The 43,079-nt window shown below is 63.2% G+C and carries 41 protein-coding genes, 1 tRNA gene and 2 pseudogenes; 29 read left to right on the forward strand and 15 right to left on the reverse strand.

Annotation, left to right across the window (positions count from 1 at the left end; translation table 11 throughout):
• On the reverse strand, window positions 1-1,161 hold a 1,161-nt coding region (locus EPN80_RS06815; protein ID WP_293025090.1), incomplete at its 3' end, for an AMP-binding protein.
• A gap of 370 nt (window positions 1,162-1,531) precedes the next feature.
• Between EPN80_RS06815 and EPN80_RS06820 the strand changes: the two genes are divergently transcribed.
• From EPN80_RS06820 to EPN80_RS06870, 11 genes are all read left to right on the forward strand, one after another.
• On the forward strand, window positions 1,532-3,052 hold the full coding sequence (locus EPN80_RS06820) for a fumarate hydratase (RefSeq protein ID WP_293025162.1): 1,521 nt from the start codon (window positions 1,532-1,534) through the stop codon (window positions 3,050-3,052).
• Window positions 3,053-3,252: 200 nt separating this feature from the next.
• Entirely contained in the window at window positions 3,253-3,732 is a 480-nt protein-coding gene (bfr, locus tag EPN80_RS06825) for a bacterioferritin (protein ID WP_293025092.1), read from the forward strand.
• Window positions 3,733-3,822: 90 nt separating this feature from the next.
• Window positions 3,823-4,638: a glutamate racemase gene (murI, locus tag EPN80_RS06830; protein ID WP_293025094.1), complete on the forward strand. Its 816-nt coding sequence runs from the start codon at window positions 3,823-3,825 to the stop codon at window positions 4,636-4,638.
• 96 nt (window positions 4,639-4,734) lie between these two features.
• A complete protein-coding gene (locus tag EPN80_RS06835; protein ID WP_366468355.1) occupies window positions 4,735-4,980 on the forward strand; it encodes a (2Fe-2S)-binding protein in 246 nt (81 codons plus the stop codon).
• Window positions 4,981-5,408: 428 nt separating this feature from the next.
• Window positions 5,409-6,122 (forward strand): energy transducer TonB, encoded by a 714-nt coding sequence (locus EPN80_RS06840; protein ID WP_293025098.1) that lies wholly within the window; start codon window positions 5,409-5,411, stop codon window positions 6,120-6,122.
• A gap of 31 nt (window positions 6,123-6,153) precedes the next feature.
• Window positions 6,154-6,894, forward strand: a complete 741-nt coding sequence (locus tag EPN80_RS06845; protein ID WP_293025100.1) for a MotA/TolQ/ExbB proton channel family protein — start codon at window positions 6,154-6,156, stop codon at window positions 6,892-6,894.
• A 27-nt stretch (window positions 6,895-6,921) separates the two neighbouring features.
• Window positions 6,922-7,341: a biopolymer transporter ExbD gene (locus EPN80_RS06850; RefSeq protein WP_293025102.1), complete on the forward strand. Its 420-nt coding sequence runs from the start codon at window positions 6,922-6,924 to the stop codon at window positions 7,339-7,341.
• 234 nt (window positions 7,342-7,575) lie between these two features.
• Window positions 7,576-8,442, forward strand: coding sequence for a pirin family protein (locus EPN80_RS06855; RefSeq protein WP_293025104.1), 867 nt, complete (start codon window positions 7,576-7,578; stop codon window positions 8,440-8,442).
• A 171-nt stretch (window positions 8,443-8,613) separates the two neighbouring features.
• On the forward strand, window positions 8,614-9,018 hold the full coding sequence (locus tag EPN80_RS06860; RefSeq protein ID WP_293025106.1) for an OsmC family protein: 405 nt from the start codon (window positions 8,614-8,616) through the stop codon (window positions 9,016-9,018).
• A gap of 27 nt (window positions 9,019-9,045) precedes the next feature.
• The gene (locus EPN80_RS06865) at window positions 9,046-9,516 is read left to right on the forward strand and encodes an SRPBCC family protein (protein ID WP_293025108.1); all 471 of its coding nucleotides are present in this window, start codon (window positions 9,046-9,048) and stop codon (window positions 9,514-9,516) included.
• 118 nt (window positions 9,517-9,634) lie between these two features.
• Window positions 9,635-9,883: a hemin uptake protein HemP gene (locus tag EPN80_RS06870; protein WP_293025110.1), complete on the forward strand. Its 249-nt coding sequence runs from the start codon at window positions 9,635-9,637 to the stop codon at window positions 9,881-9,883.
• 312 nt (window positions 9,884-10,195) lie between these two features.
• On the opposite strand, the gene EPN80_RS06875 is transcribed toward EPN80_RS06870, so the two are convergent.
• The 6 genes from EPN80_RS06875 to EPN80_RS06900 form a co-directional block, all read right to left on the reverse strand.
• Window positions 10,196-11,590 carry a 4Fe-4S binding protein gene (locus EPN80_RS06875; protein WP_293025112.1) on the reverse strand — a complete coding sequence of 465 codons (1,395 nt, stop codon included), beginning with the start codon at window positions 11,588-11,590 and terminating at the stop codon, window positions 10,196-10,198.
• On the reverse strand, window positions 11,587-12,423 hold the full coding sequence (locus EPN80_RS06880) for an FTR1 family protein (RefSeq protein WP_293025114.1): 837 nt from the start codon (window positions 12,421-12,423) through the stop codon (window positions 11,587-11,589). The genes EPN80_RS06875 and EPN80_RS06880 overlap by 4 nt, the downstream gene beginning before the upstream one ends.
• A gap of 36 nt (window positions 12,424-12,459) precedes the next feature.
• Window positions 12,460-12,807, reverse strand: a complete 348-nt coding sequence (locus EPN80_RS06885; RefSeq protein WP_293025164.1) for a cupredoxin domain-containing protein — start codon at window positions 12,805-12,807, stop codon at window positions 12,460-12,462.
• Between the two features lie 69 nt (window positions 12,808-12,876).
• Entirely contained in the window at window positions 12,877-13,416 is a 540-nt protein-coding gene (locus EPN80_RS06890) for an iron transporter (protein ID WP_293025116.1), read from the reverse strand.
• Between the two features lie 153 nt (window positions 13,417-13,569).
• Window positions 13,570-13,767 (reverse strand): hypothetical protein, encoded by a 198-nt coding sequence (locus EPN80_RS06895; protein ID WP_293025118.1) that lies wholly within the window; start codon window positions 13,765-13,767, stop codon window positions 13,570-13,572.
• Between the two features lie 106 nt (window positions 13,768-13,873).
• Window positions 13,874-14,335, reverse strand: coding sequence for an Lrp/AsnC family transcriptional regulator (locus tag EPN80_RS06900; protein WP_293025120.1), 462 nt, complete (start codon window positions 14,333-14,335; stop codon window positions 13,874-13,876).
• A 163-nt stretch (window positions 14,336-14,498) separates the two neighbouring features.
• Here EPN80_RS06900 and EPN80_RS06905 point away from each other — a divergent pair, with 163 nt between their 5' ends.
• Entirely contained in the window at window positions 14,499-15,602 is a 1,104-nt protein-coding gene (locus EPN80_RS06905; protein WP_293025122.1) for a saccharopine dehydrogenase NADP-binding domain-containing protein, read from the forward strand.
• 27 nt (window positions 15,603-15,629) lie between these two features.
• Here the strand turns inward: EPN80_RS06905 and EPN80_RS06910 are convergent, their stop codons facing one another.
• Window positions 15,630-16,277: a phosphatase PAP2 family protein gene (locus tag EPN80_RS06910; protein ID WP_293025124.1), complete on the reverse strand. Its 648-nt coding sequence runs from the start codon at window positions 16,275-16,277 to the stop codon at window positions 15,630-15,632.
• 389 nt (window positions 16,278-16,666) lie between these two features.
• On the opposite strand from EPN80_RS06910, the gene EPN80_RS06915 reads away from it, so the two are divergent.
• Both EPN80_RS06915 and EPN80_RS06920 read left to right on the forward strand, forming a co-directional pair.
• Window positions 16,667-16,951: a hypothetical protein gene (locus tag EPN80_RS06915; protein WP_293025126.1), complete on the forward strand. Its 285-nt coding sequence runs from the start codon at window positions 16,667-16,669 to the stop codon at window positions 16,949-16,951.
• A 13-nt stretch (window positions 16,952-16,964) separates the two neighbouring features.
• Window positions 16,965-17,861 (forward strand): lipid A biosynthesis lauroyl acyltransferase, encoded by an 897-nt coding sequence (locus EPN80_RS06920; RefSeq protein WP_293025128.1) that lies wholly within the window; start codon window positions 16,965-16,967, stop codon window positions 17,859-17,861.
• Window positions 17,862-17,883: 22 nt separating this feature from the next.
• Here EPN80_RS06920 and EPN80_RS06925 read toward each other — a convergent pair whose 3' ends face one another.
• The gene (locus EPN80_RS06925) at window positions 17,884-18,183 is read right to left on the reverse strand and encodes a DUF2288 domain-containing protein (protein ID WP_293025130.1); all 300 of its coding nucleotides are present in this window, start codon (window positions 18,181-18,183) and stop codon (window positions 17,884-17,886) included.
• 482 nt (window positions 18,184-18,665) lie between these two features.
• Between EPN80_RS06925 and EPN80_RS06930 the strand changes: the two genes are divergently transcribed.
• Genes EPN80_RS06930 through EPN80_RS06950 form a run of 5 tightly spaced genes read left to right on the forward strand, consistent with a single transcriptional unit; the run spans window position 18,666 to window position 25,724 of the window.
• Entirely contained in the window at window positions 18,666-20,129 is a 1,464-nt protein-coding gene (locus EPN80_RS06930; RefSeq protein WP_293025132.1) for an efflux transporter outer membrane subunit, read from the forward strand.
• On the forward strand, window positions 20,126-21,199 hold the full coding sequence (locus EPN80_RS06935; protein WP_293025134.1) for an HlyD family efflux transporter periplasmic adaptor subunit: 1,074 nt from the start codon (window positions 20,126-20,128) through the stop codon (window positions 21,197-21,199). The genes EPN80_RS06930 and EPN80_RS06935 overlap by 4 nt, the downstream gene beginning before the upstream one ends.
• Window positions 21,196-23,946: a ribosome-associated ATPase/putative transporter RbbA gene (rbbA, locus tag EPN80_RS06940; RefSeq protein WP_293025136.1), complete on the forward strand. Its 2,751-nt coding sequence runs from the start codon at window positions 21,196-21,198 to the stop codon at window positions 23,944-23,946. Before EPN80_RS06935 ends, rbbA begins: the two co-directional genes overlap by 4 nt.
• Before the next feature lie 2 nt (window positions 23,947-23,948).
• Entirely contained in the window at window positions 23,949-25,073 is a 1,125-nt protein-coding gene (locus EPN80_RS06945) for an ABC transporter permease (protein WP_293025138.1), read from the forward strand.
• Window positions 25,074-25,103: 30 nt separating this feature from the next.
• Window positions 25,104-25,724 carry a hypothetical protein gene (locus EPN80_RS06950; protein ID WP_293025140.1) on the forward strand — a complete coding sequence of 207 codons (621 nt, stop codon included), beginning with the start codon at window positions 25,104-25,106 and terminating at the stop codon, window positions 25,722-25,724.
• An 87-nt stretch (window positions 25,725-25,811) separates the two neighbouring features.
• Here the strand turns inward: EPN80_RS06950 and EPN80_RS06955 are convergent, their stop codons facing one another.
• Window positions 25,812-26,759 (reverse strand): LysR family transcriptional regulator, encoded by a 948-nt coding sequence (locus tag EPN80_RS06955; protein ID WP_293025142.1) that lies wholly within the window; start codon window positions 26,757-26,759, stop codon window positions 25,812-25,814.
• A 69-nt stretch (window positions 26,760-26,828) separates the two neighbouring features.
• On the opposite strand from EPN80_RS06955, the gene EPN80_RS06960 reads away from it, so the two are divergent.
• The gene (locus EPN80_RS06960; protein WP_293025144.1) at window positions 26,829-28,457 is read left to right on the forward strand and encodes an NADH-quinone oxidoreductase subunit L; all 1,629 of its coding nucleotides are present in this window, start codon (window positions 26,829-26,831) and stop codon (window positions 28,455-28,457) included.
• Window positions 28,458-28,563: 106 nt separating this feature from the next.
• Window positions 28,564-31,062, forward strand: a complete 2,499-nt coding sequence (locus EPN80_RS06965) for a YbcC family protein (RefSeq protein WP_293025166.1) — start codon at window positions 28,564-28,566, stop codon at window positions 31,060-31,062.
• 7 nt (window positions 31,063-31,069) lie between these two features.
• On the opposite strand, the gene EPN80_RS06970 is transcribed toward EPN80_RS06965, so the two are convergent.
• Window positions 31,070-32,395 (reverse strand): MFS transporter, encoded by a 1,326-nt coding sequence (locus EPN80_RS06970; RefSeq protein WP_293025146.1) that lies wholly within the window; start codon window positions 32,393-32,395, stop codon window positions 31,070-31,072.
• Between the two features lie 168 nt (window positions 32,396-32,563).
• Between EPN80_RS06970 and cyoA the strand changes: the two genes are divergently transcribed.
• The 6 genes from cyoA (at window position 32,564) to EPN80_RS07000 (ending at window position 38,217) form a co-directional block, all read left to right on the forward strand.
• A complete protein-coding gene (cyoA, locus tag EPN80_RS06975) occupies window positions 32,564-33,580 on the forward strand; it encodes a ubiquinol oxidase subunit II (RefSeq protein WP_293025148.1) in 1,017 nt (338 codons plus the stop codon).
• 60 nt (window positions 33,581-33,640) lie between these two features.
• Window positions 33,641-35,644, forward strand: coding sequence for a cytochrome o ubiquinol oxidase subunit I (gene cyoB / locus EPN80_RS06980; protein ID WP_293025150.1), 2,004 nt, complete (start codon window positions 33,641-33,643; stop codon window positions 35,642-35,644).
• Entirely contained in the window at window positions 35,637-36,317 is a 681-nt protein-coding gene (gene cyoC / locus EPN80_RS06985; protein ID WP_293025152.1) for a cytochrome o ubiquinol oxidase subunit III, read from the forward strand. The genes cyoB and cyoC overlap by 8 nt, the downstream gene beginning before the upstream one ends.
• The gene (gene cyoD, locus EPN80_RS06990; protein ID WP_293025154.1) at window positions 36,314-36,709 is read left to right on the forward strand and encodes a cytochrome o ubiquinol oxidase subunit IV; all 396 of its coding nucleotides are present in this window, start codon (window positions 36,314-36,316) and stop codon (window positions 36,707-36,709) included. The genes cyoC and cyoD overlap by 4 nt, the downstream gene beginning before the upstream one ends.
• 10 nt (window positions 36,710-36,719) lie before the next feature.
• Window positions 36,720-37,496: an SURF1 family protein gene (locus EPN80_RS06995; protein ID WP_293025156.1), complete on the forward strand. Its 777-nt coding sequence runs from the start codon at window positions 36,720-36,722 to the stop codon at window positions 37,494-37,496.
• A 64-nt stretch (window positions 37,497-37,560) separates the two neighbouring features.
• On the forward strand, window positions 37,561-38,217 hold the full coding sequence (locus EPN80_RS07000) for a DUF1345 domain-containing protein (RefSeq protein WP_293025158.1): 657 nt from the start codon (window positions 37,561-37,563) through the stop codon (window positions 38,215-38,217).
• A 232-nt stretch (window positions 38,218-38,449) separates the two neighbouring features.
• Here the strand turns inward: EPN80_RS07000 and EPN80_RS07005 are convergent, their stop codons facing one another.
• Complete coding sequence (locus EPN80_RS07005; protein ID WP_293025168.1) at window positions 38,450-38,692, reverse strand: hypothetical protein; 243 nt, start codon at window positions 38,690-38,692, stop codon at window positions 38,450-38,452.
• Between the two features lie 86 nt (window positions 38,693-38,778).
• On the opposite strand from EPN80_RS07005, the gene EPN80_RS07010 reads away from it, so the two are divergent.
• Complete coding sequence (locus EPN80_RS07010) at window positions 38,779-39,435, forward strand: helix-turn-helix domain-containing protein (protein ID WP_366468346.1); 657 nt, start codon at window positions 38,779-38,781, stop codon at window positions 39,433-39,435.
• A gap of 200 nt (window positions 39,436-39,635) precedes the next feature.
• Here EPN80_RS07010 and EPN80_RS07015 read toward each other — a convergent pair.
• Together EPN80_RS07015 and EPN80_RS07020 are read right to left on the reverse strand one after the other, a co-directional pair.
• Window positions 39,636-40,724, reverse strand: a pseudogene (locus EPN80_RS07015) (APC family permease); the annotation flags it as partial.
• Between the two features lie 210 nt (window positions 40,725-40,934).
• Window positions 40,935-41,011, reverse strand: a tRNA-Arg gene (locus tag EPN80_RS07020).
• Window positions 41,012-41,311: 300 nt separating this feature from the next.
• Here EPN80_RS07020 and EPN80_RS07025 point away from each other — a divergent pair.
• The gene (locus EPN80_RS07025; protein WP_293025160.1) at window positions 41,312-42,964 is read left to right on the forward strand and encodes an AMP-binding protein; all 1,653 of its coding nucleotides are present in this window, start codon (window positions 41,312-41,314) and stop codon (window positions 42,962-42,964) included.
• On the opposite strand, the pseudogene EPN80_RS07030 reads toward EPN80_RS07025, so the two are convergent.
• Window positions 42,961-43,079 (reverse strand): annotated as a pseudogene (locus tag EPN80_RS07030) (IS630 family transposase); the annotation flags it as partial. The gene EPN80_RS07025 and the pseudogene EPN80_RS07030 sit on opposite strands and share 4 nt — an antisense overlap.

The following is a 43,079-nucleotide window of genomic DNA, read 5'->3' on the forward strand; positions in this document are numbered from 1 at the left end:
CAGGTCGTACTGGGTCGGGTAGATGCTCTTGTCCGACTCCGCCGCCTTGATCAGCGAGCGGATCGCCGTGGGCGCGGTGTAGAAGATCGACACCTTGTGGCGCGCGATCATGTCCCAGAAACGGCCCGCGTTCGGGTAGGTCGGCACCCCTTCGAATACGATTTGCGTGGCCCCCACCGCCAGCGGCCCGTAGGCAATGTACGTGTGCCCGGTCACCCAGCCGATGTCGGCGGTGCACCAGAACACGTCGCTGGGCTTGATATCGAAGGTCCACTGCATGGTCAGCGAGGCCCACAGCAAATACCCGCCCGAGCTGTGCTGCACGCCCTTGGGCTTGCCGGTCGAGCCCGACGTGTACAGAATGAACAGCGGGTGCTCCGCACCCACCCACTCCGGCTCGCACTGATCCGACTGGCCTGCGCTCAGCTCGTGCATCCACACGTCGCGGCCGGCCTGCATGCCGGCCGCGCCGCCCGTGCGGCGATAGACGATGACCGTGTGCAGCGCATTGCAGCCGCCCAGCGCCAGCGCTTCGTCGACGACGTTCTTGAGTGGCAGCGCGCGGCCGCCGCGCATCTGTTCGTCGGCGGTGATCACCGCCACCGCGCCGGCATCGATGATGCGCTCGTTGAGCGACTTGGCCGAGAATCCCGCAAACACTACCGAGTGGGTCGCGCCGATGCGCGCGCAGGCCTGCATCGCCACCACGCCTTCGATCGACATCGGCATGTAGATCACCACCCGGTCGCCCTTCTTGATGCCGCGCGACTTGAGGGCATTGGCAAAGCGGCACACCCGCTGGTGCAACTCGCGATAGGTGACCGGCGTGCTGGTGCCGTCGTCCGCCTCGAAGATGATTGCCGTTTTCTCGGCATTGCCATTCTGCAGATTACGGTCGAGGCAGTTATAGGAGACGTTCAGCTGGCCGTCTTCGAACCACGTATAGAAAGGCGCGTTGGTTTGATCCAGCACCTTGGTGAAGGGTTTGTGCCAGGCCACATTCTCGCGCGCCAGACGGGCCCAGAACCCCTCATGATCGCGCTCGGCCTCGGCGCACAGCGCCTGGTACGCCTCCATGCCGGAGATGTTGGCCTGCGCGACCAGTGCCTGCGGCGGCGCAAACACCCGTTGCTCATGCATTACTGATTCGATGGATGCCATGATTGTCTCCTATGGAAAGCTGAAATATTTTCCGCCACCTTAAGGTGAATGCCTTACTGTGGGCTTACAACGCGGCAAGATCGCGAAAGCGGCATTTTGTTGCAATCGTAACTGATTTCCCCGGGGCAAGCGAACTACTGGCGACAGCAAAAAGAAGTTTCCGCCGATTTACACCGCTTTATCAACTGCATTTGCGGTACGAAGACGGAAATTCACGGCTATTTTCCCTCGTGGTCCGCGGCACGACGCCCGTCTGGCCGTGATGACCGGCGCCAGACGTTGTAAAATGCCCCGATTCCGCGGCATGCAGATCGCCACCGCCGGCGGCGGTTGCCGCAAGCTCGTTTCCCCCAATCAAACATCATTCGCCATGGCCACCATCAAGCAGGAAGACCTGATACAAAGCGTCGCCGATGCTCTTCAGTACATCAGCTACTACCATCCGCTCGACTACATCACCGCGCTGGGCAAGGCCTACGAGCTGGAGCAAAGTCCCGCGGCCAAGGACGCGATCGCGCAAATCCTGACCAACAGCCGGATGTGCGCCGAAGGGCATCGCCCGATCTGCCAGGACACCGGGATCGTGACGATTTTCGTCAAGGTCGGCATGGACGTGCGCTGGGACGCCAGGATGGGGCTGACCGAGATGATCAACGAAGGCGTGCGCCGCGCCTACCTGAATCCGGACAACGTGCTGCGCGCCTCGATCGTCAACCCGCCCGACGGCGGGCGCAAGAACACCAAGGACAACACGCCGGCGGTGATCCACTATGAAATCGTGCCGGGCGACAAGGTCGATGTGACGGTCGCCGCCAAGGGCGGCGGCTCGGAGAACAAATCCAAGTTCATCATGCTCAACCCGTCCGATTCGATCGTCGACTGGGTGCTCAAGACGGTGCCGACCATGGGCGCCGGCTGGTGCCCGCCCGGCATGCTGGGTATCGGCATCGGCGGCACCGCCGAAAAAGCGATGGTGCTGGCCAAGGAATCGTTGATGGACCCGATCGACATCCAGGAAGTGATCGCGCGCGGCCCGCGCGACTGGATCGAGGAGATGCGCGTCGAACTGTACGAAAAGGTCAACGCGCTGGGCATTGGCGCGCAGGGCCTGGGGGGGCTGTCGACCGTGCTCGATGTGAAGATCATGGCTTACCCGACGCACGCCGCCTCCAAGCCGGTGGCGATGATCCCGAACTGCGCGGCCACGCGCCACGCGCACTTCGTGCTCGACGGCTCCGGCGTCGCCACGCTCGAAGCGCCGCCGCTCGACGCCTGGCCGAAAGTGCACTGGACGCCCAACACTGAAACCAGCAAGCGCGTCGACCTCAATACGCTGACCAAGGAAGAAGTCGCCAGCTGGAAGCCCGGCCAGACGCTGCTGCTCTCGGGCAAAATGCTGACCGGCCGTGACGCGGCGCACAAGCGCATCGCCGACATGATGGCCAAGGGCGAGGCACTGCCGGTGGACTTCACCAATCGCGTGATCTATTACGTCGGCCCGGTCGACCCGGTGCGCGACGAAGTCGTGGGCCCGGCCGGCCCGACCACCTCCACGCGCATGGACAAATTCACCGACATGATGCTGTCCAGGACCGGCTTGATCGCGATGGTCGGCAAGGCCGAGCGCGGCCCGGTGGCGATCGAGGCGATCAAGCAGCACAAGGCCGCCTACCTGATGGCCGTTGGCGGCGCCGCCTATCTGGTCTCGAAAGCGATCCGCGGCTCGCGCGTGGTGGCCTTCGAAGACCTCGGCATGGAAGCGATCTACGAGTTCGACGTGCAGGACATGCCGGTAACCGTGGCAGTCGACGCCAGTGGCGTCTCGGTTCACCAGACCGGCCCGCGCGAGTGGCAGGCCAAGATCGGCAAGATCCCGGTCGCTGCCGCGTAACAATCCGGCGCCGCTGTGGCACCGCATCGCAAACCCAGGCCGCGGGGCCTGGGTTTTTTTATGGGGCGGCGCCTGCGAATGGCTTACATTCCCATTATCGCCACGGTTCACAAAACACGCGGCCCGGCTTGGCTTTCAAGGTAAAGCGCGCTATCTTTTAGCGCCGATCTTCATTTTTGTCCTCATCTTTGGAACATGACATGCAAGGCGACAAGAAAGTCATCGAGTACCTGAACGCCCAACTCAAGAACGAGTTGACCGCCATCAACCAGTATTTCCTCCATGCCCGCATGTACCGGCACTGGGGGCTCGACAAGCTCGGCAAGCACGAATACGACGAATCGATCGGCGAGATGAAGCACGCCGACAAGCTGATCGAACGCATCCTGATGCTCGATGCGCTGCCCAACCTCCAGGATCTGCATAAGCTGCTCATTGGCGAGAACACCGAAGAAATCCTGGCGTGCGACCTGAAGCTCGAACGCATCTCGCAAGCGACTTGCAAGGAAGGCATCGCCCACTGCGAATCGGTGCACGACTATGTATCGCGTGACCTGTTCGCGCAAATCCTGCATGACACCGAGGAACACATCGACTGGCTGGAGACGCAGATCGAACTGGTCGACAAGGTCGGCCTGCCGAACTACCTGCAGTCGGGCATGGGCTCGCCCGAATCCTGAGCGCCCGCCCGAATCCGTTTCAGGTAAAATCCAGAAGCCGGCCGCGACCGGCTTTTTTATCGCCCCCACTCCCCATTTGCGTTCATCGCCATGTCTCGTTCCGACGTCATCGGCATCTTTGATTCCGGCCTCGGTGGCTTGTCCGTATTGCGTGCCATCCATGCGCTGGCGCCGCAGGAATCGCTGATCTACTGCGCCGATTCCCGCTACGCGCCATACGGCGAGCGCAGCGACGCCTTCATTGCCGAGCGCAGCGAGGCAATCGGTCAATGGCTGTGCGATCAGCACGCCAAGGCACTGGTGGTGGCGTGCAATACCGCGACCGCGCATGCCATCACAGCCTTCCGCGCCCGCTTCACGCTGCCCGCCATCGGCGTCGAGCCGGGCATCAAGCCCGCCGCGCTGGCCTCGCGCAGCGGCGTGGTCGGCGTGCTGGCGACGGCAGCCACATTGCGCAGCGCCAAATTCCAGCGGCTGCTGACCGAATTCAGCGATCGCTGCCGTTTTATCTGCCGCGCCGGCCACGGCCTGGTGGAGAGAATCGAAATGGGCGACCTGGATTCGCTCGAGGTACAGGCGCTGCTGCATCAATATCTCGACCCGATGCTCGCCGCCGGCGCCGATACGCTGGTGCTGGGCAGCACCCATTACCCCTTTCTGGCGCCGGCCATTCGGCGCATTGCCGGCGATGGCCTGACACTGATCGACACCGGCGAGGCGATTGCGCGTCAATTGCTGCGCCAACTCGACCAGCACGATCTGCGCCAGCCTGCCGGCACGACCGGCACCGTTCGGCTGTGCACCACGGCCGACGCCGCATTGCTGCAGCGTGTGGCGCATCAATGGTTGCAGCTCGACGCGCCCGCCGAGACCATCGAAATCCCCCTGCCTGCGCTGAATCAATAACCACAAGCACAACGTAGTTACTGCATTGCACACTTGCAATGCACTGAGAAATTAATGATAATTATTCTCATTAGTATTTCATTCAATGTGTTTGCCATGATTGTCTGCGTTTGCAAATCCGTCTCGGACCGCCAGATCAAAGCCTGTGTGGATGCCGGTGCCACGTCGCTGGAAGAACTCCAGGTCGATCTGGGCGTAGCGCTATGCTGTGGCAAATGCGAGGACTACGTGCGCGAAATGCTCGACGGCGTCCCTTGCGGCATCGCCTGCTCGGCTCGCTCGATCGGCCAACCGTACCCGGGGCAAAGCGCCGAGCCGCGCGAAGCGGCGCTGGCCGCCTGAGCGGACACGCATCACAGATATTTACCGACCCGCGGCCAAGTCGACCGCGGCGCGCATCGCGCGTGTATCATGGGCCGATCGGCGTAACGGCCCACAGTGATTCTCGTGCCGCCATCATATCCTTGGCGGCTGCCCATCGCAGCGACGGCTGCCGATGCTGTGTGACCGAATAGCCAGCCAGACTCGGCATAGCGATATATCTCGCGCGCCCACGGCCAGCCAGTGACTCTGTGCTTACCTTGTGGGAGACCGGGATGGAATTGCTCATTGGTTTTGTCGCGACGCTATGCATCTCTTTTTTCCTGTTCCGCCGCTGATACTGTCACCCGCCCTGGGCCGTATCCGCCATGCCGGCCGCCAGCGCGAGCCGGGAATATCCTGAAATGTCGAGTCTGCCGCTGCCACCCCGGCGCGAGCGTGCGCCCCGCATGCGGACAATATCGCCGCGCGCGATCCGCGTTTTCGCGGCAGTCGCCCTGCTGCACGCAGGCGCGCTGCTATTGCTGCTCCACTTGCCGGATCCGGCGCCGGCGCCGGCCACGATCACGACGCCGGCGATCATGGCGACGCTGTTGCCCATTACCCCGCGGCCCGCGCCAGCCTCCCGCCCGGCGATCCCGCCAGCGCCGGAGGCGGCCAAGCCGAGAGTGCAACCCAAACCGGTACCGACGGCGATACGTGTCAAGCGCACGGAGCCGGCGGCTCAACCCTCGCCGCGGCCATCGCAGGCACCCCGAGCCGCGCCAGCCGCACGGCCGGACACCCGGGCAACGCGCGCCGCGCCGGCGTCCGTTGCCGCGACTGCCGGCCCGGCCCCTCCAGCGGCGCCGGTCGAGGCCCCGCCACTGGAGCGCCCGATCGAGGGGCTGAAGGTCAGTTGCGCGGGCAGCCCGCCGGTATATCCGCGTGAAGCGGCCAGCCTGGGCGAGGAAGGCACCGTCCGGCTGCGTCTGGTCATCGACAAGGACGGCACGATCGAGCAGGCCAAGGTGATCGCGTCGAGCGGGTCGGCTCGTCTGGACCGGGCCGCCCGGGACGCCGCGCTGGCCATGCATTGCGAACCGCCGCGCAGCGACGGACAGCCAGTCAAGGCAGCGGCCGTCAAGCCTTACACGTTCCGCCTGGATAATCAGGATAATTAAGTCGAAATTCAGCGTTTTCGAGGATAGCGAAATGCAAGAGTACGGTTTCAGTCACGTCTGGCAGCAGGGCGATTTCGTGACCCACGCCACGATCGCCCTGCTGCTGGGGATGTCAGTGCTGTCATGGACCGTTATAGTCATCAAGACCGGTTACCTGTGCCGCCTGCGGCGACTGACGCGACACGCCGAACAGGCGTTCTGGCAGGCGGGCGATTTTTCGTCGGGTCTGCAGTGCCTGGGCAATGCGCGCGACAACCCGTTTCTGTTGCTGGCCCTGGCCGGCCAGGATGCCGCCGAGCATCATCGCGACAGTCTGCCGCGTCTGCATGACCGCATGGACATCAGCGACTGGATCACCCGCTGCCTGAAAAACTCCGTCGATGAAAGCGTCGCCCGCATGCAGGGCGGGCTGGCCGTCCTGGCCTCGATCGGCAGTACCGCACCCTTCATCGGTTTATTCGGCACGGTATGGGGCATTTACCATGCACTGCTGGCCATCGGTGCCAGCGGCCAGACGTCCATCGGCCACGTTGCCGGTCCGGTCGGCGAAGCGCTGATCATGACCGCGCTCGGCCTGTTCGTGGCGATCCCCGCCGTGCTCGGCTACAACGCGCTTACCCGCGGCAACCGGGCCGTGTTGGCTAAATTGAATCGCTTCGCCCACGGCCTGCACGCGTTTTTCGTCACTGGCGCGAACATTCATGCACCCCAATTCACCAGTGGCGCCTCGCTCAGCGCAGTGCCGCAGCCCGGCACCGGCGCAGGTCAGTAACCGCATCACCGGTCAGGGAGCATCCTCATGACGATGGGATCGTACAACGACGATGATGACGGCGAACTGATGAGCGAAATCAATATGACGCCGTTGGTCGACGTCATGCTGGTGCTGCTGATTATTTTTCTGGTGACATTGCCGGTTATCAATCAGGCGGTCAAGGTCAACTTGCCGCAAGCCAACAGCCAACCGGAGGACACCCAACCAGGCAAGGTCGATCTGACAGTGCGGGACGACGGCACGGTGCTCTGGAACAACGCGCCGGTCGATCACGCCGCGCTGCTGAACAAACTCGCCGCCGCCGGACAGGCCCGGCCGGTGCCGCAACTGCACCTGTTCATCGATCGCGGCGTGCGCTACGAGCAAGTCGCCCAGATCATGTCGGAAGCGCAAAGCAGCGGCGTGACCCAGCTCGGTTTCGTGACACAGCCGCAACCCAGGTAACCAGGTTCAATCCCGAATACACGACCATCGCGCCCAGGCATGAGGGCCCGGCCAAACGGATGATGCCGTCGCCGCGCATATTCCCCGCGCGCCGACCGGATCGTTCCATTAACAGAACAATCTTTCCTGGATCGTGGCCTTAAAAGGCCACCGCCTCGCTCATACAATCGTTGTTACTGCACGCCCGCCGATGAAACGTTTCATCGGCCTCTCCCGTCGCAGCGGAGCGACACCATGGAAAAAAGGATTCACATCGTGCATCGGGCTTCGCGAGGCGGCGCCACCGATCAGGTCGAGCAAAACCGCATGGTGGTCGCCCCGCGCGATTTCCCCGGTCAATCGCCGTTCCTGCTGCTGATGGAGGACTGGTTCCGCGCGCCCGGCGGCTTTGCGACTCATCCGCATCGCGGCTTTGAGACCGTCACGCTGGTACTGGACGGCGCGATCGAACATCGCGACCATACCGGCAGTCACGGTGTGCTGAACGCAGGCGACGTCCAGTGGATGACCGCCGGCGGCGGCGTGCTGCACAGCGAACTGCCCCATGGCGAGGCGCTCGCGCATACGCTGCAGCTTTGGCTGAACCTGCCCGCCGCACGCAAAATGACGCCCGCGCGCTACCGCGACCAGCGTTTGGCCGAAACGCCAGTATGGCGCGCGCCCGGTGTCGAGGTGCGCGTCTACGCCGGTCAGGCCGGCACCGGCGCACAGGCCGTGGATCAGCCCCACAGTAGCCTTTGGCCGATGCATCTGCTCGACATTCGGCTCGCACCGGGTGCGGCGTGGCTGCAAACACTGCCTGCGCGCTTTCGCGGCTTTGCCTATGTGCTCGAAGGCAGCGGCGTCGCCGGTGGCGAGCCAACGCGGATAAGCGCCACCGACGCGGCCTGGTTCGGACCTGGCGACGCCGATGCGACCGATACTCTTACGCTGCGCGCCGGCGACGAATCGATGCGCGCGATCGTCTATGCCGGCGAGCCGATCGATGAGCCGGTGGCCGCTTATGGCCCATTCGTCATGAACACCATGAGCGAAGTGCAGCGCGCCTACGCCGATTTCCACGCCGGGCGCCTGACGGAGCCGGCGATCGGGCCGTCCTGATACGCACGCTGGCGCGGCCCCGGCAGCGGCCGGTCGTGCCGGACAGCCTGGCACAAAATGCTGCTGCCCGGACGGTACTTTTGCGAGACAATGCGGGCATCGTCGACCGCGCTCGAGCAGCGCGTCGGCAATGCCACAACACCGAAATTTCTATCCCGGAGATCGACTGAAATGACCGACCTTACCGTCACCGCGCACCTTGGCGAGACCGGCTTCACCACCGCGCTGAGCGACGGCATTCATCAATGGCAGGCCGACGAGCCGGCGGAACTCGGCGGCCGCGATCTGGCGCCTACGCCCACCAGCCTGCTGCTCTCGAGCCTGGGCGCCTGCACCTCGATTACGCTGACCATGTATGCGCGGCGCAAGGCCTGGCCGCTGCAAGGCGTCGACGTCACGCTCGCGCTGAACCCCGCCGGCAAGCCGGTCGACGGCAACGCGATCACGCGCCGCATCGCGCTGCATGGCCCGCTGTCGGCCGAGCAGCGCGAGCGTCTGCTGCAGATCGCCAATGCCTGTCCAGTCCACAAGATTCTGTCAGGGCACATCGACATCGCCAGCGAACTGGCGGCATAAGCCGGCGGCGCAGCCAAGGAGATTATCTTGCAGTACGAACATTTGATCGAAGTCAATGACCCGCTCAATCCGTTGATCGACATCCTGAGCCGCGAACAGCTCTGGCGCGGCCTGGTGTTGCGCGCCGAGCAGCCCGAGCTGTTCGTGCTGGGGCTCGACGAATGCGTGATTCGCCATCGCACCGACGCCCTGCTCGAACGCGAGCTGCATTACGGACAGGCGGTAGTCAAGGATCGTGTCGTATTCGAGCCGCTGCAGCAAGTGCGCTACGAGACCGCCGCGACCGACCAGCACGCCGGCGGCACGTTGACGATGTCCATCGAAGAGCCGGCGCACACGCGCCTTTTCGTGCGTTTTAGCTACGCCACGACGCTGCCTGAAAACAGCGACGCCGAGGCGCTGCGATACAGCGAGTTCGTCAAATCGGCCTATCGCGAAGCCGACATCGACACGGTGCGCCGCATCCGCGAATACGCGCAAAGCGGCCAGCTCGACTGAACATCGCCGGGCCATTAGAGGCTCGCTATTGAGCGCGGCGGCAAATGGATATTTTCTATTTCAAATAGAAATGATTCTCATTTATATTCTACCCAACGTTAGCTCAATGGACATTGCCATGACCCAAGTGACGCTCTATCAGAATCTTTCGCGTCGAGCGGACACGCCGAACACCCCGGTCACACCGCGTCGCACGCTGTCCGTGCCGGCGAAGAAGGCCGAGGCCGAGCCCGCCACCGCCGACGGGCAACGCCTGCTCAGCAGCGACCACCTGTTGCGGGGCACGTCGTGTGTAGGCATCACGCATAACGGCCAGACCTATCAGTTGCGCGCTACGCGTTATGGCAAATTGATTCTGACGAAATGAATCCGGCCTGCCCGGCCGGTCGTCAGGCCGGGCAGGCCATCGTACCGAGTTTTGTGGGGACCACCTCTACGCGAGGTGTTTGGCAGTAGCCAGCGAATGCAATGCAGTCCCATGTAGTTACGGCAGCCCCTTCTCTACCCGCATTGCACGCCAGCCAAGCCGTTTTTTTGCTCCACCGTGATTTCTTCGAACCCGGCCCTTGCGGCACTTTGCGGCGCGCCTTCGGCGCGCCGCTTTTATTTGTTGTTTTCGTACGAGCGGCAAGTGCCGATCAGGCACGCCAGGCCGGCACTATCGCGCCGCAGCCAACCGCTACCAGATCCAGAACATCAGCAGCCAAAGCCCGTTGACCAGCGCAAGCGCGACGACAACGCCCATCATGCTTGCCAGGCGCCTGGCGATCGACACACTATGCCGCCCGGTCACACGCCAGCCCAGCCACAGGCTCCACAGCGTCGTGACAGTCAACAGCGCGGCACGCACGGGATTGGCCCAATACACCGGCAAATGTTCGCCGCGCAACAGGTTCACCGTGGTCGCCGACAGGCCGATGAACACCCCGCACCCGGCGATCGGAATCATCGCCTGCACCAAATGGTTGAAGCGCACCGTGCGCCACGTCCCCAGCGCGCGAGTGGCCAAGGCGAACAACAGCGCCAGCAACGTTCCCGTGAGCAGCCCGCTGGCAACGATATAGCCCACCACCAGGGAACCGTCGAGCCAGCTGAAAACATCGTTTTGCGTCGGGTAATTCGTAAAGAGCCACCACGGTGCGGTGGTGTCGAACGGCCACATGATGTTACGGTCGATCAACCAGGTCGCAATCGCCTGCTTGAGTTGCACGAACCAGGGATTGACGGTCCAGTGAAACGCGCCGATGGCGATCCCCAGCAAGCCATACAGGAGCAGGGCGCTGTCCCACAGGCTGTTGTTCTGGCTTTGTCCGTATTTGACGATTTCCTCGTCGGGCGTGCGCAGGGTCAGGGCAATCGCGCCGCGATGTCCGGCGCAACGGCCGCAAGCGTGACAGGACGCGGCGCCTTTCATATTGCGCATCGGCACCAGCGGCGCGCAGTTGACGGCGATCGTCTTGTGCCCGTGAGTGTTGTACGACGCGCGCCACGCCTCTTCATTGACCTTGAAGTGAAACGGCGCAAGCCGCGACAACAGGGCGAACACGCCATTGACCGGGCACAGGTACTTGCACCACACGCGCTTGTCGCGGCCATACAGATAGCCGATCACGATGGCGCCCACCGTCGAGCCACCCAACACCAGCAGCACGGCCTTGGGGTACTGATAAACGCTGACCATCTGCCCATAGATCGTGGTGCCGGCGAACGCCACGAACGGCCAGCCGCCCCAGCGTATCCAGTGCGGAATCGATCGGCCTCGCCCATGCCTGCTGGCCCATTCCGACAATGCGCCCTCCGGGCAAAGCACACCGCACCATACGCGCCCGAGCAGCACCATGCTCACCAGCACGAATGGCCACCAGATACCCCAGAATACGAACTGCGCGAACAGCGTCAGATTCGACCAGATATGCGCGGTCTCGCCCGGCAGCGGCGTGAAGGCCGGCACCAGGATCAGCACCGCATACACGGCCACTACCGCCCATTGCACCCCGCGAATCAGCGCGCCATTGCGCTGCATCCACAACCCCAGGCGAGCCAGCCGGGTCGGCGGTGTCGCCAGGGTATTCATGCGGCCCGCACCGGTCTGGCCTGGGGTTGAGCCCGGCGCAGGAACAGCCAGACCACTGCCCAATACGCGGCGTACACGAGCAGGTTCATCACCGCCGGATGCGCGCGATAGCCGGTCAACGTCGCAATCAGGTTTCCAACCGGGCTGGCGTCGTCGAGCAGTCTTGCGCTGTCCCATACCTGGTCGCCGAGCGTGGGCACCAGGCCGAGCGAAATCAGGCGGTCGATGCCGGTCATCAGCAGGCCGGCGGCCAGGAACAGCAGCATCACCTCAGTGACGCGAAAAAACAGCCGCCACGAGAAAATCCGTCCGCCCAACTGCAGCAGGTAAAAAGTCAGCAAGGCCAGCCCCAGACCGATCAGCACCGCCGCCACCATGGCCCCGGAAATCGCGCCGCCCTGGCCGAAGCCCAATCCATAGAGGAAAATCACGGTCTCGCTGCCTTCGCGCGCTATCGCCAGCGCGACCAGAACCAGAACGCCCCACCAATTGGACGACTCGGAGCTTTTCTGCAGCGAAGCCTCCATATCGCGCTTGAGCGTGCGCCCGTGCTTCTTCATCCACAGCACCATCTGCACGATCAGCACCGCGGCAATCAGCACCATGGCGATCTGAAAATAATCCTGGGCGTCACCCGACAGAATTTCAGTGAAACCCAACAGCGCCGCGCCCAGCCCGATGGCCGCCGCAATCCCCAGCGCCACGCCGGCCCACAGATACGCCACGCCCTTGCGAGCCGACTCTCCGCTGTTCTTGAGCCAGGCATAAAGGATCCCGACCACCAATAACGCTTCGACGCTTTCGCGCCAGACGATGAACATGACCTGTCCCATCGCACCCTCTCGTTGATACCCGCGCCACGCCGGCGCTTATTTGGCGACGATCACACCCTGCGCCGTCTGCATATGGAAATCGTCAAAAAACCTGTATTCGCCGGGCGACAGCGGCGCGATCACCACAAACGATTGCGCGCCGGGAGCCAATACCTTCTCCTTGCGCAATTGAATACTCTCGAACTCCACCGCCGATTTGCCGGTGTTGTGAACCTCGATCTTGATGCGCTTGCCCGCTGGCACCTCGATCCTGGCTGGATTGAGCTTGCCGTCCTGCATTTCGAGCCGGAACGTCGGCAAATCCGCGGCGCCAGCCGGCGCCATGCCGCCCAGAAGGCAAACCAGCGCTGCCCCCGCGACGGCCAGACGGCCCCTATGCTTGATCATTTGATTCACTCCCATGCAAGCGGCGCCAAAGCCGCGGCCACCCGCGGCGCGCTCGGCGCCGAACGATCAATAACCGCCCTTCTTACCCACGCCCGCGAAAACAAAGTCGTACGAGGTGGTGAAAGGCTTGAACCAAGGGCCGACACCGGTTTCCTTGTCGACGTGGCGTCCGAAGTGGGCGCGCTCATTGGCCGACGGCGGCAGCACCGTGAGTTTGAGGTTGTATTTGCCTGGGCCCATGAGCTTGACATTGTCGCCGTAGTGCGGCCCGTCGCTCGCCACCATCGGCATCAGGTCGCCCTTGAGTACTTGCTTGCTGCCCTGCTTGGTCAATTCGTACTTGACCACGAGATACGGCATCCAGTCGCCCTCGGCAAAACCGTTCGGATTGTTCTTGACCGCGTGGATATCGGCTTCAAGGTGGATGTCCGAGTCCTCCGCCTTGCGCATCATGCCCGGAGGATCCATCGTCACGGGCTGCAGGTATACCGCTGCGACTTCCATGCCACCGGCAATCTGAGGCTTGCCAATCGGATATTCGGCGGCTTGAACCGTGGCCATGACGCCAATCAGGCAAGCGGAGACAACCCATGAAGCGATACGCATATGCACTCCCAAAAGAAAATGTTAATAGTAACTATTCTCAATTCGGAAGTGTAGCACCAAGGTCGCGGGAAAACAAACCGCCTGCCTCGAGGCGTCCTGGTTGGAACGTCGGCAAACGCCGTGCTCGGCACGGCGCAACGTTCGTCGGCGGAATTACCGTGCCTGGCTGGCGGCCCCCGGCGCGGCCTGAGCAGCGCCAGCAGCAGTCGCCGCATAGCCCGCATTTTGCGCGTCGTACTCGCGCTTGCTGCGCAACGCCAGGAACAGCAGACTGCCGATCAGCAGCAGAATGAACACCACGACAAAGATCGTGAAGCCCTTGGTGTTATCGGTTTTCTGATTGTCGTTCATGACCGGACGGTGGGAGTGCGCGTGGCCCACGATAGCCCGTCGGCTGGCGCACAGGGTGGATGGACGGACGTCATGCTACTCCAATTACCCCGCCCGCGCACCCGCGTCAGGGCAGCACCGTGCCGCGATCGATCTTGCGCGCCAGCACCACCGACGTGGTGGTTTTGGTCACGCCGTCGATCTGGCCGATTTCATCGAGCAGCGCGTCCAGCTGTTCGGGCGAGGCCGTGTGCAACCAGGCCACATAATCGAACTCGCCGCTGACCGTGCACAGCAGGTGAATTTCCGGCATTTTCGACAGACGGCGCAACACGTCGGCCCCGGCCCGTGGCTGCAGCGAGATGCCGACACAGGCTTGCAGTCCGCCGCCAGGCATGTCCTGACTGAGACGAACGGTATAACCGGCGATCACACCATGCCGCTCGAGCCGGCTCAGGCGCGCCAGCACGGTGGTGCGTGCCACCCCCAGGCGACGCGCCAGATTGGCCGCGCTCTCCCGCGCATTGACGCGCAGTTGCGCCAGCAGATTTCGATCGAGTTCATCCAGCGCGAGAGAAGTCATCGCCATCACAACACCTCCGTTGACGTTTTGACAAAAAATCTCGTCATAAACTCAGCATAATGCATGACATCGTCACAATCACGCTACATTTCGTCTCACTCCCTTTCTACACTGAGGACAAGCCGGCGTGCCAAGCCCGCCGGTCCCTGGGCAGAGAAAAGGAGATCTCATGAGAGTCGCACTGCTTGGCGCCGGCCATATCGGCCGCGCAATCGCCCGCATCCTCGCCGCCAGCGGCGACTATCACGTCACCCTCATGGATCGCGATCCACAGGCACTGGCCGCTGCCGCCGAATCGCTTCAGCATGGCCAGGCCCTGCAACCATTGGCACTGGATCGGCCCGACGTGCTGCGCGAGGCGCTGGCCGGGCACGACGCGCTCGTCAATGCACTGCCTTATTCGCTGGCGGTTCACGTGGCGACCCAGGCGGCGGCGGCAGGCTGTCATTACTTCGATCTGACCGAAGACGTTGCCGCCACGCATGCAATTACTCGTCTGGCAGCGAACGCGCGCACCGCCTTCATGCCGCAATGCGGCCTGGCACCCGGTTTCGTTTCGATCGTCGCGCACGACATGGCCTCGCGCTTCGACGTCGTGCAGGATCTGAAGCTGCGCGTTGGCGCCTTGCCGACTTTCCCGACCAACTCGCTCAAATACAACCTGACCTGGAGCGTCGACGGGCTCATCAACGAGTACTGTCGCCCTTGCGAGGCAATCCGCGACGGTGAGCCGATCACCCTGCTGCCGCTCGAGGGCATGGAGCACTTTTCGCTCGATGGCGTCGAGTACGAGGCGTTCAATACCTCGGGCGGACTCGGCACGCTGTGCGACTCGCTGGCCGGCAAAGTGCGCAATCTGGATTACAAATCGGTTCGCTACCCGGGCCATCGGGCGTTGATGAGCGTGCTGCTCGACGAGCTGCAGCTCAAGTCCGATCCGGAAAACCTCAAGGGCATTTTGCGCCGCGCGGTGCCATCGACCCTGCAGGACGTCGTGCTGGTGTTCGTCACCGCCAGTGGCTTGCGCAACAGCGCGCTCACGCAGGAGGTGTTTGCGCGGAAAATCTTCGCCGAGCGCAACCATGGCCACGCCGCCAGCGCCATCCAGATCGCCACTGCCGCGGGCATCTGCACCGCGCTCGACCTGTTTCGCGAGGGGAGATTGCCACAGCACGGATTGATCCGTCAGGAGCAAATCACCCTACCGGACTTTCTGGCCAATCGGTTCGGGCGCGTCTACGCGAGGTCTTCCCGTATCGAGTCGATCTCGTGATCCGCACGGGCGCGCGCGACACGCCCGCTATGCGCGTGCCTGACGACGGGCCAGCCAAACGGTGAAACAACCCGTGGCCGCGCCCAGAAACGCACCGGCGATCACGTCGCTCAGCCAGTGATAGTTGGCGCCAAGCTGGCCGATCGCGGTCAGCACGATGGCCAGCAGATACAGCCAGCGCAAACGCGGATGGCGCAGCCACAACACGCTGGCGCAGGCCAGCATCACGCTGAGATGGCCGGAGGGAAACGATGCGTAAGCCCGGTCCCAGCCGGCGAACCAGTGAAAACCAAAGGCGCCGTCGCGGATGAATGACGGGTTATTGTTGATCCAGGTCTCGGGCCAGGTGCGCCCGGCGATCACTTTCAACCCGTTCTTGATGAACTCGACCAGTGCCACGCTGCCCGAGCACAGCGCCAGGCTCGCCCAGGCGCCGTCGAAACGGTGACGCCACAGGGAAACCCCACCGGCAAGCAACAGGCCCGGCCAAGCCAGCACAAACAGCGGATCCGGAATCTGACTCAGGCGAATCACCAGCGGATTGCCGTAGGTCGTGCGGTGCACCCAACCCGACAGCGGGCGATCGAGCCAGCGGATGCACACGCCCACCAGCACAGCGCATACCAGGAAGGACAGGAGCCACGCTAGGGCGCGACGTTCGGCAAACCTGGGCATAGGGCGTCCCCTTTCGGGAAATATCGGAAGCGCGAGTTTAGCGAAACATCGTGTCAGCGTTAAGTCCGGCGCCCGCGGACGGCAGCATTGGCCGCGGCCCGGACGCGACGGGCGGCGCTGCCTGATAGTTTCAATTGTGTTGCCAATACAGGACAATCAATGCAGAATGATGCGGCTGCTCAAACCCGCCCGTCATTCATGGCAGCGGTCTGCCAACTCCCCGCCCCGCACGCTCCGCCAGATTGTCGTGCGAATGCGCAAACAGCCCGTCACGGGCCACACCCACAACCTGCGCTCTTCCGAATTTTGACTGCCTGCGGCGCGAAGCGCGGCGCGCGTCCATTGCCGGGCGATCGACACCCCGCACGGGGGCACACGGAGATTCCGTCATGTTCAATACCGTCTTGCCGATTTACAAAGGTTTCGAAATCCAGGCACTGGTCTATCCCAATCGTCGTGCCGACGGCAGCGCGCCCAGGCATTCGGAAGGATACGACGTCGCCGTCAAGCTGATCCGCGCCGGCGCCGAGCCGACCGAAGCCAACAGTCGCGTTTTCAAGCTTTCGCAAATCAATTTGTTCAGCGCATTCGGCGAAGCCAAGCGCGCGGCCGAAGCACACGGACGCGGCATCATCGACGGGCAGGTGCCCAACGAGACGATCGCAGATCTGTAGGCGGGCGCCGCCCGTGGCAGCACCCACACAGATCACGAAGCGAATCGGTTTCTCGCTCGCGCTATGCCTGTTGCGCATTCTGGCGTTGATGCCATACGGTGTCTCGGCGCGGCTCGGTAACGTCCTGGGCACGCTCCTGTATCAGATTCCCAGCTCACGCAAGCGTATCGTTCACACGAACCTGCGGCTGTGTTTCCCGAACCGGAGTGCGCAGGAATACGAACGGCTCGCCCTAGCAAACTTTCGCCACGTCATCCGCAGTTATGTCGAGCGCGGTATCCAATGGTTCGGCAGCCGACGCGCCATCAGCAAGCTGGTGTGCGTCCAGAGCGCCATCGACTTGAGCGAAACCGATCCGCCGCCGACCATTTACATGGGTTTTCATTTCGTGGCGATCGAGGCCGGCTCGATGATGTACTCGCTGAGCAACCCCATTGCCTCGCTCTACACGCCGATGTCGAGCACTCGCGTCGATCAGCTGGCAAAACAGCAACGCGGCAGGTTCGGCGCGGAGATGATTTCACGCGCCGATAGCGCGCGCAGGACGCTCGCGACACTCAAGCGCGGCAAACCGGTAATGCTGGCCGCGGACATGGACCACGGCCACCGCGACTCCCTGTTCGTCCCGTTCTTCGGCGTGCCGGCCTGCACACTGACATCGATCGCCCGCCTGGCCAAAGCCAGCGGCGCCCGCGTCGTGCCGTTCGTGACCGAGGTGCTGCCCGGCTACCAGGGTTACAAGATGACGATTTTCGCGGCGCTGGCCGATTACCCGAGCCATGATCTCCAGGAAGATGCGCGCCGCATGAACGCGTTTCTCGAAGAACAGGTGCGCCGCATGCCGGATCAGTACTACTGGGTGCATCGTCGCTTCAAGACGCGCCCTCACGGCGAGCCTCCGGTCTATTGACGATCCATCGCGAGCCGGCGATTCAAGCCGGGCGCTCCTGCACCAGCACCCACGGCGACACCACCACAGCCCACAGCGACGGCGAGCGGCTCGCATAATCGGCGGCGGTGTCGGCCGACATTCGTTCGAGCAGCCCGCCGGCCAGCCACGCCGCGACCTGCTGCGAAGCATCGCTGGCCATGGCCTCGGCGACCGACACCAGATCGAGCTCGCGCGTGACGTGCAGCAATACGCCGCGCGCGAAAAATTTCTCCAGTTCGCGCCATTCGATGCGCGCCGTCTCGCCGAGTAGCTGAAGATAAAGCGGGCTGGGTTGTTCCACGACGAATCCTTGCCGCGCCGGGCGGCGCGCATAGAGCGAAAACAGCGCGCATTGTAGCGCGCCTGGCGTCGGCCGCTGCCCCCACGGGCTTGCGGTTTGCATGCAAGCGCGCAACACCGAGCCTCGAGTCGTAGTCCGATATTTCTGTGTCACCTTGGCTGTGCCGCACACTGGCCGATCCTCGCCAGCCTTCGCGCCCGTCACGGCAGCCTGACCGATACGCGTGCCCGAGCGGCGCCAGCGTGCCGTAGCGCTGCGACTTCATTGACAAATATCATGACCGCCCAACGCTGCTCGGCTATAAACGAGCTATCCGGCATCGAATTGCCAAGCCGGGCCGGCCACTGACGCCGCGCATCGGGCGCGAAACTATGCGCTTGGGGCGCAAGGCTCGCCAGCGGCACCTGAATCGATCACAGCGAACCACACCCACCATGCGACGAGTCGTTCCGTCTCCTGGCAAATTGCCACGGCAGAGCACTGTGCCCGGCGCACGCGTGCCGTTTGGCGCGGCGCTGATCGTTTTGCTGGCCACTTGCGCCGGATGTGCCTCGCTGGTGCCGCCTTACGAGCGCCCGCCGCTACCGGTGCCCAACCGTTACCCTGCCGATGCAACGCCGGCAAGCCACGCCGCCACTGCCCCGATCGACTGGCGCGACTACTTCGTCGATACCGATTTGCAGGCTGTCATTGCACAAGCGCTCTCGCACAATCGCGATCTGCGCGTGGCAGCACAACGCGTGGAAGCGGCCCGTGCCGCCTACGGCGTGCGCGCCGCCGATCAATTGCCGACGATTTCCGGCGGTGCAACTTACGCTCGCTTTCACGCGCCGGGCGGTCTCCTGAGCAGCCAGCCGCTGACTGCCAGCCTGTATGACCTGACCTTGACACAAAGCAGTTGGGAGCTCGATTTCTGGGGTCGCGTGCGCAGCCTCAAAGAAGCGGCGCTCGAGCAATTTCTTGCCAGCACCGCGGCGCGCCGGGCGGTCAGGCTCAGCCTGATCGCGCAAGTCGCCGACGGTTTTCTGGTACTGCGCGAACTCGACGAACGCATCGCGCTGACGCGGCAGACGATTTCCAGCCGCCAGGCGTCGCTGCATATTTTCCGACGCCGCTACCAGGTCGGCGCCATCTCCAAGCTGGAGCTCACGCAGGCGGAAATCCTACTGCAACAGGCACAGGCGTTAATGGCGCAATTGGAACAGTCGCGTGCGCTGGCCGCGCACACACTGGACCTGCTCGTCGGCGCGCCGACGGTTCTCCGGCCAGCCCCATATTCGCTGGATGATGACAGCATCTTGCCGCCTCGCGCCGGCTTGCCCTCGGAGCTATTGGAGAATCGCCCGGATATCGTCGCCGCCGAGCATCAGTTGCGCGCGGCACACGCCGACATCGGCGCGGCCAGGGCCGCGTTCTTTCCGCGTATCGCGCTCACGAGTTCGTTCGGCGCCGGCAGCACCGCGCTCGGTGATCTGTTCTCCGGCGGCAGCGCCATTTGGAGCTTCGTGCCGAGTCTGTCGCTGCCGATCTTCGATGCCGGGCGCAATCGCAGTAATCTGGCACTGGCGCGCGCCCGCGAGAACGAAGCCGTGGCGCAATACGAAAAGGCCATTCAGGCAGCATTTCGCGACGTCGCCGACGCCCTTGCCAAAGCGCATTGGCTCAGCGAGCGAATCACTATCGAACGCGACACCCTGGCCTCGCAAACGGAGCGGGCGCGTCTGGCCAAGCTGCGCTACGACAGCGGCGCCGCGCCATTCCTCGAGGTGCTCGATGCGCAGCGAGACATGCTCGCCGCGCAGCAGCAGTTGATACAGACGCGTCGGGCTTTGCTCGAGAGCCGCGTCGCGCTTTTTATCGCGCTCGGGGGCGACACGTCTGGCGCCGTGAACGCCGCCAAACCGCGGGCCAATGACTCGTCAATGCAACGGGGCGTCTTGCCATGACTTCCATCAATCGAAAATTCCTATTGCTTGCGATCCTGCTGGCGGCGGCCGCAGCGCTCGGTTTCTACGCCTGGCACCAGTGGCGCAATGACAACCGCGCGGCGGGCCTGATCAGCGGCAACGGCCGCATCGAGGCGACCGAGATCGACGTGGCAACCAAGCTCCCGGGGCGCGTGGACGCCATCCTCGTGAACGAAGGCGATTTCGTGACAGCGGGACAGTTGCTGGCCAGCATGCAAGTGCAAGTACTCCAGGCGCAACTCGACGAGGCGCGCGCCCGGGCTCGGCAGGCCGCCGACAGCGTGCTGGCCATGCAAGCCCAGGTGGCTCAGCGCCAAAGCGATAAAGCGGTCGCACAGGCAGTGGTGGCGCAGCGTAAAAGCGAACTGGACGCGGCACAGCGCAGGCTCTCCCGCTCGCAGACGCTGTCTCGCGAAGGCGCGTCCTCGATGCAGGAACTCGACGACGATCGCGCCAGGGTGCGCAGCGTGCAGGCTGCCGTCGGCGCGGCTCTGGCGCAGGTCTCCGCCGCCCAGGCCGCTATCGATGCAGCCCGCGCCCAGCTGGTGGGAGCGCGCTCGGCCGTGCAGGCAGCGCAGGCCACTGTCGCGCGCGTGCAGGCCGACATCTCCGACAGCCAGCTCACCGCGCCCCGGGACGGTCGCATCCAGTATCGGGTGGCCGAACCCGGCGAAGTGCTGCCGGCAGGCGGCAAAGTGCTCAATATGGTCGATCTGTCGGATGTCTACATTACGTTCTTCCTGCCAGAAACGGTCGCGGGGCGCGTGGCGCAAGGCGCGCAGGTCCGCGTGATCCTCGACGCGGCGCCCGAATACGTGTTGCCCGCCCGCGTCACGTTCGTCTCGAGTACCGCCCAATTCACCCCCAAGACGGTGGAAACCGCCAGCGAGCGACAAAAACTGATGTTCAAAGTGAAGGCGCGCATCGACCCGGATCTGTTGCGCCGGCATCTTGCGCAAGTGAAAACCGGCCTGCCGGGCGTGGCCTGGGTCAGAACGGATCCGCAGGCCGCCTGGCCGGCCCGTCTGGCGCTGAAGGTCCCGCAGTGAATGCCGCCACGCCCTGCCCGCCGGTGGTGCGATTTCGCGACACCGTCTTGCGCTACGGCAAGACCATCGCGCTCGACAATCTCACGCTCGACATTCCCGCAGCAGCCGTCGTCGGTGTGATCGGGCCCGACGGCGTCGGCAAATCAAGTCTTCTCGCGCTGGCCGCAGGGGCGCGCGCGATTCAGCGGGGCCGCGTCGAAACACTCGGCGGCGACATGAAATCGCGGCACCACCGCGAAAATGTCTGCCCGCGCATCGCCTATATGCCCCAGGGGTTGGGTAAAAACCTTTATCCGACGCTTTCGGTGGAGGAGAACCTGCGGTTCTTCGCGCGCCTGTTCGGCCATGGCTTGGCCGAGCAGCGCCGCCGCATCGACGCACTGACGCACAGTACCGGCCTGTACCCGTTCCTGGCACGCCCCGTGAGCAAACTCTCGGGAGGGATGAAACAGAAGCTTGGCCTGTGCTGCGCGCTGATCCACGATCCGGATCTGCTGATCCTGGACGAACCGACCACCGGGGTCGACCCGCTCGCGCGCGCGCAGTTCTGGGATCTGATCGCCCAAATTCGTACCGCACGCCCGCAAATGAGCGTGATCGTGGCGACTGCCTACATGGACGAAGCGCAACGCTTCGATCTGTTGGTTGCAATGGACGCCGGCCGCGTCCTGGCCACCGGCACGCCGCATGCGCTGCTCGCGCAGACCGGCACCACATCTCTCGAGACCGCGTTCATCGAACTGCTGCCACCGGCGCGCAGGCAAGGCCACGTTCGCCCGCCAATGGTCCGTGCGCAGGCACTGCAAGACGCAGACATCGCGGTCGAGGCGCGCGATCTGACCATGCGGTTCGGCGACTTCGTCGCGGTCGACCGCGTCACTTTCCAGATCAGGCGGGGCGAGATTTTCGGCTTTATCGGCTCCAACGGGTGCGGCAAATCGACCACCATGAAAATGCTGACCGGCCTGCTGCCGGCCAGCGGCGGGTCCGCGCTGCTGCTCGGCCGGGAAGTGGCGCCCGAGGACATCGACACGCGCCGGCGCGTCGGCTACATGTCGCAGACCTTCTCGCTGTATGGCGAGCTGACGGTGCGCCAAAACCTTGCGCTGCACGCGCGCCTGTTCAATGTGCCGCCAACGCAGATCGCCGGCCGGGTGACCGATATGGCCGCGCGCTTTGGCCTGAATGACGTGCTGGAGATCTTGCCCGAGCGCCTGCCGCTGGGAGTGCGCCAGCGGCTGTCGCTGGCCGTGGCCATGGTGCACAAGCCGGAGTTGCTGATCCTCGACGAACCAACTTCGGGGGTCGATCCGATCGCGCGGGACAATTTCTGGCAGTTGATGATCGAATTGGCCCATCGCGATCGGGTAACGATCTTCATATCCACCCACCTGATGAACGAGGCCGAGCGGTGCGACCGGATCTCGCTGATGCATGCCGGGCGCGTTCTGGCCAGCGGCGCGCCGGGCGAGCTGATCGAGGCACGCGGCGCGGCGTCGCTGGAGCAGGCGTTCATCGATTATCTGAGCGAGGCGATCGGCCAGTCGGCGAGCGAGGAGATCGCACCGCCGGCGGCAATCGATGCGCCGGCTGCCGCCCCCGCGGCACCCGCGCGGCGGCGGCGCTTCAGCCCGGCGCGCGCGCTCGCCTATATGTGGCGCGAAGCCCTGGAATTGCGACGCGACCCGCTGCGTGCCGCGCTGGCCTTGCTCGGCTCGCTCGTGCTGATGTGCGTGATCGGCTTCGGGATCAGTCTCGACGTCGAGCGCCTGACCTTTGCGGTGCTCGATCGGGATCAGACCGAGCTGAGCCGCGACTACGTGTCGAGTCTCGCGGGCTCGCGCTACTTTCACGAACAGGCGCCACTGTCGAGCTACCGCGATCTGGACAGCCATATGCGCAGCGGGGCGCTATCGCTGGCCATCGAAATCCCGCCTGACTTCTCGCGCGACCTGCGACGCGGCACCACCGCCCAGATCGGCGTGTGGATCGACGGCGCCATGCCGCAACGTGCCGAGACGATTCGCGGCTATGTCCTGGGCATGCATCAAACCTGGCTGCTCGACCAAGCCCTGCACCGGCTCGGCGCGGTACCCGCCTCGTCGCTCGACATCGAAACGCGCTTTCGCTACAACCCGGACGTCAAGAGCATGCCGGCCATGGTGCCCACCGTCATCCCGCTGCTGCTGATGATGCTGCCCTCGATGCTCACGGCGCTGGCGGTGGTGCGCGAGCGCGAGCTCGGCTCGATCATCAATTTCTATGTCACGCCGGTCACCCGTGGCGAATTCCTGCTCGGCAAGCAGGTCCCCTACGTCATCCTGGCCATGCTGAACTTCCTGCTGATGACGTTACTGGCGAGATACGCATTCGGCGTGCCGGTCAAGGGAAGCTTCATGACCCTGCTCGGGGCCGCGCTCATCTTCAACATCATCTCGACCGGTTTTGGGCTACTGGCATCGACCTTCACCCGCAGCCAGGTCGCGGCGATGTTCTTCACCTTGATCGGCACGCTGATACCGGCGGTCGAATTCTCCGGCATGATCAATCCGCTGTCGTCGCTCGAAGGCGGCGGGCGGCTGATCGGCCTGGTCTATCCAGCGACCTACATGTTCACCATCAGCCGCGGCGTGATCAACAAGGCCCTGGGTTTTGGCGACTTGCACGCCCAATTCTGGCCACTGTTCGCCGCCGTGCCGGTGGTGCTGGGCGCCACGCTCCTGTTGCTCAGGAAACAGGAGAAATGATCATGCGCAGGCTATCGAACATCTACCGGCTGGGCCTGAAGGAATTCTGGAGCCTGCTGCGCGACCCGTTCCTGCTGGTGCTTATTGTCTATACGTTTACGGCGGCGATCTACGCGGCAGCCACCGCGCAGCCCGATACGCTGCACCTGGCTCCGATCGCCATCGTCGACGAGGACGCCTCGCCGCTGTCCACGCGTATCTCGGCGGCGTTCTTTCCGCCGCAGTTCAAGGCACCGCTGATGATCACGCCGGCGCAGGTGGACCGCGGCCTGGATGCGGGCGACTATACTTTCGCGCTCGACATTCCGCCCAACTTCCAGCGCGACATCCTCGCCGGCAAGCCCGCCCAGATTCAGCTCAACGTCGACGCCACGCGCATGAGCCAGGCTTTCACCGGCAGCGGATACATCCAGCAAATCGTGACCAGCGAGGTCGACGAATTTCTGCAGCATTACCGCGGGACCGCCGCGCTGCCGGTCGACCTGGCGGTGCACATGCGCTTCAACCCGAATCTCGAACATTCGTGGTTCGGCGCCCTCATGGAAGTCATCAACAATATCACCATGCTTTCCATCATTTTGACCGGCGCGGCGCTCATCCGCGAGCGCGAGCACGGCACCATCGAGCACTTGCTGGTCATGCCGGTGACGCCCGTCGAGATCATGCTGGCCAAGATATGGTCGATGGGCGTAGTCGTGTTGGTCGCTGCCGCATTTTCGCTGACGTTCGTCGTGCGCGGCGCGCTGCATGTGCCGATCGAGGGATCCATGGCGTTGTTCCTGCTGGGCGCCGCGCTGCACCTGTTCGCCACCACCTCGATGGGCATTCTGATGGCCACGCTGGCACGCAGCATGCCCCAGTTCGGCATGCTCATGGTGCTGGTGCTGCTGCCTATGGAGATGCTGTCCGGCGGCCTGACGCCCCGCGAGAGCATGCCGGCGATCGTGCGATACGTCATGCTGGCCGCGCCCACCACCCATTTTGTCGAACTGGGACAGGCGATCCTGTATCGCGGCGCGGGTATCGACGTTGTCTGGAAGCCGTTTCTCGCCTTGCTGTTCATCGGATCGGTGTTGTTTGCGATTTCCCTGCGGCGCTTTCGCCGCACCCTGAGCCAAATTGCTTAGCGTCGCCCAAGCGCCCCCCGGGAGACTCCCTTGATTGCCATTGCCGGCCTCTTCGTCGCGATCCTTTTGCTCAACGTCATTCCGGCCTTCGCGCCGCCGACGTGGATGGCAATGTCATGGATCGGCTTTCACCAGCCCGAACGCAACCCGCTGCTGCTGGCCATCGTCGCCGCCGGCGCCGCGACGACCGGACGCCTGCTGCTCGCACGCGGCGCAACGTGGCTCGTGCGGGGCCATCTGATGCGCGACGCCGACCGGCGGAACATCGATGTCGTCAAAGCATGGCTTGAAAAAAGAAAGGCGGTAACAGCCGCCGCACTATTGCTGTACGCGTTCAGTCCGTTTCCATCGAACTACCTGTTCATCGCCTACGGCCTGACCAACCTGCGCCTGTGGCTTATCGCCGTGCCGTTCTTTTTCGGGCGTCTGGCGAGCTATGCGGCCTGGGCGCATTTCGCCCAGTTGGCTCACGCCTACTTTGACACCGAAACACGTCTCGAAGGCAAATACCTGGGCGGTTACTTTATCGTTACCCAGTTGATCTTTCTTGGCTTGGTATTCCTTCTGACCCGCGTCGACTGGGAGCTCGCCATCAACGAGCATCGGCTGCGCCTGCGCAAACCGACAACCCGCGCGAACGGCGCTGATTAAGTCATCCGTCTAACCCTTGGTATTTCGGCGGATATCAATCGCGACGCTACAACACGGCGCCAGCTTCAGAAAATCCTTGCTGGTCCACTACATTTTTCTTGAGGCGCTATTGGTCGTCGTGACCACGGCCCTGGCCATCAGCTCGTCCAGGACGCGCGGGCGATAGCGATTGGGGGCCGTGATCGCGTAAAAGTTTTCCGTGAGTTCGGTGGCAACGCCCACCACCACCAAACGCCCGCTGCGCAACTCGTCCTGCACCACGACCTCCGGCAAAAGAGTAAGCCAGTCACTGTCCCGGGCAACCAGACGCAACATCGCCATATCGTCGACCTCGGCGCGTATGCGCGGCTCCACCGCCGCGCTCGCGCAGAGCGCATCGAACTGTGCCCTGACGGCATGCCGCACGCCGGGCACCGCCATCTCCACGCCATGCAATCCGTCAGGAATATTTAATTGACGACCCTGCCAGATTTCTGCGCGACCGACCACCGACATCGGCTGGCTGCCCAGCCGCTGGCAATGCAGCGGCTGCTCCGGATCGGCCGGTACCGCCTCGTTGGCCAGCACCACGTCGAGTTGATGATGCTGCAGCCGATCCAGCAACCCGCCCAACAGCCCCGACTCCAACGTCAACGTGACGGACGGGTCGGTCAGCAGCGGGCTCAACCAGTTTTCCTGATAGTTGCGGGAGAGCGTTGCCACGCTGCCGACGCGCAAGCGGGTGACGCCTTCGCTACCGCCGCTCAGGCGGCCCAGCATCTCCGCGCCGAGATCGAAAATACTGTCAGCGTAAGTCGCCACTAAGTGACCGGTGTCGGTGAGCTTGAGACGCCGGCCCTCGCGTTCGAACAGTGGCTGTCCAAGGCGCTCCTCCAACTGCCGGATTTGCGCGGACAGCGCCGACTGGGAGACGTGCAGTTGTTTGGCGGTACGGCTGAGGTGGCCTGACCTGGCGACGCACCAAAAGTAGAAAAGGTGATGGAAATTCAAGCGGTCGACGCCGAATTGTTCTGTTTTAATTTCGTTAATGTTCATATATATCTATTTTACAGAACATTTGTCGCGGTGCAATATCCTGCCTACCGACACTTCGTCCACTCGCTCATGAGTTCCTTTGCTGATTTCAAAGCCCTCCTCGCGCTGCTGCCCGGCGGGCTGATGTTTATTCCGGCCATCGTGGCTGTCCTCCAGCCCAGCCTGCCAGCCAAGCGTTTTTGGACGCTTGTCCAACGGCTGTGCATGCTGGCCGCCGCCCTCTCGCTCGTCTCTCTGGGATTGCGCTTCGTGACGCCGGCTCCCGCCGGCGAAGTCGACCTCGCTATCCTGCCCGGCCTGACGGCCGGGCTGGTGGGCGCCTGGTTCGGCGCACTGGTCCAGTGTCTGGGCGCGGTCATCGCCGGATTCTCGTCGCGCTACCTGGACGGAGAGCGCGGCCAGGTGAGCTATGCGGCTGCATTGTCAGCGGTATTGGCAACAGTGCAACTGCTGACCCTGGCCGACAACTGGATCGTGCTAATTGCCGCCTGGGCCGCCACGGGTTTCGCGCTGAACCGCCTGCTCTGCTTTTACGCCGATCGGCCGTTTGCCGTGCTGGCAGCCCATAAGAAATTTTTGGCGGATCGGCTGGCCGATGTGTGCCTGATCGCCGCCGCATGGCTGGCCGACCGGGCCACCGGAAGTTTCTCCATCTCGACACTGCTGCACCATGCTGCAGTCGACGGAGTCAACCCGGACCTGCAACTATGCGCGCTCCTGCTGGCCCTGGCCGTGGCGATTCGCACGGCCATGTTGCCGGTGCACGGCTGGCTGATTCAGGTCATGGAGGCGCCGACCCCCGTGAGCGCCCTGTTGCATGCGGGCGTGGTCAATCTGGGCGGCTTTGTCGTGATTCGCTTCGCACCGCTGTTCGACGCGAGCGCGCCGGCGCATGCGCTGCTGGCGGTGGCAGGACTGGCGAGCGCGGTGCTGGCTGGTTTTGTCTCGCTCACGCGCATCAGCATCAAAGTCCGGCTGGCCTGGTCGACTCTGGCGCAAATGGGCTTCATGTTGCTCGAGTGCGGCGTCGGCCTGTACCACATGGCCGCGCTTCACCTGATCGGACACTCGCTCTACAAAGCCCATGCGTTTCTCAGCTCGGGCGCCGCAGTAAGGCAAGCCCGCCTGAATGCGATGCGACAACCGTGGCAACCGGCGGTCTGGAGCCTGGTTCTGGCCCCCGTGCTGGGTATCGTGGTGAGCATTTCGCTGGCGCCAGTGTTAGCGCTGATCGCCCCGCCGCTGGTCATGCACGACTGGCCGGTCTGGTGGTCCATGATCCTGGCGCTCGCGTGGGCGCCCATGCTTTGGGTCCCGGCTGCCGGCATGACGTATTCGACCGGCGCGCAGCGCATCCTCCTGGGTGGCTTGCTGTTCGCCTGCCTCCTGGTGCTGAGTTTCGCCGGCCACACCATTACGCTGGGCGCGCCGTCGGCCCCGCATGCGCTGCTGGGCCAAATGGCCTGCGCCGGCATGGCGATGCTCTATACCGGCACGGCCGTCATGCAGGTGCCGCGCGGTCGCCAATGGCTCGAACCGTGGCGCCGGAGCAGCTATGCCGGGTTCTATCTCGACGAGGCTTACACCCGGCTGGCACTGCACCTGTGGCCGGCGCAACTGCCCGCGTCGACCAAGAGCCCCAAAAACCAGCTCGGCATCAAACCCGGCTCGGCGCTGCCGAAGTCCCGCGCCGGCTAACCTACTGGACCCTGTCATGAGTGATTCGGACACTATCACCGCAACGCCGTCAAGCGAAACAGCCGCTGACGCTCCGCCGCCGCTGACCGGCGACGCCCTGGACGCCATGCTCGACGAGGCCTGTCAAAAAGCCTGCGGGGCCATTGCTCCAGCGTGGCCGCTCGATCGCTCGATCGCTGTCAATCCGCACTGGGGACGCACGGGCGATACGGTGCAAAAAGTGGCGGCCCGGCTGAGCCTGCTGGCCGGCGCGCGCGTCTACCCGTCGCGTCGATATTTTCTCGAGGCCTGGACCAACGGCACCATTTCCCGCGCGGATCTGAACGCCGCGCGCAATCATATCGCGGCGTCCGGGCGAGTATTGCTCGACGAGCAGCAGTGCATGCTGGCGCTGCAAAGCGAGCAGGCATTCTCGCCGATTCCGCTGCTGATCGACCTGCTCGATGTCGAGGCCCCGCGCAACACGCATCTACCCTGGCGCCAGGCGATCACCTATCAGATCAGCCAGACGTGCGCCGCGTACTTCGATCACGCGCAGGCCGACTGGCAACCCGAGCGCGGTGCGGGCCTGTATGCGTTCTGGCGCGACACGCTGGCGCATGACCCCGGCATTGGAACGCTGATGGGTCTGTCCCAGCTGCATCGCCAACTGGATCGCTTGCCGGCCACACCTGAACTGGCGATCCGCTGGGTCCTGGAAAAACTCGATTTGCCAAGCACCGTCTGGGCCGACTATCTCGAGGCCGTGCTGCTGAACATCAATGGCTGGGCCTCCTGGTGCGCGTACCTCGACTGGCAGGCACGACAAGCCGGCAGGCGCGACGATTCGCTGCGCGAGTTGCTCGCGGTACGCCTGGCCTGGGACGCGATTTTGCTCAATCCCACGCTGATCCCCAGGGTTGGCGCCGGGGTTCGCGCTTTGCGCGAGGTCTGGCGGGAAGCGCCCGCCAGATTGGCCGCCGCGCAATCCGCCTTCGCGCTCGACGAGGTATGGCAATCCGCGCTCGACCTCGCGTATCAGAACCGCCTCGCCAGCCAATTGGGCGAGCGCTGGACGGGCAGCGCCGCCATGGCAGGCAAGCGCGGCGTCGAAGCGCAGGCCGTATTCTGTATCGACGTGCGCAGCGAACCGCTGCGTCGTGCGCTCGAGGCTCACGATCCGCACATACAAACCATCGGATTCGCCGGCTTCTTCGGACTGCCGATTTCCTATACGCCCATCGGCACCGCCGCAAGCAGCCCACGCTTGCCGGGCTTGCTGCCGCCGGCGGTGGAGGCTGGCGATAGCTTGCCGGCACCGGCCGGTGCCGGCGTGCCCAGCCGGGCCGCGGTGCAACGCGCCAGACAGCGTCATTTTTCAATTGCCGAACAATGGCGCGCCGCCAGCCGCTGGCCAGCGGCGGCGTTCTCATATGTCGAGGCCTTTGGATGGACTTATGGCGGCGCGCTGCGCAACTGGCTGAAGATCAAGCCACAGAACCGTGAACGCGATGATCTCGATGGATTGCCAAAACGCTATCGCCATCTATGCCGCCCTTCGCTGGATCAGCTCGATGCAGCCGCGCGCGCGGCGATGGCCGCGCGCATTCTGCGTCTGATGGGACTGGATTGCGATCTCGCCCCGCTGGTCCTGCTGGTCGGCCATGGCAGTCAAAGCGCCAATAACCCCCAGGCCGCGGCGCTCGAATGCGGCGCCTGCGGCGGCCAGAGCGGCGAGGTCAACGCGCGCATTCTCGCGCGCATGCTCAATGACGCCGACGTGCGCGAGCAACTGGCGACTCACGGCATTCGGGTGCCAGCGCAAACCGTGTTTGCCGCCGCGCTGCACAACACGGCCACCGACGAGCTGGAGTGGTTTGATCTGGATTTGCTGCCCGCGACAGGCCAGGCAAACGTCACCAGGCTCCAGGCGACGTTTGCCGCGGCGCTCGACCAGGTGCGCCGCGAGCGCGCGCCGCAATTGCAGATCGACGCGAAGCAGCCGCCGACGCGCCTGCTGCACGCGCTCAAGCGACGCGCCAGCGATGGCGCGCAAACCCGGCCGGAGTGGGGCCTGGCCAACAACGCCGCCTTTATCATCGCGCCGCGCGATCTGACGCGCGACGTGAACCTGGCAGGCCGCAGCTTCCTGCATGACTATGACGCGTCGCGCGATGGCGACGGCAGCAAGCTCGAGCAGTTAATGACCGCGCCGATGCTGGTCACGCACTGGATCAACTGGCAATATCATGCGTCGAGTTGCGAGCCGGTCTATTTCGGCAGCGGCAACAAGCTGCTGCACAACGTGGTGGGCGCTCATATCGGCATCTTCGAAGGCAACGGCGGCGATCTGCGCATCGGCCTGAGCCGGCAATCGCTGCACGACGGCGAGCGCGACATGCACGAACCGCTACGCCTGAGCGTCATCATCGCTGCCCCGCACCAGCGAATCGAAGCCGTGCTGCGAAAGCATGCGCACCTGCGTGCGCTGGTCGATAACGATTGGCTGCATCTGTGCCAGTACGAGAACGGCATCCTTTCTCGCTACCGCCAGGGGCAGTGGCTGGCCAATGATGCGACGGATAAAAATTCGCCCGATCCTGGCCTGCAGCGGCACGCCGCCTGAGCCGGGTTCAATCGCGTGTTGCCAGCAGCTTGTTGATGCGCAACGCAAGCAGCGTGCAGAGCATGCCGGAGAGCAGATAACCGGTCACGGCAACCAGGCCGAACAGCGACGACAGTCCCAGCGCGACCAGCGGCGCGAACGCGGCACCGAACAGCCACGCGAAATCGGTCGTCAGGGCCGCGCCGGTATAGCGAAAGCGCTGCTCGAAGTTCGACGTGACCGAGCCTGCGGCCTGCCCGTACGACAGGCCCAGCAGCGCGAAGCCGACGACAATGAAGACGTCCTGATGGTCCGCGTCGTGGCCCATCAGGAACGGCGCGAACAGGCTGAATACGCCGATCAGCACGGCGAACAGGCCAAGCGTGGTGCGTCTGCCGATGCGATCGGCGATACGCCCGGAGAGCACGGTAAACACCATTGCCACGACCGCGCCGAGCATCTGTACGGTCAGCATGTTGTCCATGTCCTGCGGATTCTGCAGCGACACCCAGGATAGCGGGAATACCGTCACGATATGGAACAGCGCGTAGCTGGCCAGCGAGGCGAACGCCCCGAGAAAAATGTTGTAGCCCTGTGAACGCACCATTTCACGCGTGCTGATCGGCTCCAGCTGATCTTCCTCGAGCATTTCAGTGTATTCGTGCGTCACCACCAGTCGCAGCCGCGCGAACAACGCCACCACGTTCACCGCAAATGCCACGTAAAACGGATAACGCCAGCCCCAACCGAGAAAATCGTCGGTGCCCAGGCTCATATGCAGAAACAGGAACAGTCCGGCAGCGATCAGAAAGCCGATCGGCGCGCCGAGCTGTCCGATCATCGCATACCAGCCGCGGCGGTGCGGCGGTACATTCAGTGCCAGCAACGACGGCAGGCCGTCCCAGGAGCCGCCAAAGCCGATTCCCTGCACCGCGCGGAAAAAGGCCAGCAGATAGATCGACAGGACGCCGATGCTTTCATAGTTCGGCAAAAACGCCATACCCGCTGTCGCCGTACCGAGCGCGAACAGGGCCGCGGTAAGCTTGACGCTGCGCCCCCAGCGTCGCTGCACCGTCATGAAAAATGCGGTGCCGAAAGGCCGGGCGATAAAGGCGAACGAAAAGATGGTGAAGGCGTAGAGCAGCCCGTGCAGGTGGTCGGCGAAGGGGAAGAACACGCGGGGAAAGACCAGCACCGAGGCGATGCCGAACACGAAGAAATCGAAATACTCGGACGCACGGCCCACCACCACGCCGACCGCAATCTCCTCCGGCGCGATACGGGACCGATGCCCTCGGCTGAATGGCTCCGGGGGTACTGGCGAGGCGGCCTGATGATTAGCACCACTTGACATTATCGACTCCTTCGCCGCGAGCGAACCGGATTGACGATGGCTTTTGTGCTTTGACAAGCATCGCAGCATTTGCCATGCGATGCCATAGCGTTAACCCTAGTATCCGGCAGGCAACCGGGAAGTCCATGATGGGAACGGTTCACGGCTACGGTTTCATCGATCGCAGCAATGAGTACGCCAAAGTTGATTCGCGGATTGCTTGTGCTCCCAGCCGCTCTGTTGCTGTCCGGCTGCGGTACCGTGCTGATGTCCCCGTCCGGCGATCTGGCGATGCGTCAGCGTGACATCATCATCGTCTCTACCTGTCTGATGCTGGTGATCATCGTGCCGGTGATCTTCCTTACGCTACTGTTTGCCTGGCGCTATCGCGCCTCCAACACCCAAGCGCAATACTCGCCCGAGTGGGACCATTCGACGCTGCTCGAACTGCTGATCTGGTCGGTGCCGCTGCTCATCATCATCGCGCTGGGAGCGTTGACCTGGGTCAGCACGCACAAGCTCGATCCGTATCGCCCGCTCGACAGAATCGCGGCTCACCAGGCGTTGCCCGCCGACGTCGCGCCGCTCACGGTGCAGGTCGTCGCGCTCGATTGGAAATGGCTTTTCTTCTACCCCGAGCAAGGGATCGCGACCGTCAATGAAATGGCTGCGCCGATCGACCGGCCAATCCATTTCGAGATTACCTCCTCGACGATGATGAACTCGTTTTTCATTCCCGCGCTGGCCGGCCAGATCTATGCCATGCCCGGCATGCAAACGCAGCTCAACGCGGTGATCAACAAGCCTGGCGTCTACGAGGGATTCTCGGCGAATTTCAGCGGCGCGGGCTTCTCGGGGATGCGCTTCAAATTCCGCGGCATGAGCGATACCGACTTCCGCGCCTGGGTCGCGCACGCCAGGACCAGCAGCGACGCGCTCACGCGAGGCGCCTACGAAGCGCTGGCCAAGCCCAGCGAGTGGGTGCCAGTGCATTACTACGGCCGCTTCGCACCAGGACTGTATGACGCCATTCTGAATCGCTGCGTCGAGCCGGGACAAATCTGCATCAAGGACATGCCACGCGAGAATCGCAAGGCCGCACGCGCCCATACGGGCAGCGCGCTCACCGATGCCTCGTGTACGGCGGCCAACAGCCGCACTTTGCGCATTGCCATGCAGAACGCACCCGGCCCGCAACGGCAATGAACAGACGCATGCCGAGTCATCCGAACTTGATCAGGGCGCGCCTCGCGCGCGGATAACGCCATGCCCGAGCATCTCGATCTCGCCAGACTTATCTTCGGACGCCTGAGTCTGCAGGCGATCCCGTATGACCAGCCGATTCTGGTGGTGACCTTCATCGTGGTCGCCATCGGCGCTGTGGCGGTGCTCGGCGCCGTCACGTACTACAGGCTGTGGGGCTATCTATGGCGCGAGTGGTTCACCACCATCGATCACAAGCGCATCGGCATCATGTACATCATCCTGGGCACGATCATGCTGCTGCGCGGCTTTGCCGACGCGGTGATGATGCGCATTCAGCAGGCGGTTTCGTTCGGTCATTCGATGGGGTATCTGCCGCCGCACCATTACGACCAGATTTTCACCGCGCACGGCGTCATCATGATTTTCTTCATGGCGATGCCGCTGATCACGGGATTGATGAATTACGTGGTGCCGCTACAGATCGGCGCGCGCGACGTAGCCTTTCCGTTCCTGAACAATTTCAGTTTCTGGATGACCGCCGGCGGCGCGGTGCTGGTCATGCTGTCGCTGTTCGTCGGGGAATTCGCCAGAACCGGCTGGCTGGCGTATCCACCGCTATCGGAACTGCTGCAAAGCCCGGACGTCGGCGTCGACTATTACATCTGGTCGCTGCAGGTCGCGGGGATCGGCACGCTGCTCTCGGGCATCAATCTTGCCGTCACCATCATCAAGATGCGCGCGCCCGGCATGACGATGATGCGCATGCCGGTGTTCACCTGGACCGCGCTGTGCACCAATGTCCTGATCATCGCCGCGTTCCCGGTGCTGACCGCCGTGCTCGCCCTGCTCGCGCTGGATCGTTATGCCGGCACCAACTTCTTCACGAATGACCTCGGCGGTAACGCCATGATGTACGTGAACCTGATCTGGATCTGGGGCCACCCAGAGGTCTACATCCTGGTGCTGCCGGCGTTTGGCGTGTATTCCGAAGTGATTTCCACGTTTTGCGGCAAGCGCCTGTTCGGCTACGCGTCGATGGTGTACGCGACGGTAGTTATCACCGTGCTGTCATACCTCGTGTGGTTGCATCACTTCTTCACGATGGGCTCGGGCGCCAGTGTCAATTCGTTCTTCGGCATCACGACGATGATCATCTCGATACCGACCGGCGCGAAGATCTTCAACTGGCTGTTCACGATGTATCGCGGCAGGGCCCGTTTCGAGGTACCGATGCTGTGGACGGTGGGCTTCATGGTGACCTTCGTGATCGGCGGCATGACCGGCGTGCTGATGGCGGTGCCGCCCGCCGACTTCGCGCTGCACAACAGCCTGTTCCTGGTGGCGCACTTCCACAACGTGATCATCGGCGGCGTGTTCTTCGGCATGATGGCCGGCATCAACTATTGGTTTCCCAAGGCGTTCGGTTACCGGCTCGACCCGTTCTGGGGCAGATGCTCGTTCTGGCTGTGGCTGGTCGGCTTCTACGTCGCATTCATGCCGCTGTACGTGCTCGGGCTGATGGGAGTGACGAGGCGCATGAGCCATTTCGACGATCCGTCGCTGCAAATCTGGTTCGAGATCGCCGCCATTGGTGCGCTGCTTATCGCGCTGGGCATTGCGTGCTTCCTGATCCAGCTCTATGTCAGCTACCGCCGCCGCGACAGCCTGCGCGACCTCACTGGCGACCCTTGGAACGGCCGCACGCTCGAGTGGTCAACCTCGTCACCACCGCCCGCCTATAACTTTGCCTTCACGCCACTGGTGCACGACAACGACGCGTGGTGGCAGATGAAAGAACACGGCTTCGAGCGCCCCGTGTCGGGCTTCCTGCCGATTCACATGCCCAAAAACACTGGTGCAGGCTTTATCCTCGCGGCACTCTCCACTATGTGCGGCTTCTTCCTCATCTGGCACATGTGGTTGCCGCTCATCGTCGCGTTCGTTGCGCTGCTGGCAGTCGCCATCGGCCATACCTTCAACTATCGCCGCGATTTCAACATCCCGGCCGAGCAGGTCGACCGCACGGAGGCAGAGCGCACGCGCCTGCTCGCCCAACATGTCTGACACAACCGCCCCGAACCCACCCCCGCTGACCGGCACCGGCCCCTTCTCGGGCAATGGCCGCCCGGACGGCCCGCCCGCCGGCCAACTGCAATTCCTGGTGCGCACCGCCCATCACTCGCCCAACGGCACCCTGCTCGGCTTCTGGCTGTACCTGATGAGCGACTGCCTGGTGTTCGCCTGCCTGTTCGCCGCCTACGGCGTGCTGGGTCGGCGCTACGCCGACGGGCCGACCGGCGCCGAAGTGTTCGAGCTGCCGCTGGTGGCACTCAACACCTCCTTGCTGCTGCTCTCCTCGATTACCTATGGCTTTGCCATGCTCGAAATGCAAAAGCGCCGCCCGCGCGCACTGCTCGGCTGGCTCGCGGTGACCGGCCTGTTGGGCGCGGCGTTCATCGGCGTGGAGCTGCACGAATTCGCCGGGCTGATTCACGACGGCGCCGGCCCTTGGCGCAGCGCGTTCCTCTCGTCATTCTTCGCGCTGGTGGGCACCCACGGGCTGCACGTGACGTGCGGCATCATCTGGATCATCACCATGATGACGCAGGTCGGCAAATACGGACTGAATGCAGCCAACCGGCGGCGCCTGGTGTGCCTGTCGATGTTTTGGCACTTTCTGGACGTGGTGTGGATCGGCGTGTTCACCTTTGTTTACCTGATGGGAGTGTTGCCATGAGCGCCCACGACACCGCGCTGGCCGATGGCGGCGCGCACGATCACGATGACGACGAGGAACTGCCGCACAGCACCTTCAGCGGCTACATGACCGGCTTTGTGCTGGCGGTCGCGCTCACCGCGCTGCCCTTCTGGATCGTGATGGGCTCGGTGTTCCATCGCTCGGGTGTGACCGCCGCGGCGATCCTGCTGATCGGCGCGGTGCAAATCGTCGTGCACATGATCTATTTCCTCCATATGGACGGCAAGGTACAGGGAGGTTGGAGCCTGCTGGCGCTGATCTTCACCATCGTGCTGGTGGCGATCGCGCTGTCCGGCTCGATCTGGGTGATGTACCACCTGAACGAAAACATGATGCCGGGTATGATGCAGACTATGCACAACCCTCCCTGAACGGCATATCTTGAGCAGCAATACCCCCTCCGAAGCACGGGGCGCGCGCATGCGCCCCTCGATCCCGCGCCTTGGCGTCATCCTGGTCCTTACGATCCTTCTCGTTTATGGCTTCGTGCGCCTCGGCACCTGGCAGGTCCACCGGCGTGCCTGGAAGCTCGATCTGATCCACCGCGTCGATACGCGCGTACACGCCACGCCGGTACCGGCGCCCGGGCCGGCGCAATGGCCGGAAGTCAGCGCCGCGCGCGACGAGTACCTGCATGTGACGGCAACCGGCACCTACCTGTACGACAAGGACACTCAAGTGCAGGCCGTCAGCGATCTGGGCAGCGGATTCTGGGTGCTTACACCGCTGCGCCAGAGCGACGGTGCACTGGTGCTGGTCAATCGCGGCTTCGTGCCGCCCGAATGGAAAGAGACACCCGCGACCGAGACGCCGGGGCCGGTCACGGTCACCGGTCTGGTACGCATGCCCGAGCCGGGCGGTGGCTTCCTGCACAAGAACGATCCGGCGCACAACCTGTGGTACTCGCGCGATGTGCAATCCATTGCCGCCGCGCGCGGCCTCGGCCCGGTGGCGCCCTATTTCATCGATGCCGACGGTCCGGGCGCCCCCCGCGCCGGCGCCACGCCCTCGCACTACCCGGTGGGCGGCCTGACGGTCATCAGCTTCCCCAACAATCACCTGATGTACTCGATCACCTGGTACGCGCTGGCGCTGATGTCGGCCGCGGCCGGCATCTTCGTGATACGTCTGGAATTGCGCGGGCGGCAAGCGAAATAAAGCCTCCTCCCGAGGACGCGGTAGAATCACCGTCATCGTCTCCCGCGGCACGACACTCTCCCCGATGAGCTTTTACCCCGAAGTGCTTCGCAACCGGCCGTACATGACGATCGGACTCGTCATCGGAATCGCGGCCGGCCTGCTGGTGCCAAACACCGTGCAGCCTACCGCGCGCGTGCTGATCGGCTGGGACGTCGCGGTTTGGGCGTACCTTGTCATGATCTGGGTCCACATGGCCTTTGCCAGCGAGCAAGCCGTTCGGGCCCACGCACAGCGAGAAGACGAGAATGCCGTCACCGTGCTGACGGTAATCTGCATAGCGACCGTTGCCAGCATCTTCGCGATCGTCTTCGAGCTTGGATCGACCAAAGACGTGGGTCTTGAAATCAAGGTGCTGCACTCGCTGCTGACCGGCCTGACCCTTTTCGGCGCCTGGTTTCTCATCCCGACCATCTTCACGCTGCACTACGCGCGCATCTACTACGGCTCGGCCTCGCAAGAGCCCGAACTCGGTTTTCCCGACCGCGCGCTCCAGCCGGATTACTGGGATTTCCTGTACTTCTCGTTCACGATCGCGGTGGCCTCGCAAACCGCCGACATCAGCCTGCGCGGACGCAGCGCGCGGCGAAGCGTGCTGGCGCAATCCGTCCTGTCCTTTTATTTCAACGTCGCGGTGCTGGGTTTGTGCGTGAATATCGCCGCCGGAATGCTGGGCAACTGAAAGGGGGCCGGCTCCGAATTTCGACGTCACGACACGCCACGCGCTCGCGACTTCGCTCCCGGGCCTTTGGTCGTCGCGGGCACCGGCGGATCGGCCCCCGTTCGGGGATGCCTGCCATGCCCATATCCGTCGCCCCCCCCGCACGGCCGAAAATGCTGCCCTGCGATCCCCCCTCGCCACGGTGCGGTTAACGGGTAAATACGCATTTTCGTCGTTTTGCTCATGCCACATACTAATTGCAGTATTTTTGAGCAGCGAGTTTTTCTCCATCGCCCCCCGGGTATAACGCAGTCGCTTTATGCTGGTAAAAATCGATCGCTTCCAAGATATCCACCTCCATGCATCGTCCGTTCGAGAGTGGAAGCAAATCTATAATCAGATAACGCCGGGAACGCTGCAAAGCTCCCTGGTGCAGGCGGTCGCCGGCCACCTCCATATCTTCCGGGAGCAAATCAATCAGCGAGTGGTCCAGCATGGCGAAGCGCCGCGCGGGTGCAAGGCCGGGAAGTAGACGACAAATGCATTTTCGTCCTGCGCGGCGGTCAGGAGTTTATGTTCCACATGCCGATGAGCATGGACATACTCGCCGTCACGTTTGACGTCGAGTATTTCGAGCGAGTCCTATCCGACTCGGGGCGTTCGGACACATTGCGCGCGTTGTTGAAGCAACCGGTGGTAAAGGTCTCGCCTCATCGCCTTGCCGAGAGCAAAGCGCGGTTATTGAGACTGTTTTATGGCTCGCTCATTAGCCCGGCAGCCGACGCCAGCGGCGGTCATTCAGAAGCGTGTATCGAGGGCGCCATGCTCGAAACCATGCTGAATCTGATTGCCGATCCCGAATGCGACAAGAATCAGTACAACGGCAGTTCGCCTTGCAGTTTTATCGTCGAGAAAATTCATCGCATGCTGTTGCTCGATAGCGGCAGCCCGCCCAGCGTGCAGGAGTTTTGCGACCGCCTGCGAGTAAGCCGCACCACGGTGCAAAAAAGCTTCCAGAACGTGACGCAGTCAACGCCAATCAACTACATACGATGCATCCGCCTCAATGGCGTTCGACGAGAGCTCATGTCGACAAGCGGGTCGGAGTTGTCGGTCGGCGACGCTGCGGCAAAGTGGGGCTTTTTTCACCTCAGTCACTTCGCCGCCGACTACCGGGATCTGTTCGACGAACTGCCGTCCCAGACCGCCCGCAAAAATGAGTTGCTCGTGACCGAGTGACGCGGATCGCCGTTGATCGGGCGTTTTTAAAGGCCCGGTAGCTCTGCGCAGTGCGATTCCTGCGTCATGACCGCGCGTCGCGGGCCAGTTCCCAAACATCGACGTGCGAGGAGCCTCCGTGTGACGGTGGCCCCTCGCACGGGGGCCCGGCGTGGCTCACCGCCCCCGTCGATGCTTCATTCCCCGCTGCCCCAAAACCATCACTGCTGAATCGGCCGGCCCAGCGCGTAGTAGAGACTCGGCGCCATGCGCTTCAATCGAAGCGCGGCGCAAAATCCCGCGACTCCGACTGCCAGAAGCATATACGGAAACATAACGACGATTTTTGAATCGGAACCGCTCAGCACCGCCAGATTGCGAATCACCAGCACCAGGCACGCCGCCAGCGCAACGATGCTGATCAACGGGGCAACCAGTCGCGGGCCAATACCCAGGCCATGCGAATCTCTCCAGAAAAAGGCGATGACCGACATCGCCACGAGGATTTGCACGGCAATGATTCCGACCGTGGCCAGCGCACTCATCCAGGAAAACACAATGGCGAACGGATCGAGGTGAAACACGGCGAATACGGCAATCGAAACGGTGGCAATGACGGTCTGCAGCTTGCCGGCCACGTGAGGACTGTGGAACTTGGGGTGCGTGCGGCTCAACCCGCGCCAGAGCACGCCCTCGCGACCCATCGCGTAAAAGTATCGCGTAATCGTGTTGTGAAAGGACAGAATTGCCGCGAACAGACTCGTAACGAGCAATACGTTCATCGTATCGGTCGCCACCGGCCCCAGCAATCGATCGCTTATGGCGAACCACAAATTGGCAGGGTCATGGGTCGCCTGCAGGGCGATGTTCCCCTCGCCCCAAGCTTCCACGATGGCCCATGCGGAAAACGCGTAAAAGACCATGATGAGAATGACGGCGAGATAGGTCGCGCGTGGAATGGTCCGGGTGGAATCACGCGCCTCTTCCGAGAAAATCGCGGTAGCCTCGAAGCCCATGTATGAGCCCAGCACGAACACCAGCGCCGTGCCGATACCGCGGCTGAAGACGGTCGTGGGCATAAACGGCGCCGCACCAAGACCGGCAGGGCCGCCACCGTGCAACACAATGGCAATGTCGAGCAGCAGCACGATCGCCACCTCGCAGAGCATCAGCATGCCCAATAGCTTGCCGCTGAATTCGATGTGCCGCGCGCCGCAGAAATGAACCACGGCAATGCAGCCGAGCACGAATACCCACCAGGGAATGTTCATGCCGTAATGCAGTTGAATGGCGTTGTTCAGAAAAAAACCGAGCCACGCGGCCGCCCGAAGCGGTGAACCGCAGCGCTGGAGAAGATCCGCTGGAGAAGATCATTTGGCCGCCTGGCTGTGAAACGCCGAACCCATTGCCAACGGCGCGCCGAAGGGCAAATCGGGAACGATCCGGCAAAATTCCGACAGCAAAAGAAAAACGGCTTAGAGATATATATCTCTAAGCCGTTGATCTCGAAGCGAATTAGGTGGCGCGGCTGGCAGGATTCGAACCCACGACCCCTTGGTTCGTAGCCAAGTACTCTATCCAACTGAGCTACAGCCGCGTCGTAGGAGCGAAATTATGCCCCGATTCCGTCTTTTCATGCAAGTACTTTTTGAATCTCATGGTCCAAACCGGCGGCGAAGGCCGGCCTGCCAAGCGAACGGCGAGCTCGTCGCTGCCGCCGGGGGGAACTCGAGTTAGAACGTTTACTCCATGCAAATCCGCCGCTTGGCGGCCTTTGGCGAGTGTGCAGCGCGTGTGGCGCAAGGTATCCTAGCGGGATTCCCAAGCGGCGCCACGCCGGCAGGCATAGCTGGCGGCATCGCTGACGATAATCCATATGGACGTAGAGGAGGAGTCTATGGAAAAGGTTTGGTTGAAGAGTTATCCGCCCGGGGTGCCCGCGGAAATCGACATGGACGAGTTTTCGTCGCTGGTCGACGTGTTCCACCAAAGCTGCGCCAAATTCCCGCAACGGCCAGCCTTTTGCAATCTCGGCACGACCCTCACTTATGCGCAACTGGACGCCCAAAGCCGCGCCTTCGCCGCATATCTGCAGTCGTTGCCCGGCCTGGCCAAGGGCGCGCGGGTGGCGATAATGATGCCGAATTTGCTGCAATATCCAGTCGCGCTGTTCGGGGTATTGCGCGCCGGCATGGTGGTGGTCAACGTGAATCCGCTCTATACGGCCCCGGAACTCGAGCATCAGCTGCAGGACGCTGGCGCCGAGGTGATCGTGGTGGTCGAGAATTTTGCCGCCACCTTGCAGCAGGTCGTGGCGCGCACGCCGGTCAAGCACGTGATCACGACGCAGATCGGCGACATGGTGAGCGCGCCCAAACGCTGGATCGTCAATTTCGTCGTCAAACGGGTCAAGAAAATGGTGCCCGCCTGGCATATCGGCCATGCGGTGCCATTCAACACGGCACTGGCCAAAGGCGCGCATCTCGCGCTTAACGAACCGGCCCTCACGCACGACGACATTGCCTTCATTCAATATACCGGCGGCACGACCGGTGTGGCCAAGGGCGCCGTGCTGAGCCACGGCAACATGATCGCCAACCTGCAACAGGCGCATGCCTGGGTCGGCAATGGGCTCGAGCTCGGCAAGGAAGCCATCGTCACGGCACTGCCGCTCTATCACATCTTCTGCCTGACGGCGAACTGCCTGGTGTTCATGAAGCTGGGCGGCCTGAACCTGCTGATCACCAACCCACGCGACATGCGCGGCTTCGTTGCCGAACTCAAGCACTGGCATTTCACCGCGATGACGGGCGTCAACACGCTTTTCAACGGCTTGCTGCATACCCCCGGGTTCGAGGCGCTCGACTTCAGTGCGATGAAGTTTGCATTGGGCGGTGGCGCGGCCGTGCAGCGCGCGGTGGCCGACCGCTGGCAACAAGTGACCGGTCATCCGCTGATCGAAGCCTATGGCCTGACCGAGGCATCGCCGGCGGTCTGCATCAACCCGGTCGGCAGCCAGTACAACGGCACCATCGGACTGCCGATTCCCTCGACCGAGATCAGCATCCGCAACGACGCCAACCAGGAACTCGGGATCGGCCAGGAGGGCGAGCTGTGCGTGCGCGGGCCGCAAGTCATGAAAAGCTACTGGCACCGTCCAGACGAGACCGCCCAGGTGCTCAGCGCCGACGGCTGGTTGCGCACGGGTGACATCGCGGTGGTCGACGAACAGGGCTATGTGCGCATCACCGACCGCAAGAAGGACATGATCATCGTGTCGGGCTTCAACGTCTACCCGAACGAGGTCGAGGGCGTGGTGGCGGCGTGCCCAGGCGTGCTGGAGTGCGCGGTGGTGGGCGTGCCCGACGAGCGCAGCGGCGAGGCGGTCAAGGTCGTGGTGGTCAAGAAATCGCCCGAGCTGACCGAGCAGGCCGTGATCGATTATTGCCGCGCGAATCTCACCGGGTACAAGATTCCCCGGATCGTCGAGTTCCGCACCGAGCTGCCCAAGACGCCCGTGGGTAAAGTGCTGCGCCGCGAACTGCGCTAGTGTTCTGTCCCAGAAATAATTTTACATAGTCGAGCTACTTTTTTGAGAATGGAATCGGCGGTCGCGGCCCATACGAACGGCCGCTTGTGCCGGTTGTACTGCTCGGTAAAGCGCT

Source organism: Pandoraea sp. (assembly GCF_004297875.1).
GTDB lineage: Bacteria > Pseudomonadota > Gammaproteobacteria > Burkholderiales > Burkholderiaceae > Pandoraea.

What these genes read in the sequence shown, in the direction of transcription:
- cyoB (WP_293025150.1), top strand. Translation starts at nt 33,641, where the DNA reads ATGCCCGAGCATCTCGATCTCGCCAGACTTATCTTCGGACGCCTGAGT.
- EPN80_RS06905 (WP_293025122.1), top strand. Translation starts at nt 14,499, where the DNA reads ATGAGAGTCGCACTGCTTGGCGCCGGCCATATCGGCCGCGCAATCGCC.
- EPN80_RS06955 (WP_293025142.1), bottom strand. Translation starts at nt 26,759, where the DNA reads ATGAACATTAACGAAATTAAAACAGAACAATTCGGCGTCGACCGCTTG.
- EPN80_RS06835 (WP_366468355.1), top strand. Translation starts at nt 4,735, where the DNA reads ATGATTGTCTGCGTTTGCAAATCCGTCTCGGACCGCCAGATCAAAGCC.
- EPN80_RS06840 (WP_293025098.1), top strand. Translation starts at nt 5,409, where the DNA reads ATGCGGACAATATCGCCGCGCGCGATCCGCGTTTTCGCGGCAGTCGCC.
- EPN80_RS06875 (WP_293025112.1), bottom strand. Translation starts at nt 11,590, where the DNA reads ATGAATACCCTGGCGACACCGCCGACCCGGCTGGCTCGCCTGGGGTTG.
- EPN80_RS07025 (WP_293025160.1), top strand. Translation starts at nt 41,312, where the DNA reads ATGGAAAAGGTTTGGTTGAAGAGTTATCCGCCCGGGGTGCCCGCGGAA.
- EPN80_RS07000 (WP_293025158.1), top strand. Translation starts at nt 37,561, where the DNA reads ATGAGCTTTTACCCCGAAGTGCTTCGCAACCGGCCGTACATGACGATC.
- EPN80_RS06945 (WP_293025138.1), top strand. Translation starts at nt 23,949, where the DNA reads ATGCGCAGGCTATCGAACATCTACCGGCTGGGCCTGAAGGAATTCTGG.
- EPN80_RS06860 (WP_293025106.1), top strand. Translation starts at nt 8,614, where the DNA reads ATGACCGACCTTACCGTCACCGCGCACCTTGGCGAGACCGGCTTCACC.
- murI (WP_293025094.1), top strand. Translation starts at nt 3,823, where the DNA reads ATGTCTCGTTCCGACGTCATCGGCATCTTTGATTCCGGCCTCGGTGGC.
- EPN80_RS06850 (WP_293025102.1), top strand. Translation starts at nt 6,922, where the DNA reads ATGACGATGGGATCGTACAACGACGATGATGACGGCGAACTGATGAGC.
- EPN80_RS06960 (WP_293025144.1), top strand. Translation starts at nt 26,829, where the DNA reads ATGAGTTCCTTTGCTGATTTCAAAGCCCTCCTCGCGCTGCTGCCCGGC.
- EPN80_RS06870 (WP_293025110.1), top strand. Translation starts at nt 9,635, where the DNA reads ATGACCCAAGTGACGCTCTATCAGAATCTTTCGCGTCGAGCGGACACG.
- EPN80_RS06915 (WP_293025126.1), top strand. Translation starts at nt 16,667, where the DNA reads ATGTTCAATACCGTCTTGCCGATTTACAAAGGTTTCGAAATCCAGGCA.
- EPN80_RS06890 (WP_293025116.1), bottom strand. Translation starts at nt 13,416, where the DNA reads ATGCGTATCGCTTCATGGGTTGTCTCCGCTTGCCTGATTGGCGTCATG.
- bfr (WP_293025092.1), top strand. Translation starts at nt 3,253, where the DNA reads ATGCAAGGCGACAAGAAAGTCATCGAGTACCTGAACGCCCAACTCAAG.
- EPN80_RS06845 (WP_293025100.1), top strand. Translation starts at nt 6,154, where the DNA reads ATGCAAGAGTACGGTTTCAGTCACGTCTGGCAGCAGGGCGATTTCGTG.
- cyoC (WP_293025152.1), top strand. Translation starts at nt 35,637, where the DNA reads ATGTCTGACACAACCGCCCCGAACCCACCCCCGCTGACCGGCACCGGC.
- EPN80_RS07005 (WP_293025168.1), bottom strand. Translation starts at nt 38,692, where the DNA reads ATGCTGGACCACTCGCTGATTGATTTGCTCCCGGAAGATATGGAGGTG.
- EPN80_RS06910 (WP_293025124.1), bottom strand. Translation starts at nt 16,277, where the DNA reads ATGCCCAGGTTTGCCGAACGTCGCGCCCTAGCGTGGCTCCTGTCCTTC.
- EPN80_RS06965 (WP_293025166.1), top strand. Translation starts at nt 28,564, where the DNA reads ATGCTCGACGAGGCCTGTCAAAAAGCCTGCGGGGCCATTGCTCCAGCG.
- EPN80_RS06970 (WP_293025146.1), bottom strand. Translation starts at nt 32,395, where the DNA reads ATGTCAAGTGGTGCTAATCATCAGGCCGCCTCGCCAGTACCCCCGGAG.
- cyoD (WP_293025154.1), top strand. Translation starts at nt 36,314, where the DNA reads ATGAGCGCCCACGACACCGCGCTGGCCGATGGCGGCGCGCACGATCAC.
- EPN80_RS06900 (WP_293025120.1), bottom strand. Translation starts at nt 14,335, where the DNA reads ATGGCGATGACTTCTCTCGCGCTGGATGAACTCGATCGAAATCTGCTG.
- EPN80_RS06935 (WP_293025134.1), top strand. Translation starts at nt 20,126, where the DNA reads ATGACTTCCATCAATCGAAAATTCCTATTGCTTGCGATCCTGCTGGCG.
- EPN80_RS06855 (WP_293025104.1), top strand. Translation starts at nt 7,576, where the DNA reads ATGGAAAAAAGGATTCACATCGTGCATCGGGCTTCGCGAGGCGGCGCC.
- EPN80_RS06820 (WP_293025162.1), top strand. Translation starts at nt 1,532, where the DNA reads ATGGCCACCATCAAGCAGGAAGACCTGATACAAAGCGTCGCCGATGCT.
- EPN80_RS06880 (WP_293025114.1), bottom strand. Translation starts at nt 12,423, where the DNA reads ATGGGACAGGTCATGTTCATCGTCTGGCGCGAAAGCGTCGAAGCGTTA.
- EPN80_RS06895 (WP_293025118.1), bottom strand. Translation starts at nt 13,767, where the DNA reads ATGAACGACAATCAGAAAACCGATAACACCAAGGGCTTCACGATCTTT.
- EPN80_RS07010 (WP_366468346.1), top strand. Translation starts at nt 38,779, where the DNA reads ATGCCGATGAGCATGGACATACTCGCCGTCACGTTTGACGTCGAGTAT.
- cyoA (WP_293025148.1), top strand. Translation starts at nt 32,564, where the DNA reads ATGAGTACGCCAAAGTTGATTCGCGGATTGCTTGTGCTCCCAGCCGCT.